The organism is Phaeodactylibacter xiamenensis (genome assembly GCF_000759025.1).
In the GTDB taxonomy this organism is placed as follows: Bacteria; Bacteroidota; Bacteroidia; order Chitinophagales; family Saprospiraceae; genus Phaeodactylibacter; species Phaeodactylibacter xiamenensis.
Genome location: NZ_JPOS01000085.1, coordinates 1 through 44,097, shown reverse-complemented (window position 1 = coordinate 44,097; position 44,097 = coordinate 1). Strand labels below are relative to the sequence as shown.

The window sequence follows — 44,097 nt, the reverse complement described above, 5'->3', positions numbered from 1 at the left end:
TATGATTGAGCATAAAGATAATTCAAATACTATAATCTAGTGCCGGAGGCACTAGAATCAAAGCTGTTAATAAAGCTGTTCTCTTGAGATGCAATTTTTTCAACATGCTACAATTTTTTCATTTTCCATGGCCAGGTATACTGACGATTAAGTGGTTTGCCACAGCAAACCTACTCAATGCTTGCCCTGACAAGCTATGCTTCGTCACGGACCGATGTCGCAAATCAGTTCGTATTGCGTATAATTTAATAATGCACGGCCAAACCCAACCGCTCAAGATACCTCCTCCCCCCAAATTATCCTAACCTAAAACTCCCTTCAAACAAAAATAGGCCAGGCAGTCAAAAACCAATGCGCATATGAAAATCAGGCTGGCTGGAGAGTGCCTGAGGCGCACCGTGGGCTTCAAAGCTCACGGCTGCCTACTCGATGGGCTGTGGTTTCTTCGTCTTTATAGCGTTTCAAACCATTCATTGAACTTTTGGCTCATTTGTTTTGGGTGGCTTTCAGTTAAAAAGTGTTTCCCTTTGCCCAAGTACAAATAGGTTGCATTTTTGAAGTTTCCTTTAGCGTATTCTACTGCTTCTCTTTGGTTGACCAACCCCTTTTTTGCGTAGAAATATAAAATCGGAATCTCTGTTGCTTTCATTCCGTTTGAAATCGTGTCCAGCATAGCTGCAAAATCACTTTCTCCCTTGCCTTTAGTAAAAGACAATACTGCCGGGTCTGGCCCATTGGTTATAGCGTAGCGTCTTTCTGTATTTTCTTGTTCATAGTTACTTCTTTCGTAAGTTTTTGAAAAGCCTGATGAAGATGTAGATGTGGCTTAGGAATGTCGCTAAACCATAGGTCACAAACATCAGCCAAATGAAGCCAAGGTTTTGATTGTAAAGTTCCAGGCCAAAGAATTGCGGAAAAGCGGTAATTAAATCTCCAAATCCTACGAGGTTGAATATCCAAACCAGCGGAATGGCAAAACGCCACTTATTTTTTAGGCCAATAGCGGTTATGATTGCTAAAACAGCCGTGGTGAAGTCTAATATGCCGACTGTGTTTAGAAATTCGGCAGGAAAGCCGTCATAAAACTGCTCTTTTGCCATAAATGACAAGCCTAAGTATCGAAAAGTATTAAGGAAAACGAAGGGTAAAAGTGCATCCTGAATGGATAGGTTGGCAAGGCGTGGTTTTATCCACCACTGGAAAGCAAGAATTATTGCAATTGTGCCTGTTATGGCTTGCAAGTTGATAATCGTAAAATTGTCCATCATTTTAAATTGTGTTTGGTACAGCTTGTTTATTGAGTTGTTTGAATATGAATTTTGGAGCAAGTCGGCTCATGAATTTCAGTTGTTTAGAAATTCCTGGCGTGATTTCCTCTTTGCCACTAATGAAATCCTTCCAAAAAATCGTTGCTAATTTTTCGGGTGGCATTGGTTTCAAATTATCGTCTTCGGCAATGTCTGCTCCGTGTGCTAAGGGAGTGTCTACGACTGGTGGTAAAAGTTCAATAACTTTAATACCGTGAGGTTTCAGTTGCGGGCGAATACCTAATGTCCAAAAATGCAAGGCTGATTTTGTGCCCGAATAAACGGGTGCTTGAGCAAAAGGCACATAAGCCAATCCTGAAGAGACATTGACCAATACTGCGTTCTTACTTTTTTTCAATTGTGGTAGAAAGTAGTGCAATACTCTAATAGGCGAATTGTAGTTGATTTCAATTTCCTGCATTTGTTTTTGCAGGTCATTGCTTTCGTTTCCGGCATCGACTAAGTTCATGATGCCGGCATTATTGACAAGGATATCAATGCCGCCAAACTTTTGTTGAACATCACCTGCCAGCGTTCTCACTGCTGCCTCATCTGTTACATCACTTTGGTAGATATGGATTTCAGGATTTTCCTGTTTGACTTTTTTAAGTTTATCGAGATTTCGGCCCGTTATGATGACGGTATGGTCATTCTCCAGGAACTTCATGGCTAAGGCAAGCCCAATGCCTGATCCTCCACCTGTGATCAGTACTTTTTGATTCGACTGTTTCATTCAAATTTTAGTTTAAAGTGAACCTGAATTGAGTAGTTTGGCCTGAAACCAAAGCATCAGGGTAGTTGGAATTAATTCAATTAGAATAAGAAAAATGAAAAAGGGGGTAGCAGGGTAGTTGACCAATGCCGCAGCTCTGACAAGACCACCAATGAAAACAGCCACCATTAAGAAGCGGAATAAGGCCGTTTCTGACGGATTCCAAGCCACATAGAAAAACGCCAAAGAGGTAGCCATCCAAAAAACACCAATTCCAATCAGCATGACAGCTGATACGATACTTGCCCAGATGCCAATGCGTATATGTTTTGGCTGGCTCTTAATGGCTAAAAATGATCCTTTTTCCATTCCTTTTGTTAGTTTTGCTATTAATTCAGTAGCAAAAGTAATCAAAAGTTTTCATTACTATCAAAACAGTAGTAAAAAATGAAAAATACTTTCCGCTCCGGTTGTCCAATTGCCTGCACTTTAGATATTCTAGGTGACAAGTGGTCGCTTTTGATCGTTCGGGATATGTTAGTTCAGGGGAAGAAAACGTTCAAAGAATTCTCCAGTTCTCCAGAAGGAATTGCACCGGGCATTTTGTCTTCAAGATTAAAGTGGTTAGAGGGGAACGAGCTGATATCAAAACAGAAGCTACCCGACAACAAAAAGGAAAACATTTATTTATTAACCGAGAAAGGAATAGAGTTAGCTCCTGTGATTACAGAGATCATTTTATGGAGCGATAAGAATTTAAGGAAGCACAATGCAGCTATGTACTCCATTTCAGAAGCAGGTTTCAATCAAGACAAGGTAAAAGTAACCGAGGGGATTCAAAATAATTATCGTGCAATGGTTCATTCCCTCTTAGGTTGAATGTGCTTTTTTAAAATTCCAGCCAATGGGGGAGCTCCGTGAGGCGCCGGACTCTGGCTCATGAAGCATCAGCAAGCCGTGAGTTGGTGTGAAAGGCGCTCCCCGCTAATCTGGCGACTGTCGGGCCATCTACCCGGCTGTTGGCTGCTTTTATACCTTCGGTACAAACTTTTCGAAAGTTTCTCCATTTTGCTTATATACCCCGTCATTATTGGTTCCTAGCCAAAGCGTCCCGTTGCTGTCTTGGTAAATGGAAACAAGAAGGATAGTTTCAATTCCGTTGTGAATTTCCTGGTTGGAAAGCGATTCTCCATCATATTTCCAAACTCCACCGCCATAAGTTGTCATCCATAAATTCCCTTCTTTATCTGTAATTCCAGAGTTGAAATACAGGATTTTATCTTTCACTATTTCTTTGGGCAAAGCTACAGCCTTCACTTTTTCATATCCTTTGCTTAGGTCAGGGTTGATTTTGTATTTACTATAAAAATTGCTTAGCCAGAAATATCCGTCTTTATCTTGAATCATTGAGCGCACACCGGGTACCCTTCCATCCGGAAGCGTTGAGAGTTCCTTTTCGCCAATCCACAAAAATGATTTTCCATCAAAGCGAAACGCCCCTGCATTGATTGTGCCGAACCAGACATTTCCATCTCTATCCTTGTCAATGCCATAAACAGTATAAGGGTTGTACTGCATTTCTTCAAGAGGCATATTAGGATCCATGCTATAGAGTAAAGAATCTTGCCGGGGAAGCGATAAATCATGAAGCCACTCTCCGTCAAAACGATATAAATAATCACCAATCCCATTGAACCACAAATCAGTTGGTTCATTTTTCCATTTGCTGTCTGGTGATTTTATAACCTTTAGGATCGTCAATTTTGTTCCGTCAAACTTGCTCACACCGATAGGCGTTTCCATATAAATATTGCCCTTTGTATCTTCCTGAATTCCCCGAACCTGATTATGAACCAATCCATCGCTCGTCGTAAATTGCTTTAGCTTTTTCCCATCATAGTGATAAATACCTTTTCCGTTGCTACCGAACCAAAAGTCCCCTTTTGTGTCCTGATAAACTTTCCAAATGTGGTTATCAAGCTCCGTGACCTTTTTGCCGATTTCAAAAGGTATGATTTCAGCATTTTCAGGCTCAGGTTTCACTTGCCCATTGCAAGAAATCAAGTTGCTGGAAACAAGAATCATCAGGATTAACTTGACCGGATTTATATTCATGTCGATTTTTTTGATTTTAGTTACCGGATAAATAGACCGGCTAGGTGAGGAGGCAGGCTCTAAGTTACGGTTTTTAATCGCCCCGCTGCACCACTGACCAAGTTACCAAAACCCAGACTAAGTACAGCACCCAATATGCCTTTTCCTGCTGTATTCATTTTTCGATTTTCAGGATAATACACCTGGAGTCCACATTTACTATTTGTGTGCCGTTTTCCATTTCAATTAGGGGGCGATCCCAATAGTTATGGCCACAACAAACAACATTCCTTTTTGAACGCTCCAGCACCGCTCTGATTTTATGGTTTCCGGGTAATTCCGGATTAACGTTATTTGGCCCTTCATGGAGTAAGATAAAGTCAGGTTGTGCCAAAAGCAGCTTTTTCAATTCCTTTAAGTGCTCACTTTCGTCATTTCTAAAAGGCTTATCAAGGCGTCCTATGATTCCACTTAGGCCCCCAATTTTCAGCGCTTTTACTTTTCTAACATGGTTATGCAAATAGTAAATCCCTTCTTCCCGGACAAAAGACTTAAACGCTTCGTGTTCTCCGAAATCATCATGATTTCCACTGGTATCTCTCCCCCCCCCTGTGCAACAACTTTATAACTAAACCGCTCAATCGGGTCTAAATCATTCAGCTCTATCTTCATTTTTATTGTTTTCACAGCAACTTAAAATGCTTGGTCTGTCACCGTTAAGTTGCCCGATTCCCGGGGAAGGCTACCCCAACATCTTACTCAGACGGCACAGCAAGGTGCCGGTCAAAGTATTCGATGATCTTGCCAAACAGGTAGCGATCGTAGTTCCGTTCACGGCTCCATCCATGCGTCGCACCCGGTGCAAACGCAAAGTCGAAGTCCTTGCCTTGTTTAATCAGTTCTTCCGCTAACGCGGCTGTGGTCTTGAAGGGGACCACATGGTCCTGCATGCCGTGGATGAACAGGAGTTTATCCTCCAGATTCGCTGCATAGTTGACCGCTTTTCTTTCGAAAATCTCCGGGTGGGTCTGTGGGGTACGAACAATCGCCACGTCGTCCGTGCCGAAAAACGCCGGGTCAACCGCTGCCGCTGCCGCCACCCCTACCTGGAACAAGCCCGGCTTCATCAATAGCGAATAAACGGAGAGGGTGCCACCGTAACTGCTGCCCCAGATGCCGATGCGGTCGGGATCGACATAATCCAGAGATTCCATGTAGGCAACGGCACTGGCATAATCCTCAATGTCCTGGCCGGCAAAGCCCAGCAGGAATGCTTCCCGGAATGCCCGGCCATAACCGTTGCTGCCACGTGAATCCACTTGCACGATGACATATCCCTTCTTAGCCAACAACTGCTGTACGAGGCTGTAGTTACCAGCCCAGCGGTTCCTCGCAGTATTCGAATAGACAGGCCCAAACAGCACCGGATATTGCTTACCGGGCTGCATGTTGGCAGGTTTGAGAATCCGCGCATGCAAGGTGTAGTCATCCACAAGACTGGGAAAGCTGACGTATTCCGCGGCCGCCCAGCTTCGCTTTGTGAAGGCGGGTAAGGGCGAGTGGGTTACTCGCGTAGCGTCACCACCTTCGCTGCTTACCACGTAAAGCTCGGGCGGTGAGGTGTCGTTGCTGTGCATGAACACCAGGTGCCGCCCATCCGGTGAGGGGTAGCCATCGTTGCGCCCCGGAAGACGCGTCACCTGCTCGGGATCGCCACCGGACAGATTCAGGCGGTACACGTGCTGTTCGTATGGATTAACGCCGTTGCCTGCATAAAACAGGGCATCACCAGCAACACTTGGGCCGGACAGCACATCGTAGGACGGATCAGTCAGGAGCTGCGGACGATCTCTGGACGGTGAGGCATCGATGCTGTACAGGCCGTAGCGATCGCCTATATCGCTTAAGAAAACGGCCTGCTTTCCATCCGGATGCCAGGCAGACCCAAATGAGGTGTACATACGGCTCTCCCGAACGCCCCGCCAAATCTCACGCACCTGGCTTTCTCCGGGTGCAACGACAAACAGCTTACGTTCAACCGCCGTATCAGATGCAGTATCAACCAACAGCGTACCGTCTGGTGACCAGTTGAAGTCGATGACCTGATTGGCGTCCGGGTCTGGCAAGTCGAGGTACGTAATATTACCGCTTTCCACATCGAGCAGGCCCACCCTTCGACTCTCGTTTGGATCGCCCGGGTAACCCCGGCGGACCTCGTTGGGATTGGTTTCGGAAGCGAGGTAATCCGGGAAGGGCACCTTTCGCATCTGGCGCCGGTCAACGACATGAATCGCGATGGTCTTGCCATCCGGGGACCACTTGTAGGTTGGCCCGCTCCAGATGCCCGGGCCAATTTCACGTTCCGGCCGGCTGTAGCGCCCCTTCGGTAAGTCCGAGAGACTGGCAATGCCGAGCTCGGTGAGCGGTCGATTCTGCTTGGAGGTGAAGTCAGCAAGCCACAGGTCACCGTTGCTGATATACGCCGCCTGTTTGCCGTTTGGCGATATCGACAGGTTATGTGCACCTGCCTCGACGGGCATCAACTGGATATCCTCACCCTGGCTCAGCGAAGTCCGCCACAGGTGGCCACCTCGCAGGCTAACGATGGTGTTCGCATCGGCCCAGGCCACATCGCGCACGGACGCGGAGGCCGTATCGGAACGGAGGCGCACTTCCTTCCCATCGCTTGTGGATACCCAGAGCCCACGCCCGGGATTTCCAGGCTCACTCCAGGAAAAGGCGAAGTGCCCGCTGTTCGGTGCCCACGCAGGCCGGGACGGAGTTGTTCCCGTCAGTTTTGGCGTTGCGAATAGCTCATCAAGCGTGAGCTCGCCTTCCTGTGCTGTGCCTGCTGCGTGCATCGCCATCAGTAAGGCGGCTGCTACCCATGTCTTCCAAAAAGAGATCTGTTGCATGTGTTTGCTTTAGAGAAACTGTTTGGTAAAATAATCTTATACTGCACAAATAGCACGTTCGCCATTGGAGCATGCGCTTTTTGAAGGTCTTCCAAATTGGGGTTTTTGGTTTTCTCGTCACCTCTTCCTTGGCGTATTACGGCAATATATGCGAAAACTATGCTCTCAACTGCTTCTGGATTAACGTAAACCTCCAATTTTCGCGCCGATACCATTCTGTTCCAGAGCGCCTGATACTTACCACCGGTGTTTGGTAGCAATACCTCACCAAAGTACGCTAAAGTAGCCTTTTTTCGGCTTTCGAGCCAGTTAATCAGCTCAGGAACGCGCACAGTAGACATAGCTCGCCTTAGATTGTAACCAATCGCAATCAAACTCCATTCTCCGCCGACCGCCCTTGAAGAGAGTGTAGGTGGCTTGGTTGTTCCGAAATGATGTTCCAAAATGGGCTGCCTTCGTTGGTAAAGCTAAAGGGGGGCAAATAAACCGAATTGAGGAACGTCACGACCTTGCCTGCGAGATATAAACCATGGGGAAATAGGTACGACTTTTACTTTCTTTTTGGCTTTTTTACGCAATACGAAGTGGTCTCCTACTGGCGCTGACGGCCAGCAAGGGGAACGATAAATGTCGGGTCTTTGATCCAGACATTCATCGTCTGGAATCTTAGATTTGCGACATCGGTCCGTGACGAAGCATAGCTTGTCAGGGCAAGCATTGAATAGGTTTGCTGTGGCAAACCACATCGTCAGTATAAATGGAAAATCAAACGCGGGCTATTACAATTTTCACTAAGAACTAACATTTTTCTCATCGCTCAGCCATGCCTTTAACTTGGAGGCATTGGCTTTACTAACTACAATTTTGTCCTTTTCCTGGGGTTGAAGGTTGACGATCAATCTGCCGTTAAAGTAAGTTTGCAGGGACTTGATAGCAGATCGCTGGATCAAATATTGCCGATTGGCTCTGAAAAATAATTCCGGATCTAAGTCTTTCTCCAAATCCTCCAGCTTCTCATTAAAGCTGTAAGTCTGATTATCTGTGGTCATACCTCTTACAATCCCATCCTGGATGAAAAAGAAAGCAAAATCACTAGACGCAATAGGGATGAATATTTCCTTCTTTTGAACCAGAAATGAATTTCGAAATATCTTTTTGGGACTATTTACCAGGCTCATCAGTGCTTCTATTTGTCGAGTAGAAACAAGCGTTTTCCGGTGCTTGTCTTTAAATTTATGTATAGCCTTTTTTAGTTCTGATTCCCGGATCGGTTTCAACAAATAATCAATGCTGTTTAATTTAAAAGCCTGGATGGCATATTGGTCATACGCAGTTGTGAAAATAATGGGGGCTACCGGTTCCACTTCCTTTACGATCTCGAAAGAGTTTCCATCTGCCAAATGGATATCCATAAATACAAGGTCATACGCCTTGTTTTCCTTAAAAAAAGCAATGGCATCCGATACCGTTTCGATCGATTCTATAATTTGGATGTCAGGTGCTACAGACTTTAGTAAGTAGCTCAGGTTATCTGCCGCTGATTGCTCATCTTCAATGATTATGGCCTTCATTTTTCAGTATGGGTAATTTGACAGTAAAATAGTTTTCATCCTGATAGATTCGGATGTCTCTCTTTTTCAAGAGTTTAAATCGTACAGATAAGTTGAGTAAGCCTGATCCCGTGCCTTCTGTTGCATCCCTTCTTTTATGGATCTGGTTTCGAATAATCAAATCCGTTCCATTCGGATAGATTTCCATTAAGAGGGGTTGATGGGTTGAAACGATATTATGCTTGATGGCGTTTTCCGCCAGTAATTGCAGCGAAAATGAAGGAATAAATTCCTTTTTCCAGCTTTCGGGGATTTGGACATCTACCTTGAATTTTTCACCAAACCTTTCCTTTTGTAGAAAAATATAGCTTTCCAGATATTCCAATTCATTTTGAATCGGGATGAAGTCATTTTCGCTTCTCAGTAAAGTAGCCCTTAAAAGCCAGGATAGCTGATCCACAAACGGTAAAGCACGATTGGATTTATTGCGAATCAAAACCGTAAGCGAATTTAAAGCATTAAATAAAAAGTGGGGATTGATCTGGGAACGCAAAGCTTCTAACTGATGCTGTAAAGCACTCTGTTTGGCCTGTTCCTTTTCCCGAATGGTCTGTTGTTGTTGAAAACTTAGATTGACGAAGCGGGCCAGTAACAATAAGATAGGATGGACAACCAGAAAATCGGTTGTTATGATCGCAATGACATGCCTGTTTTCAAAAGAACCAGATAAGAAATTCACCATTACCGTAGTGGTGGTGATGACTCCCAGGATGAATATCCCAAAGTTGATGCTGATATTGAATACCTTTCGTCTTTTGAAGGTAGCGTTCCATTTGTTTTTCCAGAGAATATTAAAACTCAATACTAAACAAGCATAAGCAAAAAAGAAAAGCATCCTTAGCAGAACGGCTTCGATAGTCACTCCAAAGTCTGCAGCCAGTCCCTCGCGGTCAGCTACTACCAATATTACGCGTTGAAAGTGCATTAAAATGGTAATCGCGAGTGCGCCGAGGATGACTATTTTGGTCTTGTTTTTTAGCATATACCTACCATCTGGTTGTTTCTTCAAAAAGTTAAGTTAGGCATTGTAAAGCCGTTAGGTCATAGGTAAGAGGCTCCAAGTCTGCATTTATCTTAGATACGCTTGTTGTCAGCATTCAAAGCTAAGAGAAGTTTCGCTGCGCAACTTGTAAAATCCAAGTGAACTCACCGAAAACGGTCGTGAAACGACTTTTTCGGCAGGTAAAGTCTTTTGCCATCCACTACTTCCCCGGATATCTTTTGAGCTACCCTCCAGTCACTTCACTGGCTTCGAAGGAGACTTCACCCTGTCCACAGGTTGCTTCACACCATTCGCCTGCGAGGTGCAGGATTCAAACTGATAGTTTCGCAAGTGAACGACAGGCCCAATGATGAAGAGGCTGCATCTTTATTTGAACAAGAAAACAACACCATTATGCTCAATTCCAAGACGATCTGGATCACATTGCTGGCCGTATGCTGTGAAATCGGTGTGCGTGCTCAGCAGATACCCTCATCAGAGTTCAGCGCACTCGTGGCGCTCTACAATGCCACCGACGGCCCAAACTGGACGAACAACACGGGCTGGAACACGGGCACGAACAACGTAGACGGCGGCGGATGGTATGGTGTAACGGTCGAAAACGGTCATGTCACGGAGTTGTTTCTGAGCCAGAACGGGTTGGCGGGCACACTCCCTACAGCCCTGGGCGATCTCGACCAATTGACCACGCTGTATCTGTCGTACAATGATCTCACGGGGCCGATCCCCGCCGAATTGGGCAACCTGAGTCAGTTGGAGATCCTCTTTCTCACAAGCAATTCACTCACGGGTTCTATCCCCGCTGCCCTAGGTGATCTTGACCAACTGACCGGGCTGTATCTGGCCAACAATTCGCTCACGGGCCCCATCCCAAGCGAATTGGGCAATCTGAGCAGCATCACCGACATGACGCTTTCGAACAACGCGCTCACGGGCCCCATCCCCCCTGAACTGGGCAACTTGAGCACCCTGATCTACCTCCAACTGGTCAACAACGACCTCACAGGGGAGATCCCGGCCCAATTGGGCAACCTCAGCCAACTGGACTGGCTCAGGCTTTGGGGAAACGAACTGACAGGTGCCATCCCTGCCGAACTCGGCAATCTGAGCAATCTGAGCTGGCTGGAGCTGAGCGACAATCAGCTTTCCGGCACGATTCCACAGGAAGTTATTGACCTGATCAATGGAGGAAACCGGCCAACCAGGATGTATCTGCAGAACAATGCATTCACGGGCATCGGGACAATGCCCCAAACGCTCTTCGCGGATTTCGAAGTTCACAACAATCAATTGGATTTCAACGACTTGGTGAACAACACCAGCAACCTAGCCACGAACAAATACTCACCGCAGCGCTTCGCGCAAGACCCCATGAGCATTGCCCTGAGCCAAGGTGACGCATTCAGCCTGACCGCGAACCCTTCCGGGCAGAACCTGGCCTACCTGTGGCAGAGGAACTACACCGTTCTGGGCATCGATGCCCCTGTGGTCTCTGTTTCGTCAGCCTCCCTTCAAGATGCAGGCATATACTTCTGTACGGTCACCAGCCTCGATATGCCCGATCTGAGGATCTTCTCTGACGAAGTGACTGTTACGGTGGACGGTCAGACAAGTACCTGCGAAGATGATGACGGCCTGCCGCTCGGTCTGATCTGGCGCGGTGCGGTGGTCTCCGCCGAAACGAACGGTTCGCCGGACTTTCAGGGCGTGGTCAACGACAGCGTGACCATCGTCCCTACGGGTCAACCGAACCGCTACACCATCTCCGCTCATGTGGCGGGTGCCTTCGGCTTCGAGGCCCCCGGCGATTTCTACGCCGATTGCGCGGGAGGCGCACACCTGTATGAGACATGGTCCTTTGGCATCGCCAATGACGGCAGTGACTTCGGTGGCGCATTCAGCAGCTACGACCCAGTCACGCACACCCTGCGCCTGTCGAGCCATACACTCAGTACATTCCCGGCATTTACCACCTTTGCCGTGACCGAGTTCACGCCCTACGTGGCCCCGCCAAGGCTGTCCAACCGCTCCGTGGCATGGACGTCGGCTTCTGGCGCAACGGTCGGCACGCTGTCTACCTTCATCGACCCGAACAGCGACAGTACGAACTACGCGCTGGTCAATGGTCAGGGCGACACGGACAATGCCCTCTTTGAGATCATCGGCACAGCGTTACGCCTTGTTGCGGACTATTCGCCTTCCGGGCCCGAAACGCTTTCCGTGCGATTGCGGGCCATACATGACGACCGCCCCCATACTATGGACAGCGTGTTCGTCATTGAGGTCACGGAGGGGACTGTTTCCGCCTTGGCAGACCGCCCTTACGAGTCCCTGTCTATCTTTCCGAACCCGACAGTTGATTTGCTGAATATTCGCTTCCATGGTGCAGGCAGTGAAGCGGTCGAATGCACCATCCACGACATGTCTGGTCGACGAATGCTCACGAGGATCTTCACCACCTCCCCCGGATCAACTACCCATCAACTCGACCTGACCGGCCTTCCACATGGCATCTACCTGCTGAGAATAGAAACAGATGCAGGGCCCGTTGTTAAGAAAATTGTCAAAAATTAGTGCCCCAAGTTGCTTCACCGGCCTCAAAGTAGATTTCACTTTGTGCATGGGTTACTTCACTCCAATTTCCTCAAGACTACACAGATCAGCGCTGTAATTTTGAATCAGTTAAAACATCCAAATTGAAAAAAGCATCATGAAGAACTTGTCCATATTTACGCTACTTGTCAGTGTTTTACTTTGCTCGACCTTGTCAGCTCAGCAAAGCATTTCGGGAAGTTTCTCCAGCAATGGAAATACCAGGGCTTACCTGGGAGCCATACCCGATAACCCTGAGCCACCCATGCGACTCGTAATCCTCTTTTGTGGAGTAGGAGAAACTGCTGAGCAAATGGCAAAAAGGCATTTTAATGATTACATAGGAAACAATACTATGGTGGTTTATCCAGAACCTTGGTTCTGGTTGAGTTCCTTTGGTTATGAAATTGGATCAGAGCAGGATGATTTTCAAATGGTAGAGGATTTAATTGGTCACATTAACTCCAATTACTCCATCGATCTAAATGATATATGCATTGGCGGGTTGTCCAATGGTGGTTCGTTTACCTATAATTTGGTGTGCGAGTACAATAGCACAACATCGACCCGGCCTTACCGATTTAAAGCCTTTGCAGTGGTTGCAGGTGCTATGCTAGCTTCCGATTTGAACGTGGATAGCTGTAATATAGCACAGGAGGTTCCCCTGATTGCCATTCATGGCACCGCCGATCCGGCAGCTTTTTACGAAGGAAATTCCTTTTACTATAATGGACAAGACACCTTTTGGTACTACAATGCGCACACGGAGGACGTGGTAGAATTCTGGGCCAGGACCATCAACGGTTGTGACGCAAATCCTTCGGTTACCCCTCTGCCAGATTTAGTAACAGAACCACAAGAACCATCAACGGTAGAACTCATCGAGTATGATTGTGATAATTGCAGCAACACTCAACTGTATAAAATAAATAACGGATGGCACACCTGGCCCACAAGTGATGCGGTAAACGACAATTTGTATGGAGGGCATAATCAGGATATAATTGCTTCCCAGCTGATTGCGGAATTTTTTGAATGTACTTCCACCGTAGTTTCAACTACTGATGTGCATTTAGATCCTAATAGCGTGTCGGTATACCCAAATCCAGTTGAAGATGAGCTTTCCATTCAAGTGAACGGTGACCTGAAGAGGGTTGAAATATATAGCCCAACTGGCAAAAAAGTGCGGTCTAACGGAGCGCCCGATTCTACCATTTCTCTGGGGCATTTGCCGTCTGGTATCTATTTTCTGAGCGTAGAAACCGCTGCAGGTACCATCATGAAAAAAATCATTAAAAACTAAGGACCACATCATGGTCGACCCTGAGTCGATTCCTTAGTTATCTGACGAAAATAAACCGATCAATTTTTCCAAGCAGTATTGATCATTCTTACAGTTTAACGCCTGTAAGACAGGCTAATCATTATCCATAAACCAATAAAAACAGTGCTATGAAAAGGTTTTTCTTATTTGCTCTAGTTATCAGTTTTTTACTTTTCTCGACCGGTTGCGACCAGGAAGATGATATAGTACCTGCTGCCGTCACTGCTGATTTTACGGCGAACCAGTTCGTGATAGAGGAAGGCGGCAGCATCGATTTTACCGATCTTTCAACGGGCGATCCGACTTCCTGGAACTGGGCGTTCGAAGGAGGAGAACCGGCCAGCTCTACCGAGCAAAATCCTACCGTGAGCTATGCCGTTGCCGGTACCTATGAAGTGAGCCTGACGGTCACCAATGGAGATGCAGCAGACACAGAAACCAAAGCCGCCTATATCATCGTCAATCAAAATGCAACGCCATTCCAGGAACTCTATGACCAGGGTATAGACAATTACCTCGGCGTGTTTACCCCAGCTTCTTCAAATGTGGTGATGCCAGGCCTTACCGAACATACTTTTACCGGGATGGATGGGCCCATCTGCTTTACCGGCAACCAATTCTCCATGTTTACCCGAGATGGAAGCAGTAACAACCTGCTGATTTTTCTGCAAGGCGGTGGTTTTTGTAGCCCTCTTGCTTGCGAAGCGGTCGAAGAAGGAATTCCACTCGTTCCTTTTGGAATATTAAGCCCTGCGGACTCACAAAATCCTGCCGCAAATTATGATGTAGGCTATGTGCCCTACTGTGATGGCTCCGGGATGATGGGCGATAATGAAGTAGATAGTGACGGCGATGGCATGAATGACCGATTTTTTAAAGGGATTCAAAATTTATCCGCTTCACTCGATGTGATTGCTCAAACCTATCCTGCTCCCGGTAAGATCGTGCTCGCGGGGAATAGTGCGGGCGGTTTTGCCGTACATGCAGCCTTGCCGCTGGTCCGAAAACTGTATCCGGATGTTCGGATTGAAGTGATCAATGATTCAGGCGTGGGTATTCTCGGCCCCGGGGGAATGCAAACGTTGATTAATTACTGGAATGCCGGCGCATTTTTCCCATTGAGCTGCACCGATTGTATAGGAGCAGACGGCAACCTTACCGATTACCATAAATATCAACTGGGCCAGGATCCTAATATTCGGATGGCATACATCAGCTCCAGGCAAGATGCCACTTTTGCTGCCTTAATTCCAGGTGGTGGAGCAGCCTTTGAAGCCCAATTGATCGAGGCGGCAGACGAACTCAATGCAGCTTTCCCGGATCGGTTTAACAGCTTGATTGCCAATGGGGAGGACCACACTTTTATCATCAGGGATTTCACTTTTCCGGTGAGCAACACCAGCGTACGTTCCTGGGTCAATGAGATGGTCAGTGAAAGCGGCACCTGGACTTCAGTGATTGATTAATACCGGCGGTAGCAGCGTCAACATCGATAGTGCCAAACTGACAAGGTGGTTATGCACCACCTGGGGCATAACCACTAACTCAAGTCAACATAAAATTTAAAAATCATGCACAGAATATTCTTTTTGTTTCTAATGTTACTCCCCTTTTTTACCAGGGCTCAACAAACCATCAACTACAGCATTTTAGTGGATTCCGTACAGCGTGAATTCATTCTTTATGTTCCTGCTTCCTATAATGGAAACACCAGTGTACCGCTTGTCTTTAGTTTTCATGGCTTAGGAGGTAATGCTCAGGCGCAAATGGAAGACCATGATTTTCGTCCCGTAGCTGATACAGCAGGTTTTATTGTAGCGCATCCCTTAGGTGATCCGGTTATTGGCCCCGGAATTCGTGGTTGGAACTTTGGTAATGATGCGCTTCCTGACGATGTACTATTCACTTCCGAAATGATTGATACCATAGCCGCAGATTTTAACATCAACCTTGATCGGGTTTACGCTTGTGGAATGTCTTATGGTGGTTTCTTCAGTGTCTTTTTAGCTGGACAGCTTAGCGATAGAATTGCGGCTATAGCTTCTGTTGCCGGAACGATTTTAAATAATGTTCCGGATACCCTTATTTCACTTACCAGACCAATCGCATTTCTGGAAATACATGGAACTAATGATTTCAACGTTCCCTACAACGGCAATCAACTTTCAAAATCCGTTCAATACGTGCTTGACCTGTTCGTTGATCACAACAATTGTAATACAAGCCCATCAATCACCCCCTTACCAGATATCAATCCCAATGATGGCAGTACTGTTGAGCATTATATTTATGCAAATGGAGATGATGGAACAACGGTGGAGCACTTAAAGGTAGATGGTGGTGGTCATACATGGCCAGATGAAAACACCAATGCTCAAGGGGTAAACAGAGACATTAATGGCTGTGTAGAAATCTGGAAATTTTTCTCAAGGTTTGATATGAATGGATTCATCGGCGCCCCTGTGACTACAAGACTTATAGATGGGGCCCCGACAATATCTGTTTATCCCAACCCTGCTCAAGAATACATTACCATTGAAATTAAAAACCCCAGGAAAAATTTAAGGGTATACAACTACTGGGGTCAAGAATTTAATCTTCCTACCCGTTTTTTTGATGAAAAAATTCAAATTGATATCAGAAGTATTCCTACTGGTATTTACATGATTTCTTCAGCCTTTGATGGAGGACTGTTCAAATCTACCACCTTCATTAAGCAATAAAAATGAATGACTTCTTCACCGTTCATAATCAAATCGTTAATAAAAAATGAAAAATAAAATAACCACCATCATCGTATTCCTACTGGCCTTTACCATGGGTTGCTCTGATGACGAAGTGCTTCTACCAACAAATACCGCGCCTACCATCTCCGATCAATCCTTTTCGATTGAAGAAGATGCCTCTGTAGGTACTTCTCTCGGAACTGTAGTGGCTTCAGATGTGGATGAAGACCCACTAACCTTTAGTATTGCCGATGGAAATAGTAACGAAACGTTCCAATTAGATAGCCTTTCAGGTGAACTCACCCTTTCCGGAATGCTTGATTTTGGCGTGACCAGTTCATACACCCTTTCCATTCAAGTAAGTGATGTGGAGGGGGTAGCAAATGCCAATATTACTGTAAATGTCATACCGGTAGAAGCCATGACCATTTGCCCTGGTTTCCCCGGCAATTCCTTCTTTGATGGACAGCTGGCAGATGCGGATTACTGGTCTGATGAACCCGAAATTCTGTCCGCAGGTTTAGGTTTTGCGGATATTGTCGGCATTGAAGTAGATGAGATCACAGAAGCTTTAGTTGAAAGTATCGGTGGTGCCTGGGCATCCAATATCAGTTGTGCAGACACGGGTGATCGAACGTTCACGAATACAAGGTCTAATTTGGAGGCTGTATTTTGTGTGCGAACCCCTTATAATGATACATTTAAAGAAGGAGCCATCGGGCTCGATGCTTTGCCCATGGTGTTGAGTTGGCCCTGTAAAACGAGTACGATTGATCTGAGCGACTTCAAAATTACTGTGAATAATGGGGAAGAAATAACCCCTTCTGCTGTTGGCTGTTTCCCAAACGTGGAGATCAATGAGCGCAATACTATCGTCCTCGTTGGAGAGTTTGCCAACAAAAGGCCAAGTAGCGATCCAGGATCCAGATATGTTACCAAAGTTGAAATTGTAGGGGAGTTGATACTTATTGGCCCTGATGGTCAGGAGTTCAACGCGCAGGGATTATTTAAAGAAACCTTTTCAAGTCCTTATGATGCCAATAATGGTCCGGTGTTAGTCGGTGCAAAAATAAACTATTGTGATCCTAATGTAGCAGATGGGCCGTCCATTCAACTTCCAATACCGCGGCCAGGCAATGATGAATATGCCCTTTACGGAGACATCTTGGCACAAGCACAAGCAAACGGGGAGGTTTCCTGTAGAATACGGGTACTAACCTCAGGAGGTTTTTCGCCAGATGGTGTTCGGGGCGTACTGCCCACCGATTATGAAAGATTCTTCAGAATCCATGCTCTTGGTGCAAATGGCGCTACGGTAATGCTGGACCAAACTAATGTTAATTATGCCGTACAAGGTGGCACTTTGAAAGTAATTGGTCTGTCTGATCTGGGTGGAAAAGAAGGAGAGAACGGGGTCCTGTATGATGATTGTTATGATGAAGATGGGGATAACTACATCGATATTATTCTAACGGGTGACGATGCCGCTATGAGAAACATTACCCATGTAGAAGTTCCCAGTATCGCTGGTGGTTATTCCGCATTCTATAACCCCGGGGGCCCAGGCCCGACTCCTTATCCAAATGTTAGTTATACAGCTCCGGGACCGCCTGATTTAGAACCCGTAAGCATGGCATTAGATAACCCTATGAGAATTTCTAATTAACAAAATACTACAGAAGCTTGTCGGGCATCGGAAAGGTGTCTTGTTAATTTGTGCCAAATGATAAAGTAGTACTTAGCATTTAGCTTCCCCTCAATCCAAAACCAGTAAAGCCGAAAATCTAATTAGACTGAAACAAACCAAAATACCGGTAACTCAAATAACCCACAGTAGTGAAAGCCTGCTGGACGCTGAGGGGATGCATGATATCAGGTCCACCTTTGTGCAGGCGCTCAACGACATAGAGCTTTGGGTGGAAAACCGCAACGGCTACCCCTTTAAAAAGCTCAAACACTTCGGCCGTTTCTGGCTGAACCTGCAACGATCTGTCTAATCAATTTTTCTCACCAAATACAATTTAGCAATGGATAAACAATCGAAAGCGAAGCTGGAAGTCATCGCCAGGCGCCGCAACGAACTGGCCGGCGAGCGCGAGCAGCTCTCCAAGATCACCAGAGAGGAACAAGACCTGGAGTACCAGGAATTCAAGATCAAGATGGGCTACACCGAATCGCTGGGCGATCAGGCCAAAGCCCTGGAAACAGAGGCGGTCGGCCACAAAGACCTGCGCCTCACCGTAGAATTCGGTGATCAGCAGATCGAGATCGACATGAGCCGGTCGACCACTGAGAAGGTAGCAGACCTCAGCAATATTTCCGAAAAGGTGATCCGCGACCTCGCCATGTATCAGCGGCAGCTGGGCAATGGCTTCCGGATGTTGCACACGAGCGGCAACGTGGTCATGCAAACCCGCTACAACGAAGAAAAACGGAAGGACGAACAAGCGCGCATCCGTGCCGAGGCTAAGCAAACGGCTGAGGGGTAGGCGTTTCGAAGAACATTGGGAAGCCTGGGTATGGGAGTGCCCGGGCTTCTTTTGTTTGGTCTGGTGAATGAAAGAGTGGGCGCTATATTTCTCCTGATTTCGAGCTTCTGGTGTTCGTTTAGGGATGTGAGATGATTTGCAGGGGCTTGGGCTTTGGTTGGGCTGCTGTGGCTGTGAGGGCCACCATATATTCTTTTTACTGTGACATTGACTAAACCGTATCGGTTACTAACGGGCTGTACGACATAAGTGGGAATGTATGGGAGTGGTGCTCGGATTAGTATAGTGGAGTTGATTATGGATTTTGGAGGGGCGTAATCTTAAAGGACCGGATTCGGGCTTTATTTACGCGAATCACGGTGGTAGTTAGCTCAACGGTTCGCTGGGCTGCCGCGCCGCTTATCGGTCCGGCGACACGATGGGTGGCAAAGTAATATAGAAGGATTTGGATAAATTCTTGCGGAGTCAAAAAATCCTTCAGGCCGCGACTTCAAGTCGGGCAGCTGACTTGAAGGGCGAAGAGTCTGCCGGATATCCACACCCTTATCCCTGTAGATAGTTGCGGTTGCGAGGTTCAAATAGCGCGAGTTGTCCTTCTGTGCGAGTATAGCCGAAGAAGTTGGTTAGATTCACGTATTCATTTATCTGCTCAGTATCCTGATCTCTGTAAGCTTTGCGTATCTTCTTTTTTAGACTGTTGGGTAGAGCATCCAGATAAGGGATTCTAAGTTTTTTTAAGTTCTGGCTTTGCCACCTGGGATATCCTCCGTTCATTTTGTTCCCAAGCTCAAGGAGTTGGTCCCGAACAAAATCAGACATTAGGATAGCGGCTAGTAATTCCAGATCGGGAATTTCTTTTCCCGTTATGTAGTAAAGATTGTGATGAGGGTAATAATTACCCTGGTCGATATGGATAAGGGGGTTGCCGGTAATGTCCGGTAAGATGATCTTTGGGGCGTGTGTCAGTTCAGCATGGACTTTGTCAATGGTTCGATACCAGTTCTTTGGGTTCTTTTTGGCAACATGGCGCTTTACCAGCTGCTCATAGTGTTTAAAAAGGTAAGCTTTTGCTTTAGGGAATTCTCCGAGATCAATCAAGTTGCCATCGGTAGTATAGGGATTTAGAAGATAGTTTCCGCTCCAATTCACCCGCTGCCCACGGATATCTTTTGATAGAAGGATAGGAAGTAGCAGGGTTTCCTCTATGTGGCCCTTCATATCTTTGCCTATGAACACCTTATCCCGTCCGGTAGCCACCCCAATTCCAATCTTAAAGCCCTGCTCAGAAATCGCGCTCAGCTTGACTGTAGAGCCATTTAAATGATAATCACGAGCAAACCAATTGTCCGGATTATTGCTTAAAGTTCGGCTAGGCGGTGTGCCGATTGAAAAGTTGAGCAAAGATTCCAGGTCATCAAGCTGGTAATAAGGTATTGGACTTTGTCGGGTTGTATTTTGAATAGTAGTAATCGCCGGATAGGCAATAACGGATTCTTCAAAAGCATCTACATTTTCTAAATCTATGATATACTCCAGGCTGAACAGCTTAGCAATCAGTGTCCGCAAACGCTTTCCATACTGATTTTTCAACCATCGGTTGGCGCAGATATAACATAGCCTTCCGTTCTCCCTGAGTAGTTTTAGCCCTTTTTCATAGAATGGAATGTAAATATCACTGCGATGGATAAAGGTGGTAAAATGCTTTTTGTACTGCTCTTTTTTATCATTGGGTATATTCTCGTGTCTAATATAGGGCGGATTTCCAATTACCAAATCACAGGGTTCGGTTTGTGCCGTGAGAAAATCTCCGCACATTATAAACTCTTCAGCCTGCTCTTCCGATATACCTTCGAACTCTTGGAGCACCCTTCCTTTCAATATGTCGAGTGAAGTACGGTCAATGTCATAGAATTTCAGGTTTTGAAGCGCTTTAATAAAGTCGAATGAATATCGTTGGGAGGACTGATAGAGCCTTCGAATTAGAGGTAATGCGAAGGCTCCTTCCCCAGCTGAAGGTTCAATGACCCTGACTGCGCGCAGATCCCGGTCTGCTTTAAAGCCTGCAAGGTCGAGCATTTTTTCAACGACTTCAGGTTTCGTCAAAACCACTCCGTGCTCTTTACCATTCGATCGTTCTCCGTACATCATAGGAAGAGCTTTGATTTTGATTGGAGATGCCCCATAAAAGACATCAGGAAAGTGTCCAGAGAGGCTTCTTTTCCTTAGAATTCTTTTGAATACCTCTGGTCTTCCAGAAGTGCTCAACCGCTTTTTTTATATCTAATCGGTATTGATCTGTTGATAGATGATCCATAGAGGTAAAAATACCTTTTTTAATCAATTGTCCGAAAAAAGCCACAGGCTACAGGTCAACGCTAAAAGCAACTAGGCTCGACTTAAGATGCAGTCCACACACTCCGCCTGGCTCGTCATCAAATTCTCACCTTCCGTTGTCTTTGCTTTTGATTTCAACTTAACGGCCAGTGTAAATGATTTAGCGTTATACTGACGATTAAGTGGTTTGCCACAGCAAACCTACTCAATGTCAGCATTCACGCTGAGAAGTGGCTTGCTCCAATGTTGCAAACCACTTCGTATTGCGTATAAGCGGGGATATCCCATTGTTATAAAAGGCGGAGAGCCGTATGCTTTCCGCCAACCGCACAACCTTCGGCACAACAATAACGGTTCCTCGTATCTCGCTGATGCAATGAGATGGGCAGTGCTCATTTATATTATTGGCAGTCTGTTGAGAGTCCGAATAACAGCAGGTCAGCCGCGCAGGGTGGTATGCCTAAACAAGAAGGCTTAATTTTTTGAATATATTTGCGCCCTGCAAATATTATACTGAACCCCAACATTAAGTTTTATGAATATGCTCAAATGTATCCGAAGTTACTCGATCTCTGTACTTATTATTCTCGTAATCACTACAACAGGAGCTCACTTACCAGATCGTACATCCATCATCAATTTAAATTGCCCACACCCGGATTATGATGCTCTCATGGTTCTTTATAATCAAACGAATGGTGCAGCGTGGGATGACAATACGGGCTGGGCAGAAGGTCAAATTGGCGAAAATTGTGACCCCTGTACCTGGTACGGCATCGGTTGCGATAACAACGGCAGAGTGATTAGCCTCATCCTTGATAATAATGCCCTGGCAGGGACAATACCTGATTTAAATTTACCCTTCCTAAGCCAGTTGGAGTTAGGTTTCAATCAGTTGGAAGGAGAAATTCCTGACTTCTCAGGCCTCCCAGCCCTGCAGCGATTTAGAGCTATGGATAATCAATTGACGGGTAGCCTTCCGGACTTTAGCAATATGCCTCTGCTCGAAATACTTCACTGTGCTAATAATGAGCTGTCTGGTACCATCCCGGATTTTACGAGTCTGCCCAATTTGCGAGAGTTAATCCTGATGGGGAATATGCTGGTGGGGACAATACCTGATTTTACCGACCTGCCAAACCTGGAGTGGCTGGAAATAGGCCAGAATCAGTTGGAAGGAGAAATTCCTGACTTTTCGGCTACTCCTCAGGTCTACCGGTTTCGGTGTATGAATAATTCCCTGACTGGAAACATCCCGGATTTCACAAACCTTCCATTGCTGGAAATTTTTCACTGTGCTAACAACAGCCTATCCGGTATGATACCCGCGTTTTCAAATACACCCGTACTTCGGGAATTGACTGTGGCTGGCAATGAGCTAACAGGGCCGATACCTGATTTAGCTTACCTTCCGGAGCTGGATGTATTCTATTGCAACAATAATAATCTATCCTGTTTTTTTCCTGCTTTCATATGCGGCTTGGATGTTTTTTCGTCCATCAATAACCCGATGATGCCCTGGCAAGGCGCACATGCTAACTTTTGTGCAGGAATAGATGAAGTTGGTGCGCCCTGTGATGATGGGAACCCGTTGTCAGAAGGAGATGCGATACAGGAGAGCTGCGATTGCCTGGGTGAAATTCCATGCAGCCTGAGCATCAGCTTTGACAGCACCGGAATATCATGCAATAGTGCAGCTGATGGCGAGTTGTCATTACTGATCTTTGATGGGGCTGCACCCTTTACTATCGACTGGAACATTGATGATTATGATGGAATGAGCACATTGGAAAGCCTCCCGCCAGGCAACTACAGCGTGGTGGTAACTGATACCTTGGGCTGTTCCGCGGAGGCGGCTATTGCGCTCACAGAACCCGTACCCCTGACCCTTAGCTGTTCGGAGTTAGCACCGGTCTCCACGGTAGGAGGTACTGATGGTATAGCCAGCTTAACAATAGATGGAGGGACACCGCCCTATGAGCTCAGCTATTCTGGGCCGGTCAGCGGTGTATTGGCAATCGACACCGGGAACTATACTTTGGATGATTTATCAGAAGGGAATTACATCTTTCAACTTACAGACGCCAATGGCTGTACTGCAGATTGCAGCACTGAGATTTCCGGGCCCAGCTGTGCGCTTGAGGTACTGCTTATAGCTACAGCCCCCAGCTGTTTCAACAGCAATGACGGCATCATTAATCTTGAAATTACCGGAGGGGTTGCTCCTTACGCTATCGACTGGAACGTGGATACGTTTGATGGGCAGGAAACCCTTTCAGGGTTACAGAGCGGGAGCTATCAGGTGGTGGTGACAGATACCGAGAACTGCACCGCTGCAGGAGAAGTTATGATTTCAGCGCCTTCTGAATTACAGTTTGGTGTAACCGCTATTCATCCGGTTTGTCTTGGTGACAGTAGTGGAGAAGTCATCATTGATTCGGTTTTTGGAGGGACACCTCCCTATAGCATGGATTTCAACGGGTCGACATACAACATGGGCAATACATTCCCGTATATCCTCAGTGGGCAAAATGCTGGCAGTTATACCGCTATTATCACAGACAGTAACGGTTGTCAGATGAGCAGTGGACTTACTTTAGAGGAAGGGGAAGCATTAATTGTAAACCTAGGTGCAGACCTTAGCATACAGGCGGGTGATAGTGTTCTGCTTGATCCTGAAGCAACATCTACGATAGATAGCGTTATCTGGTCACCATCTGCTGGCATAAGCGCGCCAAACAGCCCTAGCACCTTTGCTATTCCAGCTGAGACAACTACCTATGTGCTGACTGCTTTTTCCGATAATGGCTGTAGCGGTACAGATCTCATCACAATCACAGTTGAGCCGATCGATGGCAAGGTGTTTGTCCCTAATGCATTTAGCCCCAATGATGATGGCGTTAACGACCGCCTCATCGTATATGCAGGTGAAGATGTCATAAATGTAGAAGATTTTCAGGTGTTCGACCGTTGGGGCAATCAGCTTTATCAACAACAGGACTTCCCGCCAAACAGCTCCCTCCACGGTTGGGATGGTACATTCAGAGATGAGCGGATGCATACAGGAGTATATCTCTACTTTGTACAGTGCCGCCTAAGTGACGACCGTCTTCAGCTGCTAAAAGGAGATGTTACATTGATAAGGCCTTAATAGAGATGCTAACATAGCATCCCTAATGGACTTACCCTATTTTTTACACTTGACAGAGCACTGGGAGGAAATTTAGAATATCTAAGGTATTTTGATTGGTAGACAATCAGAATACAGCCATCTGTTAATGTCACTGATATTTAAATATTTCACATTTGTAAAATCAATGAAAAGACGGTGGGATAACATGCAATTTGCTTGGGGAAATTATGTTTAGCTCCCTTGTGTATTTTGTGAAAATAGCAAGGCTTCTTCGAGGTGTGAAATTGTTTTTTATTGTCACAAAAAGTAAGTATTTGTATTATACTTCTTCGATGCTCTTTTAATTTTAGGCTACTGAGAATCATAGAAGAGCATTTGTAAGCAGGTCAATCTGTTCTGAATCCTTTTCTCTTCATTGGTATGCCTCGGTATGGTCTAATAAACGCATTAGCCTAAGGAGAGTCTTTCGGTTCCGTTCTCAGCAATACAGCTCAGCCAATTAATTGTGCATAGTTTTTGGAGAATGAGTTATGTTACTTGTTTATGTTGTATTGCTAAGGAACCGTTAGGCTCACTCTTTACAATAATTTGTTATGGATTATAGGTAATTCTGTTTTCATGGTCATGGGTATGTTTAGGCTTATAGGTAGAGAAGGAAAAGATATTTGGAAATAGCTCTTTTACATTTTCTATCAGCCCCCCAGGCTGTCAATTACTCTGATTTTTAGTCAAGCCAATTCGTACCTGTGACTTTTTCCATCAAGGTAAAGCCACAGGTTCAGCTCCTCAACCTCAAACCAGTAAAGCCGAATATCCAGTTGGAGTGATAAAATGCCTAAAGAAGGCTTATGCTGTTGCCTCCCCGCTAAGATGCGCTCATATTGGATTCGTGAGATCGAAGGGCATGACCGGTTAAACATTTGAAGTTTGCCCCTCAACCAGTGCTTATTAATCCCTTTTTGGACTTGGCTATCATTAGAGATGCTAACATGGCACTATATTTAAGAATGGATTTTCCCTCCTCTGGATTAATTTCAAACCTTACACTCCCTATCTCACCGAGACAGGGCCATTTGTCAAATACTTCTGATTGTAAAGCAAACTCCAGGTAGTCCAGGTAAGGCTACATGGGGTCAATTCTTTCGGCAGAATACCCCAGGCAGTTAAAAGCCACTGCCCCGCTGTTGCAGCAGGTTTATCCCGGAATCCTATATGCCCGAATTTAGGTATTTTCAGCCCCTGTGGCTGTCCATGGCCACTGTTGATAAAGCAAACGGGGGGCTTCCGCAGTAGCCCTGAAATGAAACGACTTCACATGAAAAATACTCTATTGCTGTGCTTCCTGATTGTTGTCCTGACGGGCTGTCAGCAGGCTGGCCTACCTACGCCCGGCATTATTCCCCAACCGGCTGAAATTGAATACCAGCAGGGGGTATTCGAAGTCAATACAAATACGGTATTGGTAGTACCCGCTACTGGTAACGGGCAGAAGCTGGCGGAAGAACTGCAGGCTTTTCTCAAAGACCGCTTCCGGTTAGATTTGAAAACAGCTACAGAAGATCAGCCAAATGCCATTCGCCTGGTAAAATCCGGGACAGAGGTGCCGGGTGCTTATCAACTGACTGTTTCCGAATCAGGTATACTGATTGAAAGCAGTACGGAACAGGGGCTCTTCTATGGTATTCAAACCCTGAAGCAATTGATGAGCCCGCAGGCTGTAGTTAAAGCCCCGGTACTTCGCTTTGTGCGCATTCAGGACAAGCCAGCCTTCTTGTGGAGAGGGATGATGTTGGACGTGTCCCGGCATTTTTTTCCAAAGGACTCCGTGAAAAAAGTGATCGATATTCTGGCCATGCACAAGATGAATAAGTTCCACTGGCACTTGGTGGACGGGATCGGCTGGCGGATCGAAACAGAGCGCTATCCGGAGCTTACAAGAAGAGGGGCCTGGCGAAAAGTGAAAGCCGGAAAGCAACCCTGGGAAGACTTTGAAACGGCAGACCAGCATGCAGAAGGGGAGGTCTATGGCGGCTATTACACAAAAGCAGACATTCAGGAAATCGTAGCCTATGCTGCGGACCGGTACATAGATATCATCCCGGAGATTGAGATGCCCGGGCACTCGGAAGCGGCCTTGCAATGCTATCCCGAGCTGGCTTGCGATGGGCAGGGGGCACCTGGCGTTTATTGCGCGGGCAATGAAAAGACCTTCGAGTTCCTGCAAAACATCATAAGCGAGGTAGTGGAGTTATTCCCTGGGGAGTATCTGCATATTGGAGGGGATGAAGTAGGAAAAGAGGGCTGGCTGCAATGCCCAAAATGCAGGCGCAGGATGCAGGTGGAAAATTTGCAGAGCGGAGAGGAGCTGCAAAGCTACTTTGTGAAGAGAATGGAAGCCTTTATTCATTCCAAAGGCAAAAAACTGATTGGCTGGGACGAAATTCTGGAAGGTGGCCTGCCGGAAAGAGCAACGGTCATGTCCTGGAGAGGCGTAAAAGGAGGCGTGGAAGCGGCCAATGCCGGGCATGATGTCGTACTGTCGCCGGGGTCTCCTCTATACTTCGACCATAGCCAGGGTAAAAGCGAATTTGAGCCACCTTCCTGGGGCGGCTACAACAGCCTGCTCAGCGTTTATAATTTTGACCCTGTTCCGGATGAAATCGAACCGGGGAAAGAGCACCATATTCTCGGCGGTCAGGCCAACCTGTGGACGGAGCAGGTCAGGACATTACGGCACGCTCAGTACATGATGCTGCCGAGGTTGTGCGCCCTTTCCGAAGTTCTTTGGACCCCTCCCGCGCAGAAAAGCCAATCAGGTTTTATTGAGAAAATGGATGTTCATTTTGACCGGCTCTCAGATTTGGGGTACCATTTTGCCGGCAGCGCCCTCTCTCCTGATTATGAAGTGGCTTACGACAAAGGCAGCGCCACCTTCAGTCTGAGCCTGAAAAACGAGTTAGGCTTATACGAAATCAGGTATACCCTTGATGGTTCAGAACCCACAATGGATTCCAAACGGTATACCAGCCCCATCACCTACACGAGCCCAATTGAAGTGAAGGCACAATGCTTCAGAAAGGGCATTCCAATTGGTTTCCCGCTGCAAAAACTGTTTTCCACCGGATTTGGAGAGCAGTGCGAAGTAATCTACACGAACCCATATCACGAAACCTACAGTGGTGGAGGGGACAAAGCCCTGGTCAACAATAGATTTGCAATAGCCCGGGGCGATGATCCCAACTGGCAGGGGTTTCCAAAAAAGGATTTTGATGTAAAAATCGATTTGGGAGGCCCGAAGAAGCTCTCCTATGTGGGGCTGAACTTTTTTCAGCACATCAGCGCCACTTCCGTTATGCTGCCCACCCGGGTAAACATCTCTATCTCAGAGGACGGTCAAAGCTTTACTCCGGTATTAGAGACGTCAGTGGCCACGTCCAAAGAAAGAGATCCGGTAATTAAGAGGATAGAAACCGCCTTTGAAGAACAATGGGTTGCCTATATAAAGATCTCAGCAACCAACCGCGCTGTGCTTCCGGACTGGCACATTCGGGAAGGGGATGCCTGGCTTTTTGTGGATGAAATATCGGTGAAATAACAGGCCTGTTGGATCGGATCACAAAATATAGCGGTAAGGTACCTTATCCCGTCCCGCAGCATCGTGAGATAGCAGTGCTGCTTAGGGGCGGGCTCCAACGCAAAGCGTGCTCGGAAAGTCGCCACAGGCAACCCAACGCTTCAGGCCTGACAGAGCACTGGTTGTTGAAAATTGTCCTTTTAGAGCGCAATATATGCGATAATCAGTGTCACATACATTAAATTAATTTTCATTTGTAAAGAGAAGAGATGGTCGGCACGAGGGTGTTTGCCTGGAGGGGTCAGTATGATATTTTGTTTGTGAGTTGTTTTGGAAAATTTTAGGTCTGTAATAAAGGATAAGGCAGCGCAAATAATTATGTTTCATTGTCACAAAAAGTAAGTATACACATTATGCGGCCCTTTGATTCTTCTATTTTTGTTTTATCGAGGAGCAAAGAAGGGCATTTGTAAGTGGGTCAATATGTTCTGATTCTTTTCTTTGCATTAGTAAGCTTCGGTAGGGCTAATGAACGAATTAGCCCATGTGAGTCTATCGGTTCCAATTTAGTTAAATATGTCAATTTCTAATAGTGCATAGTTTTTTGAAGAATGGTAATGTTGATTTTCATCTTGTTTAGCTAAGGAACCGTTAGTCTCACTGAATAATCAAATATTCTATGGTGTATTAGTATAGTTTGTTTTCATGGCCATGGGTATGTTTAGGTTTGCAGGCAGAGAATGAAAAGATGTTAGGCAATAGTTCTTTAATGTTCTCTACCGTGGTTCCCCATAAGTTTCGATTCCTCCAATTTCCTAATCCAACCAATTCATATCTATGGCCTTTTTTGCTTTAAGGCAAAAGCACACGGCGTTCAATGCCCTGTTCGTGCACTTCTTTTAAAATAGCATCTTCCAGTCCCATTGGTTGCCTTGATTTAGTGAGGTCTCGCACGTTTCTCCTGCAAATCATCAGGGAGAGCCGGACCAGCGGTCAGCAGATCGGCTGGTTTACCAGTTTGTTTTCCCAAAAAGATAATGCGGAACCCTTGGGGCAGGCTCTGGAAAAGCGGGGGCGTACCCTTCAGCCAGTAGTGCCCGAAGAATATCGGGCGGCTTCCGGTAGGGTAGTGGGCGGTCTCAGCTTCCCGGAAGGGCAGGTGGTCCAGCCCCAAAATCACCGGGTATATTTAGTATATGTTAGCCGATTTGCAACTCCCTGACTCCAATATTACGGGATTATGCGGGCTGGAGAAGAAAGCGGATTGCTTTGTATTACACCTACAATCCTACTTGCCCAATTTGTCAGGTAGAGAGCAATAAACAAGCGGGAATTCAAAGTTTTAAGACTGGTGTATGGTGTTTATTGACAGGTGTTTTACGCCCCGCTATTGCTCCTGACTGATTACGTAACAGTTTGTGCTAATTCAAAGCGCCCCGCACTGGTATTTGGTGTGGGGCTTTTTGTTTGCATAATCTGCAAACTTGTTTTGAAGCCCCGAAGCGGGTAATTGCTACGTTATCTTACATAATAGCAGCAAAGGCCCTATGCAGCTAGGCAGATGGGAGCTATAAATTAGGGAGTTTCAGGGAAACCTGTGCACATATAGGAGGCCGGGCATTCATTAGAGTGTCCGGTATTTTTTTGGGATGCGCAACCCAGATTTTTCAAAATGAAAGCCTCTTCCTTTGAGTGCCTGGAATATATTGACGATTAAGTAGTTTGCTACAGCAAACCTACTCAATACTTGCCCGTGTCTCATCGCCTTTAGGCTTTGACGACCTTAAAGGCAGGAGGGTCAGCGTTTACGCTGGGAATTGGCTTGCGCTTGTCCTGACAAGCGAAGCTTCGTCAGTGGTTGATGTCGCAAATCTAAGATTCCAGACGATGAATGTCTGGATCAACGGCCCAGACGATGAATGTCTGGATCAAAGGCCCAGACGATGAATGTCTGGATCAAAGGCCCAGACGATGAATGTCTGGATCAAAGGCCCAGACGATGAATGTCTGGATCAAAGACCCGACATTTATCGTTCCCCGTGCTGGCCGTCAGCGCCAGTAGGTGACCAATCCGTATTGCGTATAATACATCAATATTCCATCGTTTCCGGTAAGCACTTTTCAACTCCCTGCATGTCAAGATTCCGATCGGGCATAACAGTCCTCCATATTTGGCTTTGCCTACGTACAAATTTACCACCACCTGATCTACGACCACATCTTGAGCATATGTTATGTAGTTATGGTGAACCACGAAATCTTGTTTTTACTCGCTTTTTTTAAATCTCACTCATAACCATCGGGTAGAGCACAGTCAATAAGTTATGCAATAGAGAATTGCACCTTTTTGAATATGTTTGTACTGGATTCAAAATTTTGCAAGCCGTTCTTAAATGGCGGTATCAATTCTTTTGGAGCTCTGTTTGTGTCGCTCAGCGCTGCACAAGCGAAGCTAGTGGTGAAATAAGTTGAGGTTTTTAAGAGGGTCGTCATATAGTAAGTCAGCCTTCGGTCCTGAACCTGTTTTGCAATTAAATAATATGCACAAATATTTTTATGATCAATCTGGCCAAAAGCTATGAGCTCTTTTCCGTGGTTATTATTCTTTTTTTAGGAGTGGTAATTCCAGTCAGTGCCGAAGAAACGAAAGAGCAGGAATTGTCGTATGAAACAATAAAGGCACTGCTCCCGGAAGAGATGGATAAGGCAGAGCCACTGATTGACGCTTTCTATGAAACAGCGGTACAAAATGGAAAAGACTCTCTGCTCGCTAAGAGTTACTATTTATACGGTCTGTACCATTATTACAGGGGGGAGCTATACTTATCGATCGATAGTTATCTAAAAGCCCTGGAAACCGATTATGCAGCTCAAGATATTGAGTTCGCTGGCGCCTGTTGGAACAACCTTGGTATCAACTATGATTACCAAGGTTACCCGGGTAAATCTATTGAGGCTTACAACGCGTCATTAAAAGCTGCGGAGGAGCTCAACGATTCGCTAAGCATAGGGCAAAGTTGGATTAATATAGGGCTGTTAGAGGTCAAAAACGGGGAGTTGTTGCAGGGTGAGAAGATATTGAACAAGGCACTAAGGTTCTTTGAAGTACTTGGGGATACCCTGAATATGGCATTGTGCTGCCAAAATTTGGCTGTGACGACTAAGAAGGCGGAGGACTGGGAGTTTTTTAAAGCCTATACAGAACGTGCGCTGGAGTTGTTTTCAGCAAAAGGCTACAGGCCTGGGGTTGCACAAATGAACAATAACCTCGGTGTATATTACTCTGTTGTAGGCCAAAACACAAAGGCAGAATCCTACTACGAGATAGCGCTAGATCAGGCGAGGCAGGTTGGAAATATCCTCCTTTTAGGGAGTATCCTGATCAATCAGGCAGATCATGCTGTACAAAATGGGAAGTATGGCCAAGCGGTTGATTTAAAGAAAAATGCATTACAATTATTTCAGCAGGCAAAAGCAAATGATCGCATCGAGCGAGCTATGATTGAGCTGCTCGACCTTTTTGCTGTTTTGGGCGATTACGATCAGTTCAAGGCTCAGCTTGAGCACTACGTCCGGTATAAGGAAGAATTCGCATCGAGTACAGCTGCTGCAAGGTTCACAGAATTAAAGTCGCTCTATGAGCATGAGCGACACATGAGCCAAATCAAACAGCAGGCCTATGAGCTGCAGCAGAATCAACGGTTCCTGATCCTAATAGGGGTAAGCTTGGCTGTTGCTTTGACCGGATTACTGGTATTGAGCCTGCTGTATTTTAAAAATCGACGGCTAGTACGGTCGCTTTACAAAAAAAATAAAAATGCCCTTAGGCAAACGCATTCAGCGTACCCGCATGAGGTTCCGGATATAGCACCGCTAGAGCAGGTTGCCGGTACAGATAAGGACGCGGAAAAGGCTCATCTCACAGCGGAAGAAGCCAGTATAGAAAGCGTTGACCGGCTGGAACAGCTCTTTCTCGACATCAATGCATTGGTCGATGGCTTGAAATTGTACAAAAACTCAACTCTGACGTTAAGCGAGCTAGCGAAACAGCTCAATACCAATGAAACTTACATTTCACAGGCCATCAATCAATATGCGTATAAGAACTTCAATACCTTCATCAACCAATTTCGTATTGAGGAAGCGCAGAAACTGATGATTGAAAGCAGGGGAGAGGTAGTCCTCGATCAGCTTATTGAGAACTGTGGGTTCAACAGTAAGTCCACTTTTTACCGTTTGTTCAAGCAGCAAACCGGATTGACGCCCAGCCAATATTTATACAATGCCAGTCTTGAGGAAGAGTAAACACGAGGAACTCTTTGATTGTCTTAATGCCCTTGAGCCCTTGATTTTAGAAGCATTTTCAAAGATTTGGGAGTAGGTTTTCAAAGATTTGGGAGCAGATTTTCAAAGATTTGGGAGCAGGATTCAAAGATTTGGGAAGCGGGCAATATGGGTAATGAGCTAATTTTACAGTGCCAGAAGTATAAAGTATAAGAATACTTTTTTTGGTACGAGCCTTTACAGCAGAGATGATTTTGTTGATGTGTTTTGCCGGTATCAACAGTCGTTTCAGCCCGGTAGTCGCTTAAACAGGTTGTTACCGGGGCTTGGGTAATAGTACATTAACAAATCATAATATGCACAATCTCATGAAACGAGTAGGTTTACTAACGTTTGTTTTGGCGCTGTTTTGGGTTTTCCAGGGCAGGGCACAGACTTCCGCAGCTGGGGAAATTGAATTATCCTACAATAGCAATGTAATTGCTTCCGGTTCAACCACGATCAGCACAGGTGCTGGTACCGATTACGGTGTGGGGTTTATCGGTAACGATGCCAATCTCCATCCCAGTATTGAATATCATATTTCTAATACGGATACTTTGGGGATTATTAATGTTTCGAATATCTACTTCGACGGTGATAATAGCACCGATTTTAGTATCAGCGGTATAACCTTCCCAATGGCGATCGGAGCGGGAGAAAGCATTTCATTTATGGTTACTTTTGCTCCTGTTTCAGCCTTGTCCGGTCCGGAAGACCTTACTCCTGTAGATATGGATCGCGTGGCTGAACTACACGTGATCAGCAATGATTTGGACGAAAGTGATTATACTTTTTCTATTGGGGGTATGGCAGCGGGCGAAGCTACTGTGCAAGTAGGTGTGGAAATAGCTGGAGAAACATACGATGACATACATGGATATTACACCTTTGCCAATATAGCAGAAGAGCTTTTGGCTACCTACAGTCGCACAGGGGCTGACGGTATAAAGACAGTTTTGGGTGTTGTAGATACCGTGTTTGGTTGTGGCGGTAACCGAGGTGTCGGTACCCATCCGAGTAGTGATGATGCGATATTGACCATCAACCCACAGGGGGTATTGCCTGATCAGCGCTGGTACTTCTTTTTTGACGATAACAGTGTAGCTGGTTATCCGGTCAGGAACACAACGGGTTATGCGGGTATTGGCACAACGTTGTACACCGGTACGGGAACGGGAACGGCTTTACTATCTGGTGTAGGCTTGGACGGTGCCTACACGGATTATCTTTTCTTTGTAGAGCCTGCTTATGAGGCGATAATGGGCAATACGCCCACGACTTTTACCAACCTTGAGCTTTTAGGGGAGTACTACGCCGACACCATTTTTTTAGACAGTAGGGTACTTATTTCAGATCCCGACCTTCAGGTTTTGAATGCCGGACAGGGATTTTACAATGGGAGTACCCTACAGATTGAGCGGCAAGGCGGCGCCAATGCTGATGATTATTTTCAATTGGAAGAAAGCATTCTGTTTAGCCTGCGCAACGATTCTATCTTTACACAGGAGTATTACATTGGCCAATATGACAATACAGGTCATCAAATAACCTTAAACTTTGAAGGGAGTTCTCAGGTGATCGTCTCACAAAGGATGCTTAACGATATTGTTCAGCGCATCACTTATTACAATGCCAATGGGGTTACGGCTCCTCTTTCGTTCTCGTACGTTTTCGATGATGGCACTTCAGAAACAACCGGTATTAAGACCGTCAATCCCAATACAGAGGAAGTATTTTATGTGGACATCAATGCAACCGGGCTGAACAATGGTACTTCCTGGGTCAATGCATATAATAGCCTTCAGGATGCGCTGGCCAGGGCGAGTTCAGGCGATCAGGTATGGGTTGCGGCCGGAGAATACCTGCCAACTTCCGGTACCGACCGGGAAGCTTCCTTCCGGGTTGCATCTGGCGTTTCCATTTACGGATCCCTCCCTTCGGGCGCATCTGCTTTGACCGCTCAGGATACTGCGGCTTACCCGACCATCCTCTCTGGAAATATTGGCGACCCTGCAACCAATACAGATAATGTATACAACGTTGTAACATTTGGGCCTGTCAGCGACTTTACACTTCTAAAAGGGCTTCACATTACCGGCGGTTATGCGGATCGTTCGGATAACTTCTTCTACGGCAATGGTGCGGGAGTTTTTAATTCGAATTTTGCCACGGATTCGACTTCCGGAGTTGTTCTGCAAGACCTCATGCTGTACGGTAATACTGCAGTACTCAATGGTGGTGCGGTTTACAGCAATGGTTCAATTTGGATCAGTGGCTGCAATATCTTTCAGAACGAAGCTGAAGATGGCGGTGCAGTTTATAACGGTGGTATAATCAGAATCAGTAGCTGTGATATATCTCAAAATCAGGCGGTAGACGGCAGCGGCATCTATAATGACAATGCTGTTGTAGCCTTTAGTGGTACCAATTGTGTGCTCCGGGATGTGAAAATACACCATAACACTGCTGGCGATGACGGAGGAGGTATCGCCTCTAAGGAAGCTATTTCGGTATATGATTGCGACATTTCCAATAACGAAATTGACGGCAGTGGGGGTGCATGTTATTTTGATTTGGATGAGGGGACCTTGGGAGACTCCATTAGGATTGTTCGTACAAAGCTTAACAACAACCTGCTCACGGATACTGAAGGCGAGGGTACCGCAGTTTATACGAATTCGGATTGCCCTGTACCTCCGGTTGTTTTGTTTGCAGAATGTTTGGTACAAGGCAATGAAGGAGAAGATGGCACTTTCTATTTCGATGTAGATGGTGGTAATGGCGATATCATTGTATTTTTGGAAAGCTGTCTGTTTTCGGGCAATACGGTTTATGATGATGGTGCGGCATTGATGGGATCGGATGACACTCAGTTTTGGGTGTACAACACTACATTTGCAGGGAACTACGCAGATGATGACGGTTGTGTGATCGAGACCGGATCTAGTTCTAAAGCGACCCTCTACAATTGCATTAGTTTTGGCAATGATGCCAATGATGGCAGCGATGGTATTATCGATGCAGCTGGTGATATCGATATCTTCAATTGCTATTTTGAACATGGAGAAGATCGTATGTCGGTAGACGGAGACCTTTCTGTAAATACGCTTTTTACTGCTGACGACTTCGAGGATGCAGCATTTGAAGACTTTACATTTGATGCAGTAAACGATACGCCTACTGCAGAAGGAAACTTTGCGCTAAGCAAAATCTCGCCACTGGTCAATTTAGGCGATAATGGTTACGCCACCAATTTGGAAAAAGACCTGGCAGGCAATGCCCGCCTTCAGGAAGGCACAGTGGATTTAGGGGCTTACGAGTTATCTCCCCTGTTTTTCGCTGGTTTGGGCACTGCAGCATCGCCTTATCAGATTAAGGACTGGGAGCACCTGCACAACGTCCGCTTCAGGATGGATGCACATTTTATACTGATTAATGACCTGGATAAAAACAGCAGCGGTTATCAGGAATACGTAGCCGATTCCGGATGGCTTCCAATCGGTACCATGGACGGGGATGTTTTAAATGGCACCGGTACCGTTACTGGGTTCACCGGGCATTTTGATGGACAAGGATACAGCATCAACAATCTGCAAATCGATAATGGCCTTTCTTATGGCAACGGGCTTTTCTTTGCATTGGGGGCTTTCGAAGGGGCGAACCTGATGAAGGCGGATGAAGAAGATTTTTTCCCTTCAGTTATAGTTGATCCTAGCTTTTTGGATAGCCTGCAATCTCTTGGCGGTGCTATGGTGCACAATCTAAAGTTGGATAGTGCCACGGTTGGAAGTAGTATTATGTTTTCGGGGGATAACCTGCCGTTGTTCCCTAACGGTATACTAGCCGGTTTTGTCCACAATAGCCAGATTGATAGTATCTCAGCTTCAGGTACCGTACGAATGGGGGGAGGTGTTGTTGGTGCTGTTTTGGAATCACAGGCAACGAATACGCAGCTCTCTTTCCTTACTACACATATAGAAAACGAGCTATTGGGTGCTGGAATTGCAGGCTGTCTTGGCATAAATACATTAGTTACAGACAGCCGGGCTCATATTCAAAGTAGTGATCAGGGCTTGCCCGTTGGTATATCGTTGCTCAACGCTGGAGCAGTCAGTAGATGCTTCGCGACTGTAACGTCAACGCTAGCCACCCCCTCGCCACCATTTTTGCCTTCAGGCATTAGCTGGTTGTTATCAGGCAAGATAGAGGAATCGGCTGCACAGGTTAACTTTTCTTTTGGGGCTGGTTTGGCTGCGTTTAGCCTCAGCGGGCAGATCAATAATGCATATGTAACCGGTAATATTGCTCAAGGGGCTGGGGTGGTTTATCAAAACAGTGGGCTGGTCGGAAACACCTACGTTGCAATTGAAACGGACTCGGTTGCCGGGCTCTTCGGTATAAATTCAGGAATGGTTTCTAATAGTTTTTGGGATGCGGAGCTGGCTGGTTTGTCGGAGAGCGCTGCTGGCGAAGGGAAAACGACCTGTGAGATGAAAGCAGCAGACCTCTTTACAGCAGCTGGCTGGGATTTCGAAGGAGAAACCAATAACGGCAATGAGGAAATTTGGCGCATCGTTGACAGTGCAAGTACTGTATCCTACCCCTACCTGTCTGCTCTGACTTACGATGCAATTGGAGCGGTACCAGAAGTGAATCCGATTCCAGGGTTGGATACCTTACTGCCTACTGCAGTTTGTATGGATATTACTGCTTATCTGGATGCATCGGGCGAGGCCAGTATCATGCCAGGCGATATTGGGGCTGGCAGTATGATTAGTTGCGATACCTTGACGCTATCGCTGTCCCAAACCGCCTTCAGTTGTGATGAACAGGGTGAGAATACTGTGGTCTTGACGACAACAGATAGCGCTAACAATACTGACACTTGCTCAGCTATAGTGACGGTGTTAGATACAATCGCTCCGGTAGCGTCCTGTACGGATCTGACGGTATATCTGGATAACGCTGGCGAAGGAACGATCAGTCCTGCACAGGCAGATGGTGGCTCAACGGACAACTGTGGTTCGGTCAGCCTGTCGTTATCGGATAGTACATTTACCTGTGATGATTTGTCTTTGAATACCGAGGCTATACTCGGTAGTAGCGCAGGCTTCCGAAGCCCACAGTCAGCTAGCGGTGTTTCTGTTGTATTGATCGCTACAGATGGGAGCGATAATATTGATAGTTGCATGCTTACAGTAACAGTACTGGATACGATCGCTCCGGTAGCGTCTTGTACGGATCTGACAGTGTATTTGGATAATGCTGGCGAAGGAAACATCAGCGCTGCACAGGCAGATGGTGGCTCAACGGACAATTGTGGTTCGGTCAGCCTGTCGTTATCGGATAGTACATTTACCTGCGGTGATTTGGGGCAGCAGGAAGTAACCTTAATTGTCACAGAGGGTGCTACTGCTTCCTCCGGTTCTGATAGCTGTATGTCGATGATAACAGTACTGGATACGATCGCTCCGGTAGCGTCCTGTACGGATCTGACGGTGTATCTGGATAATGCTGGCGAAGGAACGATCAGCGCTGCACAGGCAGATGGTGGCTCAGCGGACAACTGTGGTTCGGTCAGCCTATCGTTATCGGATAGTACATTTACCTGCGGTGATTTGGGGCAGCAGGAAGTAACCTTAATTGTCACAGAGGGTGCTACTGCCGCTTCCGGTTCTGGTAGTTGTATGTCGATGATAACAGTACTGGATACGATCGCTCCGGTAGCGTCCTGTACGGATCTGACGGTGTATCTGGATAATGCTGGCGAAGGAACGATCAGCGCTGCACAGGCAGATGGTGGCTCAACGGACAACTGTGGTTCGGTCAGCCTGTCATTATCGGATAGTACATTTACCTGTGATGATTTGTCTTTGAATACCGATGCTATACTCGATAGCGGCGAAGGCTTCCGAAGCCCACAGTCAGCTAGTGGTGTTTCTGTTGTATTGATCGCTACAGATGGGAGCGATAATATTGATAGTTGCATGCTTACAGTAACAGTACTGGATACGATATCTCCGGTAATGGCTTGTACTGATGTACCCGTATTGCTAGATGAAATGGGCGCGGCTTCGATTGACGTTTCGGACGTTGATACAGGAACCACAGACAACTGTGGCACACCGATGCTGCAACTGTCGCAGACCTCCTTTAGCTGCTCGGATATCGGTGAGGTATCCGTATCCCTGACGGCAACGGACGGCAGTGGCAACAGCAACAGCTGTGAGGTAACGGTCACCGTTTCCGGGCCTGATGCGGACTGTGACGGCGACGGGCTTACGAATGCGGAAGAAGATGAGCTGGGCACAGATAGTTTTGCTGCTGATACGGACGGCGACGGCGTCATTGACGGTACGGAAGTATCTGATATGACCTCCCCGACGGATGCCTGTTCTTTTGTGCTGGGCAGCCAAAGCGTTGCGCCGGCAACAGATTGGAATATGAGCGACTGTGACGGCGACGGGCTGACGAATGCCGAGGAGGCAGATACATACAGTACCAATCCGTTAGAAGCGGATACGGATGGGGATGGTGTCACAGATGGTTCCGAAGTAGCTGATAGCAGCAGCCCGCTGGAAATCTGTGATTACGTGTATAGTTCGGTCACGCTGCCGAAAGGCGAAGCATGGGCTGATGCAGATTGCGATGGCGACGGGCTGAGCAATGAAGTGGAAGGAGATGAGACCACAGACACGGACGGTGACCTTATCCCGGATTGTTTTGATCTGGACAGCGACAACGACGGGCTGCTGGATGCAACAGAACAAGGTACTGAGCAGGATAACGGAAATACGGCTGCACTGGCTATGTTTGCCGCGGATATAGATGGGGACAGCATCCTCAACTTCCGCGATGTGGATAGTGACGGCGACGGCTGCTTTGATGCCGTGGAGGCTAGCGATGACCTGACTCCGGCAGATCTGGATAGTGAAGGGCGCATTCCAGGTGGTGTGGATGAAAATGGTGTCCCGCTTACGGCAGGGATGGAAGGCTTTGCTGCGGCAGAAGCCTGGAGCAGCAACGAAATTGCAGGAGAATTCTGTGGTTCGGACATTGGGGGATATGTTTGGCTGGACAACGACCGCAACGGTTTCTTCAGTCAGGATGGGAACACTGACGCAGCCCCTGTGCTTGCGGCATTAGGCGAAGCTTATGCTAATCTTCCGGACAATGAAAATACTTTGCCCGGCGTACAGGTACGCCTGTACGGTACCGACCTCAATGGAAATCCTGTTGACGAGGTGCAGACCGCGGACGCTGACGGCTACTACCTCTTTGAGCTGGTGCTGGGCGGTGATTACTGCATGGAGATCAGCTTCGAGGGGCTGGACAGTGCGGAAGACTATGTGCTGACTATTCCTGATGTGGAAGGCGATGCACTGGACGAGCAAGACTCAGACTACTCTCTGGAAGGAGAGCTGTGCTTCACTTTGGAGGCGGGAGCAGCGAGTGTCTATGACCTCAACGCGGGCGTTTTCCTTGATGCCGACGGCGACTTTATCCCGGACGTGATTGACCCGGACATTGGCGGCGAGATGCTGGACCCACAGGGCTTCATCTACTGTGAGAATACGGGCGAGATCATCAGCGGAGCAACCATTGAGGTAACGGGCCCGGGCAATGTGACGATGGTCGCGGACGGCTCTACAGGCTTCTATCAGTGGTTTGTGGACGCAAGCGGGACCTACACGATGACACTGAATGCCCCGGCTGGCTATGGTATCAGCACGGACTGCACCGACAGCGGCCAGCTGGACCCTGAGCCGGGCATCACGATTGTAGGCAGCTCAGAGGAAGCGATGAGCGGCTTCATGGAAGACGCGTCCTGCGGTGCGAACCCGTTCTACATGGAGTTTGTGCTTTCACCTGGCGACCTGGTGCTGAACAACAACCTGCCGCTGGTATGCGCCGAGATCGGCAACCGTGCGTGGAAGGACTTCGACCGTGACGGTCTGCAGAGCCCCGGTGAGCCGGGCTTAGGCTACACGGAAGTGCGGCTGCTGGACTGCGCGGGCAACGGCGTGGACACAGTGGTATCGGACATCGAAGGGCGCTTTTTGTTCACCGGGCTTCCTGCGGGCGGCTACGTGCTGGACTACGAAGGGCGTGCCGAATGGGCCGGCAGCCTGCCGAACCTGTGGTCGTATGCGGGCTATCAGGCCGGCGCAGCGGAGCTGGACTCCGATATTACGGCGAGCGGTTCTACGGAGTGCGTGACGCTGGGCGTAGGGGAGAAGAACTACACAGTGGACGGCGGCTACGAAGTGCCGTACACGTACAGCTGTAACTGCGACGGCTCGATCACTTTGGAGTGGTCGCCGATCAGCGGGGAGCCTGGCGTGACGTACACGGTAGACATAGAAGACAGCGCGGGCAACCCGGTGCTGGACTACGTGAACATGACAGAAACGAGCGTGACGATCGCCCACGGCACGCTGCAGAACGGCGAAGAGTACCGCCTTGCGATCACGGAGAACATCAGCACGAGCAATGTGGTGTCCATCACCGGGCCACTGTACGCAGACTGCAACCCTGTGCCAATGGCATCGGTCATAAGCGCTGCGGGCCCTGCGTGCCCTGGGGGCACAGACGGCAGCGTATCGTTTGAGCTGGAGGAATCAGGCTGTGCGGGCCGCTACGCGTTGTACCTGGAGCAGGCTGGCAGCGATATATTGGTTGCAGCGGACACGACGCTTGCGAATAGCTTCAGCGTGAGCGGTCTTGGCGAAGGCAGCTACAGCCTGCGGGTAGAGCTATTGGACACGCTGAGCTGTGGCTACGGCGTAGGGTGCTTCCCGCTGGAGGTGGAAGATTTTGTGTCCCTGTCCAATCAGGACATGGAAGGCCCGTCGCTGGAGGTTTCAGCGCAGGGCGGCGTAGGTCTGGGCTCTGGCGCGTCGTTCACTTATACGCCCCCAGAAGGGGAGTGCGGCGTACAGCTGGAGTGGCTGGCAGAGGTGTCTGACAACTGTACAGCGGGAGATGCGATTGCGCTGAGCGTGAACATAGAGAGCGATGTTGCAGGCGTAAGCCCGTGGGCGGCAGCCGTGCAGACGAGCTCCGGCTATGCGGTGAGCGTCCATGCAGGCATAGGCACGAACACAGTGGTGCTGACGGCCACAGACGAGGCGGGCAACAGCACGGAGCTGTCCTACGAGATCACGGTAGTGGACAGCCGCGCCCCGGAGATCTACGGCCCTGGCGACATGCAGGTGCAGATCCCGGGCTGCGAAGACAGCGCCCCTGTGAACTGGCAGGTATCAGCCATAGACGACTGCAGCCTGGACGTGGAGCTGGAGCAGGTCAGCGGCCCGCAGCCGGGCGATGTGCTGGCGCCAGGAGTATACACAGTAGTCTACGAGGCTACAGACGGCTATGGCAATACAAGCCAGTACAGCTTTGACATCACCCTCACGCAGGCGCAGAGCCCTGCGCCGGTCGTGGACGTGTCCGGCAACGGGCAGTTCGTGATCGAAGACTGTGCGGAGGACGGCTTCATCGTCTTCTCGGGCCATATTTATGACTGCGAGCTGCAGCCGGGCGACGTGCTCGACGGGCTGATCAGCATCAGCGGCGCGCCACTGGAGCTCACCTACATCCTGGTGAACGAGGGCTATGCGTACTTCGAAGCCACGGGCAGCCTGAGCGCGGGCAGCTACCTGATCGTTACCAGCTACGAAGGGGTAACAATAGACCATGCTGTAGAAGTGGTGCAAGATGCTGACACGCCGGCGGTAATGACAATGCCCGGCAACCTGGCCTACCAGGTGCCGAACTGCGAAGGCGAGGCAGCGGTAAGCTTTGCGGTACAGCTGGAAGACGACTGCGACGAAGACTTCAGCAGTGCGAGCTTCACGGTGAACGGAGCGCCAGCGCCCCCATTCGACGCAGCGCTGTCTGACCCTGCAAACGGCTACTTCGCGTGGAGCCTGAGCCTGAGCCCGGGCGTGTACACCATCGTGGGCACGTACACCGATGGCGGCGGCAATACCACCGAGGCTACGGCTACGGTCACGGTGAATGCAGACGAAGACAATTCTGCCCCAATCATCGTGTACCCATCGCAGAACATCAATATCGCACTGGACCCATGTCTTGTAGATGCAGTAGCTTCTCAGACTTTCCAGGTGACTGCGACTGACAACTGCGATGGCGACCTTGACCCAACTGTATCTGTTTCTGCAGGTACAGGTTCTGTTACTGCAGTACCAGGCGGCTATGTATTCATGGGCGGCCCTGGCGTGCACACGATCACAATTACAGCGACTGATGCAGCTGGCAACAGCCGCACGGAGTCCTTCTCAATCAACGTAACTCAGGCGCCTGCACCACAGGAGAACCTGGCTTGCAACGATAACATCAACGTTACGCTTGACGACAACTGCTCACGCGTAATCACTGCGGATATGGTACTGGAAGGCAACTTCGGCTGCCTTGAGGAGTCTGACTTTGCGGTCAACATCGTAAACGACGACAACCCTGCGAACGGCAATATCCTGGACGGCCACGGCCAGTTCATCTATGAAATTGACTTAGCAGGCCAAGCTCAGCCAATCGAAGGTTTTACAGGCGACTTTGCATCAGGCAACTGGGCTATTCTCCAGCAGAATGGTGGCACAGTTAACTTCGCTGCTAATGGTAGTTCTGTAAGTTTTGTAAGCCCGAACGGCGGTTTCTGCCCAGGTGGCGCAGAGGCTTCTGTTGCAATTGCAATGCCTAGTGACGGTAACCTGACCTTCGACTGGTCTTACTCTACAGTTGACCTTCAGTTTTATGATCCGTTCCTTGCATTGATCGACCCGCTCGGAAATGTTACTGTACTGGTGAATAACCAGACTACAGGCCAGACTTCCGGTACTGTAGATGTGGACGTTGTTGCAGGTTCTGTCCTTGCAATGGGTGCTGTTTCGCTTGACTGTTTATTTGGATCAAGCACAACGGTTGTTAGCAACTTTGTCTTCTCTCCAGTAGCAGCAGACCTTGCAGGCTTCGAGCCATGCTGGGGCTACATCACCGGCGAAGACAAGACCGCACCAGTTGTTGAGTGCCCGGACAATACAGCTGTAGCGACAATCTCTGAGTCTGTACAGAAGATCCAGGGCGCCCTGGAGACGACTGACGCACAGCTTGAGCTTGCGGACTACTCTTGCTTCCTTGACGGCGCAGGCCCACTGGCAGGCGACCACTACTACGACATCATCGAGTTCCAGGTGAGCGCCGATGATATCTACACGATCTACCTGAACACTTCCTGGGGCGACGGCTTCACTGCACTGTACCAGGGCAGCTTTGATGCGGACAGCCCATGTGAGAATATCCTTTACGCAGCGGATGACAACATCCTTGGCAACGCAGGCCCAATCGGCGGCTTGTTCGACCCACAGGTTCGCGTAACGCTGCCACTGCGTGCGTACGAGACTTACTTCGTGCTGGTTTCCAGCTTTGGCTCAGACGTGACGGGCTCCTACGAGCACACGATCTTCAGCGACGGCAACGGCCTTGTAGGCGCATGGAACTTTACAGAAACGATGCTGCCAGACTGGACGATCCAGTATGACACGACGTTTTCTGCCCTGCCATCGACTACTGAGCAGCTGTCTATCCCGCTGTTCTGTGACGACTTCGGCCAGATCTACGGCGGCGACGCAGGTTCTGTAGCACAGGAGACCGCATTCATCAGCGGCACTTACCAGTGGGTAGGCGCGCCAAGTGCGACGGACAACTGCGACGACAACGTAGACATCACAGCGACGGACAGCTTCACTTCTTCAGGTGACTGTGGCGACGTAGTGATCACGCGCACGTTCACTGCTATTGACGGCCAGGGGCTGACAGACGAGTGCCAGCAGCAGATCACGATCCGCAAGCCAACGCTTGACGACGTGAACTTCCCAAGCTTCACAGCAGTGGTAGAGTGCGACGAGGACTACCCAGCGCTAGCGAACGGCAACCCGG

At 47.8% G+C, this 44,097-nt stretch carries 24 protein-coding genes and 1 pseudogene; 14 read left to right on the top strand and 11 right to left on the bottom strand.

Going from position 1 to position 44,097, the window contains the following annotated elements:
- Positions 1-451: 451 nt before the first annotated feature.
- From IX84_RS25905 to IX84_RS25890, 4 genes are all read right to left on the bottom strand, one after another.
- Complete coding sequence (locus IX84_RS25905; RefSeq protein ID WP_044228039.1) at positions 452-715, bottom strand: hypothetical protein; 264 nt, start codon at positions 713-715, stop codon at positions 452-454.
- A 61-nt stretch (positions 716-776) separates the two neighbouring features.
- Positions 777-1,268 (bottom strand): hypothetical protein, encoded by a 492-nt coding sequence (locus IX84_RS25900; RefSeq protein WP_238578345.1) that lies wholly within the window; start codon positions 1,266-1,268, stop codon positions 777-779.
- Position 1,269: 1 nt separating this feature from the next.
- Complete coding sequence (locus tag IX84_RS25895; protein ID WP_044228037.1) at positions 1,270-2,040, bottom strand: SDR family oxidoreductase; 771 nt, start codon at positions 2,038-2,040, stop codon at positions 1,270-1,272.
- Between the two features lie 12 nt (positions 2,041-2,052).
- Positions 2,053-2,388: a hypothetical protein gene (locus IX84_RS25890; protein WP_044228033.1), complete on the bottom strand. Its 336-nt coding sequence runs from the start codon at positions 2,386-2,388 to the stop codon at positions 2,053-2,055.
- A gap of 78 nt (positions 2,389-2,466) precedes the next feature.
- Here IX84_RS25890 and IX84_RS25885 point away from each other — a divergent pair, with 78 nt between their 5' ends.
- The gene (locus IX84_RS25885; protein ID WP_044228031.1) at positions 2,467-2,898 is read left to right on the top strand and encodes a winged helix-turn-helix transcriptional regulator; all 432 of its coding nucleotides are present in this window, start codon (positions 2,467-2,469) and stop codon (positions 2,896-2,898) included.
- Positions 2,899-3,048: 150 nt separating this feature from the next.
- On the opposite strand, the gene IX84_RS25880 is transcribed toward IX84_RS25885, so the two are convergent.
- From IX84_RS25880 to IX84_RS31545, 6 genes are all read right to left on the bottom strand, one after another.
- Positions 3,049-4,134: a ligand-binding sensor domain-containing protein gene (locus tag IX84_RS25880; RefSeq protein WP_044228028.1), complete on the bottom strand. Its 1,086-nt coding sequence runs from the start codon at positions 4,132-4,134 to the stop codon at positions 3,049-3,051.
- 474 nt (positions 4,135-4,608) lie between these two features.
- The gene (locus IX84_RS33620; RefSeq protein ID WP_160213942.1) at positions 4,609-4,785 is read right to left on the bottom strand and encodes a hypothetical protein; all 177 of its coding nucleotides are present in this window, start codon (positions 4,783-4,785) and stop codon (positions 4,609-4,611) included.
- An 83-nt stretch (positions 4,786-4,868) separates the two neighbouring features.
- Positions 4,869-7,028: a prolyl oligopeptidase family serine peptidase gene (locus tag IX84_RS25875; protein WP_044228025.1), complete on the bottom strand. Its 2,160-nt coding sequence runs from the start codon at positions 7,026-7,028 to the stop codon at positions 4,869-4,871.
- Positions 6,995-7,369: a hypothetical protein gene (locus IX84_RS25870; RefSeq protein WP_044228022.1), complete on the bottom strand. Its 375-nt coding sequence runs from the start codon at positions 7,367-7,369 to the stop codon at positions 6,995-6,997. Before IX84_RS25870 ends, IX84_RS25875 begins: the two co-directional genes overlap by 34 nt.
- Positions 7,370-7,819: 450 nt before the next feature.
- Entirely contained in the window at positions 7,820-8,599 is a 780-nt protein-coding gene (locus IX84_RS25865) for a LytR/AlgR family response regulator transcription factor (protein WP_044228019.1), read from the bottom strand.
- A complete protein-coding gene (locus IX84_RS31545; RefSeq protein ID WP_152605251.1) occupies positions 8,580-9,647 on the bottom strand; it encodes a sensor histidine kinase in 1,068 nt (355 codons plus the stop codon). Before IX84_RS31545 ends, IX84_RS25865 begins: the two co-directional genes overlap by 20 nt.
- Positions 9,648-9,971: 324 nt before the next feature.
- Here IX84_RS31545 and IX84_RS31540 point away from each other — a divergent pair, with 324 nt between their 5' ends.
- From IX84_RS31540 to IX84_RS34725, 8 genes and pseudogenes are all read left to right on the top strand, one after another.
- A complete protein-coding gene (locus IX84_RS31540; RefSeq protein WP_052516414.1) occupies positions 9,972-12,215 on the top strand; it encodes a T9SS type A sorting domain-containing protein in 2,244 nt (747 codons plus the stop codon).
- 136 nt (positions 12,216-12,351) lie between these two features.
- Entirely contained in the window at positions 12,352-13,536 is a 1,185-nt protein-coding gene (locus IX84_RS25850; protein ID WP_081968952.1) for a T9SS type A sorting domain-containing protein, read from the top strand.
- Between the two features lie 149 nt (positions 13,537-13,685).
- Positions 13,686-15,023, top strand: coding sequence for a pectin acetylesterase-family hydrolase (locus tag IX84_RS25845; protein WP_052516413.1), 1,338 nt, complete (start codon positions 13,686-13,688; stop codon positions 15,021-15,023).
- A gap of 105 nt (positions 15,024-15,128) precedes the next feature.
- Positions 15,129-16,280 (top strand): T9SS type A sorting domain-containing protein, encoded by a 1,152-nt coding sequence (locus IX84_RS25840; protein WP_081968951.1) that lies wholly within the window; start codon positions 15,129-15,131, stop codon positions 16,278-16,280.
- A 46-nt stretch (positions 16,281-16,326) separates the two neighbouring features.
- Entirely contained in the window at positions 16,327-17,949 is a 1,623-nt protein-coding gene (locus IX84_RS25835; RefSeq protein WP_052516412.1) for a cadherin repeat domain-containing protein, read from the top strand.
- Between the two features lie 196 nt (positions 17,950-18,145).
- Positions 18,146-18,280, top strand: a complete 135-nt coding sequence (locus tag IX84_RS34385) for a hypothetical protein (protein WP_262501672.1) — start codon at positions 18,146-18,148, stop codon at positions 18,278-18,280.
- A gap of 30 nt (positions 18,281-18,310) precedes the next feature.
- A complete protein-coding gene (locus tag IX84_RS25830; protein ID WP_044228011.1) occupies positions 18,311-18,772 on the top strand; it encodes a hypothetical protein in 462 nt (153 codons plus the stop codon).
- Positions 18,773-19,005: 233 nt separating this feature from the next.
- Positions 19,006-19,053, top strand: a pseudogene (locus IX84_RS34725) (SUMF1/EgtB/PvdO family nonheme iron enzyme); the annotation flags it as partial.
- A 262-nt stretch (positions 19,054-19,315) separates the two neighbouring features.
- On the opposite strand, the gene IX84_RS25825 reads toward IX84_RS34725, so the two are convergent.
- The gene (locus tag IX84_RS25825; RefSeq protein WP_044228008.1) at positions 19,316-20,920 is read right to left on the bottom strand and encodes an Eco57I restriction-modification methylase domain-containing protein; all 1,605 of its coding nucleotides are present in this window, start codon (positions 20,918-20,920) and stop codon (positions 19,316-19,318) included.
- Positions 20,921-21,779: 859 nt separating this feature from the next.
- Between IX84_RS25825 and IX84_RS25820 the strand changes: the two genes are divergently transcribed.
- The 5 genes from IX84_RS25820 to IX84_RS25800 form a co-directional block, all read left to right on the top strand.
- Positions 21,780-24,257 (top strand): T9SS C-terminal target domain-containing protein, encoded by a 2,478-nt coding sequence (locus tag IX84_RS25820; protein WP_044228005.1) that lies wholly within the window; start codon positions 21,780-21,782, stop codon positions 24,255-24,257.
- 1,297 nt (positions 24,258-25,554) lie between these two features.
- The gene (locus tag IX84_RS25815; protein ID WP_052516411.1) at positions 25,555-27,834 is read left to right on the top strand and encodes a beta-N-acetylhexosaminidase; all 2,280 of its coding nucleotides are present in this window, start codon (positions 25,555-25,557) and stop codon (positions 27,832-27,834) included.
- A gap of 856 nt (positions 27,835-28,690) precedes the next feature.
- Positions 28,691-29,035, top strand: coding sequence for an RlmF-related methyltransferase (locus tag IX84_RS34720; protein WP_152605250.1), 345 nt, complete (start codon positions 28,691-28,693; stop codon positions 29,033-29,035).
- A gap of 1,334 nt (positions 29,036-30,369) precedes the next feature.
- Complete coding sequence (locus tag IX84_RS25805) at positions 30,370-32,118, top strand: tetratricopeptide repeat protein (protein WP_044227999.1); 1,749 nt, start codon at positions 30,370-30,372, stop codon at positions 32,116-32,118.
- A 347-nt stretch (positions 32,119-32,465) separates the two neighbouring features.
- A partial coding sequence (locus tag IX84_RS25800; RefSeq protein WP_160213938.1) for an SdrD B-like domain-containing protein occupies positions 32,466-44,097 on the top strand: 11,632 nt, incomplete at its 3' end.

What these genes read in the sequence shown, in the direction of transcription:
- IX84_RS25900 (WP_238578345.1), bottom strand. Translation starts at nt 1,268, where the DNA reads ATGATGGACAATTTTACGATTATCAACTTGCAAGCCATAACAGGCACA.
- IX84_RS25895 (WP_044228037.1), bottom strand. Translation starts at nt 2,040, where the DNA reads ATGAAACAGTCGAATCAAAAAGTACTGATCACAGGTGGAGGATCAGGC.
- IX84_RS25890 (WP_044228033.1), bottom strand. Translation starts at nt 2,388, where the DNA reads ATGGAAAAAGGATCATTTTTAGCCATTAAGAGCCAGCCAAAACATATA.
- IX84_RS25885 (WP_044228031.1), top strand. Translation starts at nt 2,467, where the DNA reads ATGAAAAATACTTTCCGCTCCGGTTGTCCAATTGCCTGCACTTTAGAT.
- IX84_RS25880 (WP_044228028.1), bottom strand. Translation starts at nt 4,134, where the DNA reads ATGAATATAAATCCGGTCAAGTTAATCCTGATGATTCTTGTTTCCAGC.
- IX84_RS33620 (WP_160213942.1), bottom strand. Translation starts at nt 4,785, where the DNA reads ATGAAGATAGAGCTGAATGATTTAGACCCGATTGAGCGGTTTAGTTAT.
- IX84_RS25875 (WP_044228025.1), bottom strand. Translation starts at nt 7,028, where the DNA reads ATGCAACAGATCTCTTTTTGGAAGACATGGGTAGCAGCCGCCTTACTG.
- IX84_RS25870 (WP_044228022.1), bottom strand. Translation starts at nt 7,369, where the DNA reads ATGTCTACTGTGCGCGTTCCTGAGCTGATTAACTGGCTCGAAAGCCGA.
- IX84_RS25865 (WP_044228019.1), bottom strand. Translation starts at nt 8,599, where the DNA reads ATGAAGGCCATAATCATTGAAGATGAGCAATCAGCGGCAGATAACCTG.
- IX84_RS25850 (WP_081968952.1), top strand. Translation starts at nt 12,352, where the DNA reads ATGAAGAACTTGTCCATATTTACGCTACTTGTCAGTGTTTTACTTTGC.
- IX84_RS25845 (WP_052516413.1), top strand. Translation starts at nt 13,686, where the DNA reads ATGAAAAGGTTTTTCTTATTTGCTCTAGTTATCAGTTTTTTACTTTTC.
- IX84_RS25840 (WP_081968951.1), top strand. Translation starts at nt 15,129, where the DNA reads ATGCACAGAATATTCTTTTTGTTTCTAATGTTACTCCCCTTTTTTACC.
- IX84_RS25835 (WP_052516412.1), top strand. Translation starts at nt 16,327, where the DNA reads ATGAAAAATAAAATAACCACCATCATCGTATTCCTACTGGCCTTTACC.
- IX84_RS34385 (WP_262501672.1), top strand. Translation starts at nt 18,146, where the DNA reads ATGCATGATATCAGGTCCACCTTTGTGCAGGCGCTCAACGACATAGAG.
- IX84_RS25830 (WP_044228011.1), top strand. Translation starts at nt 18,311, where the DNA reads ATGGATAAACAATCGAAAGCGAAGCTGGAAGTCATCGCCAGGCGCCGC.
- IX84_RS25825 (WP_044228008.1), bottom strand. Translation starts at nt 20,920, where the DNA reads ATGATGTACGGAGAACGATCGAATGGTAAAGAGCACGGAGTGGTTTTG.
- IX84_RS25820 (WP_044228005.1), top strand. Translation starts at nt 21,780, where the DNA reads ATGGTTCTTTATAATCAAACGAATGGTGCAGCGTGGGATGACAATACG.
- IX84_RS25815 (WP_052516411.1), top strand. Translation starts at nt 25,555, where the DNA reads ATGAAAAATACTCTATTGCTGTGCTTCCTGATTGTTGTCCTGACGGGC.
- IX84_RS34720 (WP_152605250.1), top strand. Translation starts at nt 28,691, where the DNA reads ATGCCCTGTTCGTGCACTTCTTTTAAAATAGCATCTTCCAGTCCCATT.
- IX84_RS25805 (WP_044227999.1), top strand. Translation starts at nt 30,370, where the DNA reads ATGATCAATCTGGCCAAAAGCTATGAGCTCTTTTCCGTGGTTATTATT.